Here is a 54,478-nt window from a genome sequence, read left to right as displayed (position 1 = left end):
TCCTGGATGGCGAGCTGACCACCGCGGGGCGCCACCCGCAGAGCGACATCTTCCTGGACGACGTGACCGTGTCGCGCCGCCACGTGGAGTTCCGTCGCCTGCAGGACGGCTCGTTCACCGTCGGCGACGTCGGCAGCCTCAACGGCACGTACGTGAACCGTGAGCGCATCGACTCGGTGACGCTGAACAATGGGGACGAGGTGCAGATCGGCAAGTACCGGCTGGTGTTCTACGCGAGCCAGCGCGGTATCTGAACCGTCCGCGATCCTTCAGGAAGGTCCATGCTGCACACGACGAGTGGCGGTGCCCCAGGGGGTACCGCCACCACGGACAGTCGGCTGATGAGCATCGGCACCGTACTGAACGTGCTCCGAGAAGAGTTTCCCGAAGTCACGATCTCCAAGATCAGGTTCCTGGAGTCCGAGGGCCTGGTCGAACCCCGGCGTACGCCGTCGGGGTACCGGAAGTTCAGCCCGGACGACGTCGAGCGGCTCGCCCACGTGCTGCGCATGCAGCGGGACCACTACCTGCCGCTGAAGGTCATCAAGGAGCAGCTCGATGCCCTGGAGCCGGGCGAGACCTTGACCGTGCCGGCACCGGGACGCCCCGGTGACGCGGAGGACGGCGCCGATGTGCCGACGGCCGCGCGGGTCGGCCGGGACGAATTGCTGGCCGCCGTCGGCGTCGAGGAGCACGAGCTCGACGAATGGGAGTCGTACGGGCTCCTCACCCCCCTGCCCGACGGTGGCTACGACGCCTCCGCCGTGTCGGTCGCCGAGCTCATCGGCGAGCTGGCGCGATTCGGGATCGGCCCGCGGCACCTGCGCGTCATGCGGGCGGCCGCGGACCGCGAGGCCGGCCTGGTGGACCAGGTGGTCGCCCCCCTGAAGGTGCACCGCAACCCGCAGACGCGGGCGCATGCCGAGGCCCGTGCCAAGGAGCTGGCAGGCCTCACCGTGAAGCTGCACTCGGCCCTTGTGCAGACCGCGCTCGGGGTGCGTCTGCCCTGATCGTGGGCGCGGGTGAGCGCCGATGGCCCGGTCCTCGGTGGATGCCCGACTACCCAAACCGGCCGGGCACGTCCTAGGGTTGCTGTGTGAACGAGCTCGACGTCGTAGGTGTCCGGGTCGAAATGCCCTCCAACCAGCCGATCGTGCTCCTGCGTGAAGTGGGAGGCGACCGGTACCTCCCCATCTGGATCGGACCGGGGGAGGCGACCGCGATCGCCTTTGCCCAGCAGGGCATGGCGCCCGCGCGTCCGCTGACGCACGACCTCTTCAAGGATGTCCTCGAGGCGGTCGGCCAGGAGCTCACGGAAGTGCGCATCACGGACCTGCGCGAAGGCGTCTTCTACGCGGAGCTGGTGTTCGCGAGCGGGGTCGAGGTCAGTGCCCGCCCGTCGGACGCCATAGCCCTCGCGCTGCGCACCGGCACGCCGATCTTCGGCAGTGACGGGGTCCTGGACGACGCGGGGATCGCGATCCCCGACGAGCAGGAGGACGAGGTGGAGAAGTTCCGCGAGTTCCTCGACCAGATCTCTCCCGAGGACTTCGGCACCAACAGTCAGTGACCGCACGGCGGACGGCCGGGCCCGGCCGTCGAGCGGCGGCGCCCTCGAGACATTCGGCTAGCCTTTCCCGGCGGTGGGTCACGGGAAACCACTCTTAGGGTGATTATCACTCGGCGTGCCTAGTGTGGCGTTCGTTGACGCACCCCCTGTGACTGCCTACCGTCGACAAGGCAGGTCAATGAGGAGGTCGGCGTGAGAAGCAGCGGCGACGGTACGGCGACGGGCGGTCCGTACTTGTTTCACGGCAGCGCGGCCGATCACACTCCGCAGCGCCCGCAGGCCGTGCCTGTGGTGGCGGGGGAGAGCGGCTCGGCCGCTTCCGAGCAGCTGGGGTACCGGGGCCCGACGGCATGTGCGGCGGCCGGCATCACCTACCGGCAGCTCGACTACTGGGCCAGGACCGGCCTTGTCGAACCCAGCGTGCGTACCGCGTACGGATCGGGGACCCAGCGGCTCTACAGCTTCCGGGACGTCGTCGTCCTCAAGGTCGTCAAGCGCTTCCTGGACACGGGTGTCTCGTTGCAGAACATCCGGGCGGCCGTGCAGCACCTGCGCGAGAGCGGCTTCCGCGATCTGGAGCGGATGACGCTGATGAGCGACGGTGCGACGGTCTACGAGTGCACGTCGCCCGCCGAGGTGCACGATCTGCTCCAGGGCGGCCAGGGGGTCTTCGGGATCGCCGTGGGCGTGGTCTGGCGGGACGTGGAGGCCGCGCTCTCGCAGCTGCACGGCGAGCGCGTGGACACCGGCGAGACGATCGTGCCGCCGAACCCCACGGACGAGCTCGCGAGGCGGCGCGGCAGGGCCGTGTGAGGTCCGTAGGGCCGCGTTGTCAGTGGCGTAGGGCAGCATCGGGCATGTGAGAACCGCGCCCACGATCCTGCATCTCGACATGGATGCCTTCTACGCCTCTGCCGAGCAGGCGGCGAAGCCGAGCCTGCGCGGGAAAGCGGTCGTCGTGGGCGGGCTCGGGCCGCGCGGTGTGGTGGCCACGGCGTCGTACGAGGCGCGGAAGTTCGGGGTGCACTCGGCGATGCCGATGGGGCAGGCTCGCAGGCTCGCCCCGCATGCCGCGTATCTGGTGCCGCGGTTCCGGCTGTACCGGGCGATCAGCGAGCAGGTGATGGGCCTCCTGGGGGCGCTCTCGCCGCTGGTGGAACCCCTGAGCCTGGACGAGGCGTTCGTGGATCTGGAGGCCGGTGAGGCGGCCTGGGACGCCGCTTCCGCCGAGGCCGTGGGGCGGCGGCTGCGGGCCGACATCCGGCGCGTGACCGGTCTGACCGGGTCCGTGGGGCTCGCGGCGTCCAAGATGCTCGCGAAGATCGGCTCGGAGGAGGCCAAGCCGGACGGGCTCGTGCTGATACGTCCCGGCACCGAGCGCGCGCTGCTGGGCCCGCAGTCCGTGCGGATCCTGCCGGGCGTCGGGCCCGCGACGGCTGATCATCTGCGGCGGGCCGGGATCGTGACCGTGGAGGAGATCGCGGGGGCCGGCGAGGACGAGCTGGTGCGCCTGCTCGGGAAGGCGCACGGCAGCCATCTGTACGAGATGGCGCTGGCCCGCGACGAGCGGCCGGTCGTGGCCGAGCGGGACTCCAAGTCCGTATCGGTCGAGGACACGTACGACGTGGACATCCACGACCGGGTGCAGGTCCGGATGGAGGTGCGCAGGCTGGCCGGCCGGTGCGTGGAGCGGCTGAGAGCGGCCGAGCGCTCGGGGCGGACCGTGGTGCTCAAGGTGCGGCGCTACGACTTCTCGACGCTGACGCGCTCGGAGACGCTGCGGGGGCCGACGGACGATCCCGGGGTGGTGCGGGAGGCCGCGGCGCGGCTGCTGGAGAGCGTGGACACGACCGGCGGCGTGCGGCTGCTGGGCGTCGGGGTCAGCGGGCTGGCCGACTTCACGCAGGAGGACCTGTTCGCGCAGTTCGCCGCCGCGGAGGAGGAGGCTGCAGCGGCCGAGGAGCTGGAGGGGGACGCGGGGCCGGTCGAGCCCGTGGAGGCGGCCGATCCCGAGCCGGCGCCCGTGGAGCGCAAGTGGCTGGCCGGGCACGATGTGCGGCATGCCGAGTTCGGGCCGGGGTGGGTGCAGGGGAGCGGGCTCGGGCGGGTGACCGTGCGGTTCGAGACGCCGTACGCGGTGGTGCCGGGGAGGGTGCGGACGTTCCGGGTCGATGATCCGGAGCTGGAGCCGGCGGAGCCGATGCCGCTGGTGGAAGGGGCCGAAGCGGATCAGGTCGTCTCGTCCTCGGCGCCGGCGACCTTGCCGAACGAGATGTCGGGCGACTGAGGGGCCGTGATGTCCAGACCGTAGTGGTCGTAGAGCTGGAGCTCCTGCTCGGGGGAGAGATGGCGGCCCACGCCGAAATCGGGGGCGTCCTTGATCAGGGAGCGCTCGAAGGGCACGTGCAGCGTGCCGTCCGTGAAGTCGCTGGGCTCGAGGGGGACGAAGGCGTCGCGGCTGAACAGGCCGGTTCGTATCGCGGCCCACTCCGGCACGCCCGTGGCGTCGTCCAGGTACACCTCGTCGATGGTGCCGATCTTGGCCCCGTTGCGGTCGAACGCCTTGCGGCCGATCAGATTGCGCGGATCGACATCGGTCTGCACGGGCCCTCCAACTGATCGCGATGATCGCAACTCGTCTGTAAGGACTACGAAAGAGCACATTGCGTAAGGCGGCCACTCGGGGGCTCCGGCCAAGTAGCCGCTGGTAGGCTGGCAAATGGCTGCTGACCCCGTGCGGGAGAGTCCTCCGACAGTCGTCGGAAGGCGCCGAAGGAGCAAATCCTCCCCGGAATCTCTCAGGCACACGTACCGCACGGACGAGGTCACTCTGGAAAGCAGGGCGGGGTGCACGGTTTCCGCTCTCACCGACGGTGCAAGCCGGTGTGTTCCGTGTTCTCGCGGGGTGGGCCGGTGAAGCTCTCAGGTTGAGATGACAGAGGGGGAGGCCGTCCGGGTACCCGCGCCGTGGTGCCCCTCGTAGGTCGCAATGACCAGGAGGCCTCCGCAATGACCGCCAACCGTATTCCGCTCTCCCAGTTGGAGCGAGGAATCCCCTTCGAGCAGCGTCACATCGGTCCCGACGACGCCGCTCAGGCCAAGATGCTCGCGCAGGTCGGCTACGGCTCGCTGGACGAGCTGACCGCGGCCGCGGTGCCCGATGTGATCAAGAGCGCCGAGGCGCTCGACCTTCCGGCCGCCCGCAGTGAGGCCGAGGTGCTCGCCGAGCTGAAGTCCCTTGCAGAGCGCAACCAGGTGCTCGGCTCGATGATCGGCCTCGGCTACTACGGGACGTTCACGCCGCCCGTCATCCTGCGCAACGTCATGGAGAACCCGTCCTGGTACACGGCGTACACGCCGTACCAGCCGGAGATCTCGCAGGGCCGCCTCGAGGCGCTGCTCAACTTCCAGACCATGGTCGCCGAGCTGACCGGCCTGCCCACCTCCGGCTCGTCGCTGCTCGACGAGGGCACCGCCGCCGCCGAGGCCATGGCCCTCTCGCGCCGCGTCGGCAAGGTCAAGAACGGCGTGTACGTCGTCGACGCCGACGCCCTGCCGCAGACCATCGCCGTGATCCAGACGCGCGCCGAGCCGACCGGCGTAGAGATCGTCGTCGCCGACCTGAGCGAGGGCATCCCCGTCGAGGTCGCCGAGCGCGGTGTCGTGGGCCTGCTCGTGCAGTACCCGGGCGCCTCCGGCGTCGTGCGGGACATCAAGCCCGTGATCGACCAGGCGCACGAGCTGGGCGCCATCGTCACCGTCGCCGCCGATCTTCTCGCCCTGACGCTGCTGACCTCGCCCGGCGAGCTGGGCGCGGACATCGCCGTCGGTACGACGCAGCGCTTCGGCGTCCCGATGGGCTTCGGCGGTCCGCACGCCGGGTACATGGCCGTGCGCGAGAAGTTCGCCCGCTCGCTGCCGGGCCGCCTGGTGGGCGTCTCCGTCGACGCCGACGGCAACAAGGCGTACCGCCTCGCCCTGCAGACCCGTGAGCAGCACATCCGCCGCGAGAAGGCGACCAGCAACATCTGTACGGCTCAGGTGCTGCTCGCCGTCATGGCCGGCATGTACGCCGTGTACCACGGCCCCGATGGCCTCAGGTCCATCGCGCGGCGCACCCACCGTTACGCCACCCTGCTCGCCGCGGGGCTCACGGCGGGCGGCGTCGAGGTCGTGCACGGCGCGTACTTCGACACCCTCACCGTGCGGGTGCCGGGCCGGGCCGCCTCGGTCGTCTCCGCCGCGCGCGAGGGCGGCGTCAACCTGCACCTGGTGGACGCGGACCACGTCTCCGTCGCCTGCGACGAGACGACCACGCGGGCCCAGCTGGGCGCGGTGTGGAGCGCGTTCGGCGTCGACGCGGACATCGAGGCGCTGGACGCCGAGGTCGAGGACACGCTGCCGGGCGGGCTGCTGCGCGAGGACGAGTACCTGACGCACCCCGTCTTCCACCAGTACCGCTCCGAGACGGCGATGCTGCGCTACCTGCGCATGCTCGCCGACCGCGACTACGCGCTCGACCGCGGCATGATCCCGCTGGGCTCCTGCACGATGAAGCTCAACGCGACGACGGAGATGGAGCCGGTCACCTGGCCCGAGTTCGGCCAGCTGCACCCCTTCGTCCCCGCCGAGCAGGCGCAGGGCTACCTGACGCTCATCCGTGAGCTGGAGGAGCGGCTCGCCGAGGTCACCGGCTACGACAAGGTGTCGCTGCAGCCGAACGCCGGCTCGCAGGGCGAGCTCGCCGGTCTGCTCGCGGTCCGCGGCTACCACCGGGCCAACGGCGACGAGCAGCGCACCGTCTGCCTCATCCCGTCCTCCGCGCACGGCACGAACGCCGCGAGCGCCGTGATGGCCGGCATGAAGGTCGTCGTCGTGAAGACCGCCGACGACGGCGAGGTCGACATCGAGGATCTGCGCGCCAAGATCGAGCAGTACGCCGAGCAGCTCGCCGTCCTCATGATCACGTACCCGTCGACGCACGGCGTCTTCGAGGAGCACGTCGCCGACATCTGCGCCGCCGTGCACGACGCGGGCGGCCAGGTCTACGTCGACGGCGCGAACCTCAACGCGCTGGTGGGCCTCGCCAAGCCGGGCCGCTTCGGCGGCGACGTATCGCACCTGAACCTGCACAAGACGTTCTGCATCCCGCACGGCGGCGGCGGTCCGGGCGTCGGCCCGGTCGGCGTGCGCGAGCACCTCGCGCCGTACCTGCCGAACCACCCGCTGCAGCCGGCCGCGGGCCCCGAGACGGGCGTCGGCCCGATCTCCGCGGCGCCCTGGGGCTCCGCCGGGATCCTGCCGATCTCCTGGGCGTACGTGCGGCTCATGGGCGGCGAGGGGCTGAAGCGGGCCACGCAGGTGGCCGTGCTCTCCGCGAACTACATCGCCAAGCGGCTCGAGCCGCACTTCCCGGTGCTCTACAACGGTCCGGGCGGGCTCGTCGCCCACGAGTGCATCGTGGACCTGCGCCCGATCAGCAAGGCGACGGGCGTGAGCATCGACGACATCGCCAAGCGGCTCATCGACTACGGGTTCCACGCGCCGACCATGTCGTTCCCGGTCGCCGGGACGCTGATGATCGAGCCGACCGAGAGCGAGGGCATCGAGGAGCTCGACCGGTTCTGCGACGCGATGATCGCGATTCGCGGCGAGGTCGAGCGGGTCGCCTCCGGCGAGTGGCCGGCGGACGACAACCCGCTGCGGAACGCTCCGCACACCGCCGGGATGCTCGGCGGCGAGTGGGAGCACGCGTACAGCCGGGAAGAAGGTGTCTTCCCGGCCGGGGTGGTCGCTTCGGACAAGTACTGGCCGCCGGTGCGGCGTATCGACCAGGCGTTCGGCGACAGGAACCTGGTGTGTTCCTGCCCGCCGCTCGACGCCTACGAGGGCTGATCCACTCGGGGCTGTGCGTCCGCCGTCCGGTCGCGCAGCCCCGCAGGGCCCGTCCCTATGCCGCCGTCACCACCGTGCCCAGTGGGCGGTGCGGGGCGATGATCCTGCCACTGGGCAGCAGCTCGCCGGTGTCCTCGAAGAGCAGGACCCCGTTGCAGAGGAGGCTCCATCCCTGCTCGGGATGGTGAGCCACAGGCAGTGCGGCTTCCCTGTCCTCGGATTCCGCTGTCGGGCAGGCTGGCTGGTGCTGGCACATGGATGGGATCTTTCGCTGCGAAGTGATCTCGATGACGTGGGCTGTGCTTGCTGTACTGGCGGTGCTGGTGTTGCCGGTCGTGCTGCGGCTTGAAGGCTTGTTCATGGCCGCCCCCCGATTTCGTGAGTTCCGGAACCCAGTGTTGCCCTGTGGGCGTCAATCCGCAGGGATTTCCTTGCAGCGGTCCTTATGGGTTGTCAGACGCATCACCCGTGCGGACGGTTCAGTCCAACTGGACTCTCCCTTCGGGTGGTTAGGAGTGGTCGGTACGGGCTAGTCCGCTCGGGCAGGGCTGTGCCCCGCGACCGGACGGCGGACGGTGCGGGGCACAGAGTGTGCGACAGGGGCCGTCGGCGGACCCCGGTCGCTCAGGCGAGCAGGCCGGCCGTGGCCGGGGCCGGCGTCAGCCGGTGGGTCAGGACCGGCAGGAGCTCGGCCACCCGGTGCGGGCGGTGCGGGGCGATGCCGGGCGGGGCGGGTGCCAGCGGGACGAGGATGTCGTCGGCCGCCGGCTGGCCGCCCGCCGGGTCCGCGGTGCGCTCGCCGTGCAGCCACAGCGTGAGCATGTAGAGCTCGGGCACCGAGAGCAGCCGCGGCTGGTAGGCCTGGGGCAGCGACTCCGCCTGACGCAGGGCCCGTTCCGTGGACCGGATGTAGGGGCCCTCGAAGAAGTGCGAGAAGGCCCAGCCGTCCGGCGTGAGCATGGTGTCGGCCGCCGCCACCGCGCGCTCCCCGCAGCGGATCAGGAAACGCCAGCCGGTGAGGCGGGCCCTGGACGGCCCGGTGGTCTCGGTGATGTGGTCCAACACATGGAGTGGCAGCGGGAGTTCGGGTGTGGCGGGTCCCTGGGCGGCGCGCAGGGACGGAGTGCGTGCCTCGCGGACGGCGGTGGGGGAACCGAGGGCCGTGAGAACGCTGCGCAGGGCGGGCGCGGGAGCCGGTGGGACGTGCAGCGGCATGGTGGGTCGCCTCTCATTCGACAGGCATGTGATGCGAGGGCGGTGCGGGACGAGCGGACGGCGCTGTCTGCTGCGGGTGCACAGGGGTACACGGGCCAGAGGGGGCGGGGGTCCGGTCCGAACCCGGGCCGCGGGCGCCAACTCTCTGTCTCGCCAGCGGAGTTTATACGATGCGTGTTCACGGGGTGTTTCGGCTAGCACGCCGTCCGGATTTCGCAAGGTGCTATTCGGGCGCGCTTCTCATGGGGTTTTGTGGGCATTCTCCCCAACTTCGGCGGGGCCGCCCCGCGTGACCTCGATGTCTTTCGGTCGAGCGGTCGGCGCGTTCTTGTCGGCGTTTTTCACCAGGGCCGCGAACGACGGAATCTGCGGCCGGCCGCATGCCTGAGGAATGTGCCCGCGGGTAACCGCCTCGAGAGTACTGCTCCGCGGACGCGCGCGGGGCGTTACGGATCACATTGCCGGGGCATCATCCACCGTGACACGCGGCCGGGACGGAGCATCAACGGGTCGCCCGTGCGAGGAGGGGACGCTTCCATGGGGGAGAAGGTCGTTGCGGGCGCGGTCGGTCTTGCCGATCCGCGGCGGTACCGGGAGAAGCTCAAGGAGTGCCTGGAGGGGTTCGGGCGACTGCTGGAAGAGAAGCGCTTCGATCGTCCGCAGAATCTCATGGGGCTGGAGATCGAGCTGAATCTCGCCGGGCCCGAAGGTCTGCCGAGAATGATGAATGCGGAAGTTCTGGAACGCATCGCGAGCCGCGATTTCCAGACCGAACTCGCGATGTTCAATCTCGAAGTGAACATTGCCCCGCACCGGCTCGGCGGCCGCGTTCTCGACCAGCTCGCCGAGGAACTGCGCACGGGGCTCGGATATGCGGACCGCAAGGCGAACGAGGTCGACGCGGGCATCGTGATGATCGGCATCCTGCCGACGCTGAGCGCGGAGGATCTGGTCTCCGCGAACCTGTCGGACGTCGACCGGTACACCCTGCTCAACGACCGGATGGTGGCTGCGCGCGGCGAGGACTTCGCCCTCGACATCGCCGGTGTCGAGCGGCTGACCTGCACGTCCTCCTCGATAGCGCCAGAAGCGGCGTGCACGTCCGTGCAGTTGCACCTCCAGGTGACGCCGGGGCGATTCGCCGATGTGTGGAACGCGGCGCAGGCGGTGGCCGCCGTCCAGATAGCGCTCGGCGCCAACTCGCCCTTCCTGTTCGGCCGCGAGCTGTGGCGCGAGTCCCGGCCGCCGCTGTTCCAGCAGTCCACCGACACCCGGCCGCCGGAACTCGTGGCGCAGGGGGTGCGGCCGCGGACCTGGTTCGGGGAGCGCTGGATCGACTCCGCGTACGACCTCTTCGAGGAGAACCTCAGGTACTTCCCGCCGCTGCTTCCGATCCTCGACGACGAGCAGCCGCTCGACCTCATCGCCAAGGGCGACACCCCGAGCCTCGCCGAACTCGTCCTGCACAACGGCACGGTGTACCGCTGGAACCGCCCCGTGTACGGCATCGCGGACGGTGTCCCGCACCTGCGCGTCGAGAACCGGGTGCTGCCCGCGGGCCCCACCGTCACGGATGTCATCGCCAACACCGCCTTCTACTACGGCGTCGTCCGCGCCCTCGCCGAGGAGCAGCGGCCGGTGTGGTCGCGGCTGCCCTTCGCCGCGGCCGCCCGCAACTTCGACACCGCCTGCCAGTACGGCATCGACGCGCGCCTGGAGTGGCCGCGCAGGGGCCGGTTCGGCGGCACGGAGCGGGTGCCGGCCGTGAACCTCGTACGGGACGAGCTGTTGCCGCTCGCGGCGGCCGGGCTCGACGCGTGGGGCGTGGAGGCGGCCGACCGGGACCTGTACCTGGGGGTGATCGAGGAGCGGTGCAGGCTGCGGATGAACGGCGCGGCGTGGCAGTCGGCGACGTATCACCGGGCCCTGGAGAGCGGTCTGGCGCGGGACGCGGCGCTCGCGGCGACCACGCGCCGGTACTGCGAGCTGATGCACGGGGGCAGGCCGGTGCACGACTGGCCGGTCGGGCTGCCGGAGCCGGCCGTTCCGCTGGGCTGAGGGGCCGGCCGACCGGCTCAGCCGCTCTTGGCGCCCGCCTCGATGATGGCCTTCAGGATGACCTGCTGGATGTCCGCGGGGTCGCTGACCTGGTGGCCCGAGCCGCCCGTCGCCTCGGCGACCTGCTCGACCTCGCGCTTGTCGGTGTCGGGCCCCACCGCGATGACGATCAGCGGCACGGGGTGCTCGGGGTCGGTGAGGCCCTCGAGCTTCTTGATGAGGCTCTCGCGGGAGATCGACCCCTGGTCCTCGTTCACGCCGTCCGTGACCACGACGACGGCGTTGAACCTGCCGCTCTTGTACGAGGACGTGGCCTCCTTGTACGCCGCGAGCGTGGTGTCGTACAGGCCCGTCGCCCCGCCGGGCACCGGCTGCAGCGAGGTGAACGCCGCCGACAGGCGGTCGCGCTGGGTGCCGGAGCCGACGTGGTCGCCGAGGCGCTCGGTCGGCACGAGCTTCTTGTAGTCGCGCTCGCCGTCGAGGAACGTGGCGAACTCCCACAGGCCGATCTCGTCCTCCGGCGTGAACGTGGAGAGGGCCGCCAGCATCGACGCCTTCGTCACCTCCATGCGGGATTCGCCGCGGCTGGGCACGATGTTGCCCATCGAGGCGGAGGCGTCCACGACCGTGGTGAGGCGGGCGCTCTGCACCGTGATCGTCCACATGCCGAGGGTCTCGTCGAGCTGCTCCTCGGTCGGCGCCTTGGCCGCCACGCGCGCGTACGGCTGCGGGGAGCGGCCGCCGGCCCGTGAGACGACCGTCGCGGGGGACCGGCCGCTGTCCGTGCGGAAGCCGTGCCGCTCCAGGATCGAGCGGCCCTCGGGCGCGCCGAGCAGCGTCATGAAGCGGACGGCGGCCCGGCTCTCGTCGGTGCTCAGCCGATCCTCGCCGACCAGCGAGAACGGGTAGTCGAGGGCGGGCGAGCCGTCCTTCGGATAGAAGAGGTCGACCGAACCCGCGTCGCCCGCCTCCTGGTTGTGCGCGTACGCGGCCTGCTCGGACAGGATCAGCGCCTCGTTGCGCCGCGGGTTGCCCTGCTCGGTGCCCGAACTGTCGCGCGGCACCGTGTCCATGAGCTGCGCGTCGCTGTCGGAGGTGCGCTGGGAGAGGCTCTTGGCCATGGACGCGGCCTGTGTGCCGTCCCCCTTCTTGGAGGTGGCCGCCAGCTTGGTGAGCGCGAGCAGTCCGCTGGCGCTGCGGGCGGGGTCTGCGGCGCCCAGGCGCAGCTTGTCGTCCCGCATGGCGGCGCCCGCCAACTGGGCCCACGTGTACGTCTTGCGCGGCCACCCGAAGGACTTCGCGGCCGTGGGCACCATGCCGATGCCGACCGGTGAGGAGGCGATGTTGCCCGCCGGTGTCACCTTGGTGTCCCCGGTGCCCGTGGTGACGCGCTGCACCCAGACGTCCGAGTCCGGCACCCAGACCTGGAAGTCCGCCGCACCCTTGCTCGCGCGCAGGGTGTCGGCCACCTTGTACGCGTCGCGGGCGGTGACGGCGACGTCGAGGCAGTTGCCGTCGGAGGTGAGCTTCGCGCGGCGGGCGTGCTCCGCCGCCTCGCGCAGCGCGGGGGCCATGTCCGGGGAGGCGACCACGTCGAGGTGGACCTCGTCCTCGCAGCCGCCGCCGAGGCCGATCAGCTCGGGGCGGACCACGGCGACCGTGCCCGCCGTGGCCACGAGGACGAGGGCCGTCGCGATGGCCACGGTGCGCCCGCGCGAGCGGGGACGGGGTGCGGCGGCGGCCGTCCCGTACTCGTCGGGCATGCTGCTGTGACGTCCCATGGCGGTGGAGCCCCTCCCTGAGCCACAAAGGCAGTTGCGGTATAAGCGGTGGAGCAGTGGAGGGGAGCGGTGCGCCGAATTGCGTCGCCTCGGCCCCCTCGGCCTGTCGTACGCGATCTTCGTACCTGCATTCGAGACCCTAGGGTCCTTCTGACGGGTCAGGCTGGATGCGGGTGGCCGCCACGTGCGGTGCCGGTGAGCGGGGTCTGGTGCGTGCAGCTGCAAGGCGGAGGAGGGCGTCAACGCGGAGCGTTGGCAACCGACGACAACGCCGCAGATGCGCGTGCCAGGGCCCGCGACTCCAGCAAGATCCGTCAGAAGGACCCTAGCGGGGCGCTGTGGCGGATGCGGCGGGATTACTCAACTGGAGGCAGGTGTGCAGGTGGAGGCGGAGCCGATGCCCGGTTCTTCTCCCGAAGGGCGGCTCTCACGGCGCTTTTTGCGGGACGAGACGCTGCTCGTTCTGGGGCTTTCGCTCGGTGCGAGCGGTGTGTCCGCGCTCATCAGCTTCGTCGGCTCCGTCACGAAACCGGGTGGCCTCAAGGACCAGGCGGCGACGCTCAACGCGTCCGCGGCGCCGGGCCGTCCGTGGCTCGACCTCGCCTGGCAGCTGTTCGGCATCGCCAGCGCCCTCGTGCCGGTCGCGCTCGTCGCGCACCTCCTGCTCAGGGAGGGCGAGGGGATGCGCACCATCGGCTTCGACCGCAAGCGCCCGTGGTTCGACACGGGCCGGGGCGCCGCGGTGGCCGCCGTCATCGGCAGCACGGGCATCGCCTTCTACCTCGCCGCCCGCGGGCTCGGCTTCAACCTCACCGTGGTGCCGGAGGCGCTGCCCGACGTGTGGTGGAAGTACCCGGTGCTGATCCTCTCGGCGGTGCAGAACGCCGTGCTGGAGGAGGTCATCGTCGTCGGGTATCTGCTGCGCAGGCTCGGGCAGTTGGGGTGGACGCCGGGGACGGCGCTCGTCGCGTCGTCCGTGCTGCGCGGCTCGTACCACCTGTACCAGGGCATCGGAGGGTTCTTCGGGAACCTCGCGATGGGCGTCGTCTTCGTCTTCCTGTACCGGCGCTGGGGGCGGGTGGGGCCACTGGTGGTGGCCCACTCCCTGTTGGACATCGGGGCGTTCGTCGGCTACGCGGTGCTGGCGGGCAAGGTGGACTGGCTGCCCACCGCATGACCCGCGCTACGCGTGGAGCTCGCCCTCGATGGTCGTGATCGCGCTACCGGTGAGGAGCGTGCGCTCACCGCGCAGGGCGACGCGTACGAGACCGCTGCGGGCGGAGGCCTGCAGCCCGGTCAGCTCCTCGCGGCCCAGACGCGCCGCCCAGAACGGCGTGAGCGCCGTGTGCGCGCTCCCGGTCACCGGGTCCTCGTCGATGCCGACGCCCGGGAAGAAGCAGCGCGACACGAAGTCGTAGCCCGCGGCGGGGTCCTCGGCGCGGGCCGTGGCGATGATGCCGCGCCGGGAGAGGCCCACGAGCGCCTTGTGGTCGGGGGTGAGCGCCCGCACCGTCTTCTCGTCGGCGAGCTCCACGAGCAGGTCGCCGACGGACGGGCCCGTGTCGTGCACGGAGAGCGGCGCGGCGCCGAGGGCCTCGGCGAGCCCTGCGGGGGCCGGCTCCTCCGCGAGCGGCGCCGTCGGGAAGTCGAGGGTCAGCGAACCGTCCTCCCCGGGTGTCGCCACGAGCACGCCGCTGCGTGTCGCGAACCGCACGGCGCCGCGCGTCACCCCGGTGGAGTGCAGTACGTGGGCCGTGGCCAGCGTCGCGTGCCCGCACATGTCGACCTCGGTGGCGGGTGTGAACCAGCGCAGCGCCCAGTCCGCGTCCCCGCCCTCGGGCAGCGGGTGCGCGAAGGCGGTCTCCGCGTGGTTGACCTCGAGGGCGACGCTCTGCAGCCAGGCGTCGTCCGGGAAGGCGTCCAGGAGCAGGACCCCTGCGGGGTTGCCGGCGAAGGGCCGGTCGGTGAAGGCGTCGACGATACGAATACGCATACCGACGACGGTAATTGCCCCCACTGACAAGGGCCCAAGGCCAATCCGCCGCCGCTGGCCCGTTTTCCCGGAACCGTCCCCGCCGCTTCCCGCCTCGGGCAGAGGCTTGCCATCCGAACAGTCCCGATATATCGTTGAGGCATCGCGATCGGTTGATGATCGCGTTCAATGAAACTCCGATCAGTTGTGAAAGGACTGATTCCCATGCGTCACCACGGACACGAACACGGACATGGCAACTTCGGCCCCGGCCGCCACGGTGCGGGCGGATTCGAGCGCGGCGGCTTCGAGGGTCGGCGCGCGGCGTTCGGGCCCTTCGGGCCCGGCTTCGGCGGTCCCGGCGGTCCCGGCCCCTGGGGTCGCGGCGGCCGTGGCGGCGGGCCTCGCGGACGGGCGCGGCGCGGCGACGTGCGCGCCTCGATCCTGGCCCTCCTGAAGGACCGCCCGATGCACGGTTACGAGATGATCCAGGAGATCGCCGAGCGCAGCGGCGGCGCGTGGAAGCCGAGCCCCGGCTCGGTCTACCCGACGCTTCAGCTGCTCGAGGACGAGGGCCTGATCGCCAGCGCGAGCGAGGGCGGCAAGAAGCTCTTCTCGCTCACCGACGACGGCCGCACCGCCGCCGAAGAGGGGCCCGACGCCCCTTGGGAGGAGGCCGGCCGCGGCGTCGACTGGGAGGCCATGAACGAGATCCGGAGCGCGAGCTTCGGCCTCATGGAGGCCTTCGGTCAGGTCTGGAAGACCGGCAGCAAGGACCAGCGCGACAAGGCGATCTCCGTCATCAACGACGCGCGCAAGAAGCTGTACCTGATCCTCGCCGACGAGGACTGAGTCCCGTGCGGGCCCGGACAGGCCACAGAGCGCGGAAGAGGCGCCCCGTACGAAAGGTGCGGGGCGCCTCTTCGCGTACGTACGCAGTACGTACGAAGGTCAGGGCTCAGGTCACCAGCCCGTTCAGCTTGCGCAGCGACTCGTCGAGCGCGGCCGTCGCCGAGTCCTTGAGCTTGCCCGCCATCAGCGAGACCGCCGCCCCGGTGAACTCGCCCTTGATGCGGGCCGTGGTCGCGTCGCCCTCCGGTGCGAGCGAGTAGTGCATGAACAGGTTCACGCCCATGGGGCCCTTGCCCCTGATGGCGAAGGTGCGGGCGGTCTCGAGCTCCTCGATGGTCCAGGTGACCTCGGCCGGGAAGCCCATCAGCTTCATGTTCTCCTCGAACTGTCCGCCCACTTCCAGTGCGGCGGGCCCGCCCTTCGGGAAGTCGGTGTGGGTGGCGTTCCACTTCCCGTACGAGGAGAAGTCGGTGAGCTGCGCCCAGACCTTCTCCGCGGGCGCTTCCATGCGTGCTTCCGCGCTGACTTCGGCCATGTGGCCACCCCTTTGAGTCGAGAGCCATGACGGGCTTCGGTGTCGCGTCGTCGCGGAAAGTAGCCGTGTGGCCTCGAACATTCAATACTGATGACCCGTCAGTTCCTGGTCGGCGGATTCCGGTCCCCTCGGGGGCCGGTGGCGCGATCTCATCCGTAAGGAGGAGATGTTCTTGATCAGTGCCCAACTTGTGTCGGACATGAGAATGCTCCTCACCGTGGATGTTCCGAAGGGCCCCCGCTGATGGGGTGGGGAGTGTGCATAGCTCAACCCCGTCCGACGCCGACGCGCTCGGCCCCGCCGGCGACGAACCCGTAGACGCCCAGCTCAGCGACGAACTCGCGGCGGTGGTCGCGGGCGCTCGGCGGCGCGCGGTGCGGGACGGGGACCGGCAGATCGACACCGCGCACCTGCTGCACTCCCTCCTCGAGACGGACCCCGACGTGCGCTCCGCGTTCCCGGAAGGCGCGCAGGTGGCGCGGCTGCTCGGCTATCTCGTGCAGCGCAGCATCGGCTACGGGCTGCGCTGGCAGGGCTCGGTGGAGGACTCCGGGGCCGTGCCGCTCGTGCCCTCCGCCCCCGGCTGGTCGCCCGTCGCGGCCGCCGCGATGGAGGCGGGCGTGGAGCGGGCCGCGGCGCGCGGGGACGAGCGGGCGCGCGGCGTCGACGTGCTCGCCGCGCTCGCGGCGGACACGGAGTGCCGGGCGGTCGAGGTGCTCGGCCGGGCGGGCGTCGATGTGGAGCGGCTGCGGCAGCAGCTCAACTGACACCGCGTGAGGCGTACGGCGGCTCGACCGGTCTCCCGCGCGAGACGTCCGTGGGGGCCGGCGTCCATCCCGTGAGACAGGGGTCAACGGGGATGACGCTCCTGACGCGCCCTGCCATGATGTGCGCGTGCACGAGTCAATGGGGTCTTCGGGGAAGCAGGCAACCCGCGGGCGCGGCATGGGACTGGGCCTCGCCCTCCTCTCCGCGCTCGCGTTCGGCGGTTCCGGGGTGGCGGCCAAACCGCTCATCGAGGCGGGCCTCGACCCGCTCCACGTGGTGTGGCTGCGCGTCGCCGGCGGCGCCCTGGTCATGCTGCCGGTCGCCTGGCGGCACCGGGCGCTCGTGCTGCGCAGGCCCGCGCTGCTCGCCGGATTCGGACTGCTCGCCGTCGCTGGCGTCCAGGCCTGCTACTTCGCCGCGATCTCCCGCATCCCCGTCGGCGTTGCCCTGCTCATCGAGTACTTGGCGCCCGCGCTCGTCCTCGGCTGGGTCCGCTTCGTGCAGCGCAAGCCCGTGACGCGCGCGGCCGCGCTCGGCGTCGTGATCGCCGTGGCAGGACTCGCCTGTGTCGTCGAGGTCTGGTCGGGGCTCGGCTTCGACGCGCTCGGCCTGCTGCTCGCGCTCGGCGCGGCCTGCTGCCAGGTCGGCTACTTCGTGCTGTCCGACCACGGCGGCGACGCGGACGGGTCCGGGGCCGAGGTGCCCGACCCGTTCGGTGTGATCGCCTACGGGCTGCTCATCGGCGCCGCGCTGCTCACGGTCATCGCCCGCCCCTGGGGTATGGACTGGTCGGTGCTCGCGGGCAGCGCCTCCATGGACGGCACGTCCGTGCCCGCGTGGCTGCTGCTGTGCTGGATCGTGCTGCTCGCCACGGTCGTCGCGTACGTCACCGGTGTCGTGTCGGTGCGCCTCCTCTCGCCGCAGGTGGCCGGGGTCGTGGCCTGCCTGGAGGCGGTCGTCGCGACGGTCCTCGCCTGGGTGATGCTCGGGGAGCACCTGTCGGGCCCGCAGTTGTTCGGCGGGGCGATGGTCCTGGTCGGGGCGCTCATCGCGCAGTCGTCGAAGCCGGTGGCCGCGCCGCCGGAGCCGGCCGGGAGCGAACCGGAAAACGTGTTGTCGCGGTCCGGCGGAGGTGTCTAAGGTGCCGGGCATGCACGCACGCGCACTCGTCCTCCCGCCCCCGGCCGCCTGAGGGCTGCCCGGCCGTCGTGGCCGGGCCCGGTCCGCCGGGGATCTCGCCACTGTGGGACCGCCACCTGAAGGTGCCGGTCGACATCGTGCTGCCCGAGTGATCCCCGGGACCGTGCAGGGCCCTGCCGCGGGCGGCGCTTCCCGGAGGGACACGGCCGTCCGCTCACGACGGTCCGTGTTCCTGGCCTCCGCGCGTCCGCGGAGCGCCGCTCTCCGTGGAGTGTCACGTGTCGCATGCCGTAAAGGCGGGCGCAGCCGCGTCTGCCGCTTCTTCTTCTGGTTCCGTTTCCGGAGCTTCCTCCGGTGCCGTACGTCAACTGCCGGTCGCCCGCGGCCTGGTGTACCTGGTCGTCGCCGGGGCCTCCTGGGGCACCGCGGGGGCCGCCGCCTCGCTGGTGTTCCGGGGCAGCGACCTCGGGCCCGGCGCCCTGTCGTTCTGGCGCTGCGTCGGCGGGCTGTTGCTGCTGGTCCTCGCGCGCGTGCTGCGGCGCAGGCCCGCCCCGGTGTCGTACGAGACCCGGGGGCGCAGGGCCGTCCGGCTCGGCGTGCTCGGGGTGTCGCTCGCCGTGTTCCAGACCGCCTACTTCGCCGCAGTGCAGGCGACCGGTCTCGCCGTCGGCACCGTGGTCACGCTCGGCGCGGGGCCCGTGCTCATCGCGGTCGGCGCGCGCGTGCTGCTCGGGGAGCGGCTCGGCGCGGGCGGGCTGCTGTCCGTGGCCGGGGCGCTCGGCGGGCTCGCGGTCCTCGTCCTCGGCGGCGGCGACGCGGCGGTGCGCCCGCTCGGCGTGCTGTGGGCGCTGCTGTCGGCGGCCGGGTACGCCGTGATGACGCTGCTCACCCGGTGGTTCGGTCGGCACGGCGGGGGAGGGGACGGGCTCGGCACGACCGTGGGCACGTTCGCGGTCGCCTCGCTCGCGCTGCTGCCGCTCGGCGCGGTCGAGGGCCTGGTGCCGCACACCGGCCACCACCTCGCCGTGCTCGGCCTGTTGGCGTACATCGCCTCGGTGCCGACCGCGCTCGCGTACGCCCTGTACTTCGCGGGCGCGGCGGTCGTGCGCTCCGCCACGGTCTCCGTGATCATGCTCCTCGAGCCGGTGAGCGCCGCCGTCCTCGCGGTCACGCTGCTCGGCGAGGACCTCACGGCGGCGACCGTCGCGGGCACCGCCCTGATGCTGGCGGCGGTGACGGGCCTCGCCGTCGCGGAGGCCCGGTCGACCGCCTGAGCCGCTGGACCGGCTTCCCGGCCCGCTACGCGGGCTGGTGGCGCCGCCGTCGCTGCGTGGCGAGGGCGGCGGCGTCGCGCGGGTCCCCGCGCCCGGCGAGGCCCGCCGCGATCGCGTCCTGGACCTCCTCGGGCTTGTGCCCGGCGTACTTGAACTTGGCCCGTACGTCGGTCACCTCCAGCAGCAGGCCCCGGATGCCCGGCAGCATCCGGCCGTACGGGGCCTCGCCCGCGGCCACCGGAACCGAGACGCCGGGCGCCTGGAAGTGACCCACCTGCCGGTTCAGGAGCGCCGCCTTCTCCTCCGGATCGTCCACCACGCGCGCGGTGCAGCGCAGTTGGACGGCGGCGTAGAAGCTGGTCGGCGTGCCGTGCTCCGGCGGGACGTCGGGCGGCGCCTGCCAGGGGCCCGGCACGAACGCGTAGTCGTCGACGACGCTCAGCAGCACCTCCGGATTGGCGTCGAGCGCCGACCACAGGGGGTTGGGGCGGGCGAGGTGGGCGACCACCTCGCCGTACGCACCCGGGCCCTGTGGGTCGTACGCGAAGTGCATGGGCTGTACGAACGGGGGTTCGCCGTCGAGGCCGTTGACGGCGAGCTGGCCGAAGTCGTGGGCGGCGAGCCACTGCTGCCACTCGGCCCTGTCGCGCGCCGCGTCCCAGGGGTGGATCAGCATCACAGCCCCTTGAGGTACGGCGGTACGTCGATGCCGGCGGCGAGGTCGTCCGAGGGGAGCAGCTCGCCGTAGCCGCGCTGCACCGGGACGACGCCCGCCCAGTGCGGCAGGTCCATGTCCTCCGGCTCGTCGTTCGGGCCGCCCGCGCGGACCTTCGCCGAGACCTCGGAGAGGTCGATGCGCAGGACGGCGGTCGCGGCCAGCTCCTTGGCGTTCGCGGCGCGCGAGTCGGCGGCGCGGCCCGCCACCACGTGGTCGACGATCGCGTCCAGGGCGAGCCGCTTCTCCTCGGCGTCCGTGACCTGGTGCGCCGTGCCGTGCACCACCACGGAGCGGTAGTTGATGGAGTGGTGGAAGGCGGAGCGGGCGAGCACCAGGCCGTCCACGTGCGTCACGGTCACGCAGACCGGCAGGCCCGGGTCCTGCTGCCCCGCCATCCGCAGCGGGCGCGAACCGGTGGAGCCGTGCACGTAGAGCCGCTCGCCGACGCGGGCGTACAGCGTGGGCAGCACGACGGGGGCGCCGTCGCGGACGAAGCCGAGGTGGCAGAGGTAGGTCTCGTCGAGTATCGAGTGCACCAGGGCGTGGTCGTACGCCGCGCGCTCCTTGGCGCGGGTCGGGGTCGTGCGCTCCGTGGGCGCGTAGGAGGCGGCCGGCTGTTCCTGGGTGACGCTCATGTTGCGAACTCCATTGCACTAGTACATAATGCTGTTTGTGCTAGGAGAGTATCGGATCAGTGGGAGTCGCGCAGCAGAGATCTGCGCCAGCGTCGAGCGCGGGGTGATCGCCGGGGACCTGGAGCCGGGTCAAGTGCTGCCTCCCATGCGGGAGTTGGCGGATCAACTCGGAGTGAATCCGAATACGGTCGCGGCCGCGTACCGGTCGCTGCGCGAGCGCGGGGTCATCGAGACGGCCGGGCGGCGCGGCAGCCGGGTGCGCCCCAAGCCGGCCATCACCGCGCGCGAGGCGATCCGCGTGGACGTGCCGGAGGGCGTGCGGAACGTGTCGGACGGCAACCCCGACACCGCGCTGCTGCCCTCACTGGTCGAGGCGTTCACGGCGGCCGCGGGCGTCGCCGACGAGGAGCCGGTGCTGTACGGGGACGACTCGCTGGAGCCGGCTCTTGTGCGCCGGGCGCGGGCCGACCTCGACGCGGACGGGGTGCCGGCCGGGCCGGTCGCCGTGACGTCCGGTTCGCTCGACGCCATCGAGCGGGTGCTCGCCGTGCACCTCAAGCAGGGGGACGCGGTCGCCGTGGAGGACCCGGGGTGGGGCAGCATGCTCGACCTCGTGCCCGCGCTCGGGCTGCGGACGGTGCCGGTCGGGGTGGACGACGAGGGGCCGCTGCCGGACGACGTGGAGCGGGCGCTGGACGCGGGGGCCCGGGCGATCGTGGTGACGGACCGGGCGCAGAATCCGACCGGGGCCGCGGTGGGTTCACGCCGGGCGAAGGCGCTGCGCGCGATCCTGGGCGCGCACCCGGAGGTGCTGCTCATCGAGGACGACCACGGTCACGGGATCGTCGACCTGCCGCTGCACCCGCTCGCGGGGGCCACGCGGCAGTGGGCGTTCGTACGTTCCGTGGCCAAGGCCTACGGGCCCGATCTGCGGCTCGCCGTGCTCACGGGGGACGCCGGGACGGTGGACCGGGTGCGGGGGCGGCAGCGGCTCGGTCCCGGCTGGGTCAGCCGCATCACGCAGCGGGCGGTGGTCGGGCTGTGGGAGGCGGGGGCGGTGGACGCGGCGGCGGTCGCGGCCTCGTACGGGGAGCGGCGTGACGCGTTGATCGCGGCGCTGGCCGAGCGGGGGGTGGTGGCGCACGGGCGCAGCGGGATGAACGTGTGGGTGCCGGTGCCGGAGGAGACCGGGGTGGTGGCGCGGTTGCTGCATGCCGGGTGGGCGGTCGCGCCGGGGGCGAGGTTCCGGATGGAGGCGGGGCCGGGGGTGCGGATCACGGTGTCCCGGTTGGGGGTGGGGGAGATGGGGGCGGTGGCGGACGCGGTCGCTGCGGCGGTGGGGGCGCCGGGGCCGCGGAGGCATTACGCGTGAGGTGGGGTGCGGTGGGCCGTGGGGGCGGTGCCGTGGCGGGGCCCTGAGGTTCCGGTGCGCGGCACCGGGGTGCCGCCTTGCCCACCCTGCCGCCCAAGGCGGCAGATTGCCCAAGGCGGCGGGTGGGATTGTCCGAGGCGGCAGATTGCCCAGGCGGCGGGTGGGATTGCCCAGGCGGCGGGTGGGATTGGCCAAGGTGGCGACTTCCCACGGCGGGGCGGGCCCCGCAGGGCTCAGCCCCGGCGGCGGGACTGCGTCAGCGCCGCTCCCGCCAGGACGATCGCCGCGCCGATCGGGGTCGACCAGGAGAGGGATTCGCCGAGGACCGCGACGCCCGCCGCCGTGGCGATGACCGGGACGAAGTACGTGACCATCTGCGCGGTCGTCGGGCCGACCTCGGCCACCAGGCCGTACTGGATGAGGAACGCGACGCCCGTGCCGAGCGCGCCCAGCGCCGCGATCGCGAGCAGCGGGACCGCCGCGAAGTGCGTCGGCCAGGAGGTGAACAGCGGGGTGACGAGGGCGAGTTGGAGCGTGGCGAGCAGCAGCTGCGCCCCGATCATCGACACGTTCGACTCGCCCGTGTCCGCCAGTGTGCGGCGGACGTAGATCCAGCCGACGGGGTAGGAGAGCGAGGCCAGCAGGGCCATCGCCGTGCCCCCCACGTCCAGGCCGTAGAAGCCCTGCCACACGCCGAGGACGGTCAGGACGCCGAGGAAGCCGATGCCGAGGCCCGCGACCCGGCGCCGCGTGGGCCGGTCCTCGGAGAGCGCGACCAGCGAGAGCGCCATGCCCCACAGCGGAGACGTCGCGTTGCAGATCCCGGCGAGCGTCGACGGGATGGACTCCTCGGCGAACGCGAAGAGCGAGAACGGCAGCGCGTTCAGGAAGAACGCCGCGACCGCCAGGTGCCCCCAGGTGCGGGCCCCGCGCGGCAGCCGCTGCCGCTTCACGAGCATGGCCACGACCACGACCGCCGCGCCGAACAGCAGCCGCCCGAGCGTGACCTGGAACGGGGCGAAGCCCTCCGTGCCCACCTTGATGAGCAGGAAGCTGAAGCCCCAGATGAGGGCCAGGATGCCGAAGCGGATGCGCCAGTCGAGGGCGCGGCGCGCAGGGGCGACGGTGGGCGGGGTCGCGGTGGCGCGGGAAGCGGTCGTCGTGCTCATGGGGTCCAGATTGGCTCCCCACATCTTCGTAGCACAAGCGAGATTGTTTTCCTGGTACCCATTAGCATCGCTTACATGTTGAACCTGGAGCGCCTGCGGGTCCTGGACGCCCTGGCCCGGCACGGATCGGTGAGCGGCGCGGCCGAGGGGCTGCACGTCACCACGTCGGCCGTCTCGCAGCAGATGGCCAAGCTGGAGCGCGAGGCGGGGCAGCAGCTGCTCGCCAAGCGAGGGCGCGGTGTGCGGCTCACGGACGCGGGCCGGCTGCTCGCGGAGCACGCGGCACGCATCCTGTCGCAGGTCGAGCTGGCGCAGTCCGACCTGGAGGCACAGCGCGGGCAGGTCGTGGGGGAGCTGCGGCTGTCCGCGTTCCCGACGGCCGCGCGCGGGCTCTTCCCCGGCGCGCTCGCCGCGCTGCGCGCCGAACACCCGCAGCTGCGCGTGCGGTCCCAGGAGCTGGAGCCCGAGGCCGCGGTGGCCGAGGTGATCCGCGGGGATCTCGACCTCGCCGTCGTCCTCGACTGGTACAACAAGCCGATGCCCATGCCGGACGGCCTGGTCAAGGCGAGCATCCTCGACGATCCGGCCGATGTCGCCATGCCGGCCGACCATCCGCTGGCGGGGCGCGAGGAGGTCGGTCTCGAGGACTTCGCGGACGACGAGTGGATCACTTGGGGGCAGGGCGAGTTCTGCCACGAGTGGCTGATGTTCACGCTGCGCGCCAAGGGCGTCGAGCCGCAGGTCGGCCATCGCGCCGCCGAGACGCACACCCAACTGGGCCTGGTCGCGGCCGGGTTGGGTGTCTGCGTCGCGCCGCTGCTCGGCCGGGACCCGATGCCCGAGGGTGTCGTGACGGTGCCGGTCCGGCAGAAGGTGCGGCGCCATGTGTACGTCGTGTGGCGCGCGGACGCGGACCGGCGGCCCTCGATCCGCGCGGCGGTGCGGGCGCTGCAGAAGGTGGGGGCGGATCTCGGGCAGCTCGCCGAGGGGTGAGGTCAGCGCCGGCCCGGATCGGCCAGCTTCCGGAAGTCCCACGACGCGATCTTGTCCGGAGTGAGTCGCGCCCACGCGTGCCGGCCGTCGTAGACCATCTCGGTCATCCCGAAGTTCTTGTGCGCGAACAGCCGCTCCGGCGCGTCGAGTTCGGGGCAGGGCTCGCCGGTGCGCGGGGTCTCGCCGACAAACTCGATGCGCCCGGACAGCTCGACGCCGCGCAGCTCCCCGTACTCCTCGCCCGCGTCGACCACCACCGCCACCCGGCCGTCGGCCCGCAGATCGGCCCAGCGGCGGCTGCGGGACAGCGAGTAGAGCCACAGCGACGTGCCGTCCCAGGCGAACCAGAGCGGGCTGACGTGCGGCGTGCCATCGGCGGCCACCGTGGCGACACGGCAGGTGCGCTGCTCGGCGAGGAACGCGTCGCGCTCCTCGGGCGACATCATGATCTTCCGGCCGCGGCGCTGAGTGGCGGTGGTCATCAAGGCTCCCTTGTCCGGCATCCGAGGTGCACCCCGGCGCGTCTGACGTGGTATCAGGAACGCAGCATGCGGCCTCTTCCCTGTACACGCAATGGTGGCTACCCTCCAGCAGCCCGGAGAAGCGGTCAGGAGCCAGGGGGTGCGTTCATGCCGTCGCACGAGAAGCAGGAGAAGCGCGGGAAACTGGCCGAGCTGCTCGCCCCTGCGAGCACGGTCCTGCTGACCGTCGAGTGCCAGCAGGGCGTCGTAGGACCCGACAGCGCGCTGCCCGAACTCGCCGAGGAGGCGCGGACCTCCGGCGCCCTCGACAGTGTGGCGCGGCTCGTGGCCGCCGCCCACGAGGGCGGGGTCCAGGTCCTGCACGCCGTCGCGGAGCGGCGCCCGGACGGCCGCGGGGCCAGCCGCAACGCCCGCCTCTTCCGCGCCACCGAGCGCCTTCCCGTGAAGCAGCTCTCCGGGACCGACGCGGTCCGCGTCGCCCCGCCCGTCGAGGTCGCGGACGAGGACCTCGTCGTCCGCCGCCTGCACGGGCTCTCCCCGATCGCAGGCACCGACGTGGATCCGCTGCTGCGCAATCTCGGCTGCCGCACCCTCGTCGTCACGGGGGTCTCCGCCAACATCGCGATCCCGAACGCCGTGTTCGACGCGGTGAACCTCGGTTACACGGTGGTCGTGCCCCGGGACGCCGTCGCGGGGGTGCCCGCCGACTACACCCCCGCGATGATCGACAACACGCTCGCCCTGGTCGCCACCGTGACGACGACGCAGGACGTGCTCGACGCGTGGAAGCGCCCTTAAGTCCGCACCGGCTACGCCAACTCGATCGAGTCGCCGCTGACCTTGAGCTGACGCTCCTCCAGGGCCTGCGTGGCCGGCGGGTGCGCCACGCTGCCGTCCTTGATGGAGAACTTGCTGCCGTGGCACGGGCAGTCGATGGTGCCGTCGGCCACCTTGTTCACCTTGCATCCCTGGTGCGTGCAGATGTTGGTGAAGGCCTTGAACTCACCGGACTTGGGCTGCGTGACCACCACCCCCGCGTCCGCGAAGATCTTTCCACCGCCCTCCGGGATGTCCGAGGTCTTGGCGAGTGCCTCGCCTTTCTTCTCGCCGCCGCCCGAGGACGCGTTGCCCGCGGGCTGCGACGTGCCGTCGTCCGAGCTGCCGCACGCGCTCAGCGCCGCGGCGATCCCGGCGGCGCCGACCGCCGTGACGACCGTGCGGCGCGACGGGACGTGGCTCGTGGGTGCGGGCTCCTGCGAAGCGGTCATGGGGTGAAGGTCCCTTCATGGGTGGGTCGGGTCGAGGGGACGTGCTGGATCCCGTGGGGGTTTTCCTGAGGTACGTACGGTGATCCCTGGACGTTCAACGCCATCCTGATCTCATAACCTGGGCGCATGCTCACCGAAGTCACCGCGACCCGCTATGTCACCCCATTGAGGGAAGGTGGATCGCTCCCCGGTCTCGTCGAGGGTGATGACCTCGCCACCTACGTCATGAAGTTCACCGGCGCGGGGCAGGGCCGCAAGACGCTCGTCGCCGAAGTGATCTGCGGCCGGCTGGCCCGCGCGCTCGGCTTCCGCGTGCCGGAGCTCGTCGCCATCGACCTGGACCCGGTGATCGGCCTCGGCGAGCCCGACCAGGAGGTGCAGGAGCTGCTCAAGGGGAGCGGCGGCACCAACCTCGGCATGCGGTTCCTGCCGCGCGCGCTCGGCTTTGACCCGCTCGCGTACGTCGTCGATCCGGTGGAGGCGGGCCGGATCGTCTGGTTCGACGCGCTGATCAACAACGTCGACCGGTCCTGGCGCAACCCGAACATGCTGGTCCAGGGCGGCGAGCTGTGGCTCATCGACCACGGCGCCAGCATGATCTGGCACCACAACTGGCGCGGTGCGCACGCATGGGCGGACAAGCCGTACGACGCGAGCGATCACGCCCTCGCCCGCTTCGGGCCGGAGGTCTCCGCCGCCGCGGCCGAGCTCGCGCCGCGCGTCACCGAGGAGCTGATCGCCGGGGCCGCCGCCGACGTGCCCGACGTGTGGCTGGCGGACGAACCCGGATTCGACACACCGGACGCGGTGCGGCGCGCCTATGTGGAGACGCTACGCGCGCGTGCCGCCACGATCCACGAACGCGTGACGCTGCCCGCCGGTGGCGCACGGCCCGCCGAAACGCCCGGCTGGGTGACCGAGGGAGCGGCCCGATGAACGAGCGCCATGTCTTCGAGTACGCCCTGCTGCGCGTCGTGCCGAGCATCGAACGCGGGGAGCAGATCAACGCCGGTGTCGTCGTGTACTGCCGCGCCAAGTCCTTCGTCACGGCCCTCACCCACCTCGATGAGAAGCGGCTGCTCGCCCTCGACCCGGAGGCGGACGTGACCGGCGTGCGCGCCGTGCTGCACGCCGTCGAGCGGCACTGCCGCGGGGGCGACGACGCGGGGCAGGCCGCCGAGGACGACGCCGGGCGGCGCTACCGCTGGCTCGTCGCACCGCGCTCGACCGTCGTGCAGCCGGGACCCGTGCACACCGGCCTGACCGCCGACCCGGCCGCGGAGGCGGAGCGCCTGCTCGACCTGCTGGTGCGCTGAACGCCCAGGTCACGGCCGTAGGGAGGGCCCTAGTGATCAGTGGCACCTGGTCGGCACGTTGACACCGGGTGCCAGGGCTTCTAGCGTCACACGCACAGGGTACTAAGCGGTTGCTCACCCGCACCGGGCGGAGCGGCCGCACCTCTAGGGCGAGGAGACCGAAGAGCATGTCCACCACTGAGCAGCGCGTAGCGATCGTCACGGGAGCCGCGCGCGGCATCGGCGCCGCCACCGCGATCCGACTGGCCGAAGAGGGCCGCGCCGTCGCCGTGATCGACCTCGACGAGGCCGCCTGCAAGGACACCGTCGAGGCGATCACCGCCGCCGGTGGCAAGGCGCTTGCCGTCGGCTGCGACGTCTCCGACGAGGCGCAGGTCGAGGCCGCGGTCGCGCGCATCGCCGAGGAGCTCGGCGCCCCCACGATCCTCGTGAACAACGCGGGCGTGCTCCGCGACAACCTGCTGTTCAAGATGAGCGCCACCGACTGGGACACGGTCATGAACGTGCACCTGCGCGGCGCCTTCCTGATGACGAAGTACGTCCAGAAGCACATGGTGGACGCGAAGTTCGGCCGCGTCGTGAACCTGTCCTCGTCCTCGGCGCTCGGCAACCGCGGCCAGGTCAACTACTCGGCCGCCAAGGCCGGTCTGCAGGGCTTCACGAAGACCCTCGCCAAGGAGCTCGGCAAGTTCGGCGTCACCGCCAACTCCGTCGCCCCGGGCTTCATCGTCACCGAGATGACCAAGGCCACCGCCGAGCGCGTCGGCATGGGCTTCGAGGACTTCCAGGCCGCCGCCGCCACCCAGATCCCGGTGCAGCGCGTGGGCCGCCCGGAGGACATCGCCAACGCCATCGCCTTCTTCACCGGTGAGGCGGCCGGCTTCGTCTCGGGCCAGGTCATGTACGTGGCCGGCGGCCCGCTCAACTGAGGCCGGGGGCAACCGACATGACCACTTCTGAACTCCCGGAGCTCTCCGGCAACGTCGCGCTCGTCACGGGCGCGAGCCGCGGCATCGGCTACGGCGTCGCCGAGGCCCTCGTCGCGCGCGGCGACCGCGTCTGCATCACCGGACGCGGCGAGGACGCCCTCAAGGAGGCCGTCGAGCAGCTCGGCTCCGACCGCGTGATCTACGTGGCGGGCAAGGCGCACGACGAGGCCCACCAGGCCGCCGCCGTCGAGCGCACCATGGAGGCGTTCGGCCGCGTCGACTTCCTCGTCAACAACGCCGGTACGAACCCGGTGTTCGGCCCGATCGCCGACCTCGACCTGAACGTGGCGCGCAAGGTCTTCGAGACCAACGTCGTCTCCGCGCTCGGCTTCGCGCAGCAGACGTGGAAGGCGTGGCAGAGGGAGAACGGCGGCGCGATCGTCAACATCGCGTCCGTGGCGGGCGTCTCCGCCTCGCCGTTCATCGGCGCGTACGGGGTCAGCAAGGCCGCCATGGTCAACCTGACGCTCCAGCTCGCGCACGAGTTCGCGCCGCAGGTGCGGGTCAACTCGATCGCCCCGGCGGTCGTGAAGACCAAGTTCGCCGAGGCCCTCTACGAGGGGCGCGAGGCCGAGGTCGCGGCCACGTACCCGATGGGCCGGCTCGGTGTGCCGGAGGACATCGGGGGCGCCGCCGCGTTCCTCACCTCCGGGCAGTCCGCCTGGATCACCGGTCAGAACCTCGTCGTGGACGGCGGCAAGTTCCTCAACGCCGGCGTCGAATAGGTCCCCGGGTCCTGTCGGTCCCGAGGGCAGATTCCGGACGTTGCCCGACAACGTCCGACAAACGTTCTCGCTCGTGAAGTGCCCCGCCGTTTCAACCAGTTGAACCGGCGGGGCGCTGCGATATTGTCTGCCGACCTGGCATGGCCGATCGAGGAGCGAGCGCGTGTTCAACCGGTTCCCTGCCCCTCGCGCGTGGGCGGCATTGGCGTCGATGACCCTGCTCACAGGGTGCGGCCTGATGAACTCGGGCGAGAGTTCCGACGAGCGGCCCATCGCCGTGGGCACCACCAGCGTGCCGAGCACGCTGGACCCCGCGATGTCCTGGGACGGCTCGTGGGAGCTGTTCCGCAACGTCTACCAGACGCTGGTGTCGCTGCCCTCGGGTGCCGCCGAACCGCAGGCGGACGCGGCCGAGTGCCGGTTCGAGGACTCCGCCAACCGCGTCTACCACTGCGAACTCCAGGAGGACATGAAGTTCTCCAACGGGGACGCGCTCGACGCGAAGGCCGTGAAGTACTCCATCGACCGGGTCCGGAAGATCGGTGGGGGCGGCGGGCCCGCGGGACTGCTGGGCAGCCTCGACCGCGTGGAGACGCAGGGTGAGCGAGGCGTAACGTTCCGCCTCACCAAGCCGGACGCCACCTTCCCGTTCGTGCTCTCCACCCCCGCCATGTCGATCGTCGACCCCTCCTCGTATCCGGCGACGTCCGCGCGCACGGACGGCAAGGTGACCGGTTCGGGTCCTTACGTCCTCAAGTCGTACGCCGACGGCAGCAAGGCCGAACTCGTCCGCAACGACAACTACCAGGGCTTCGCGAACCGCAAGAACGACGCGGTGACGATCCGCTACTTCAAGACATCGGCCGCCATGGTCGGCGCCCTGAAGGCGAAGACGATCGACGCGACGTTCCGCGGTCTCGCGGCCGACGACATCGTGAAGCTCCAGGACAAGCAGGGCACCGACGGGCTGCAGCTCGTCGAGGGCGCGGGCATGGAGATCAGCTATGTGGTCTTCAACCCCAAGGACCCCTGGGCGGGCAAGAGCGCGGTGCGCCGGGCGGTCGCCCAGCTCGTCGACCGCGGGGCCATCGCGGACAAGGTGTACGCCAACACCGTCGAACCGCTGTACTCGATGGTCCCGAGGGGACTCGCGGGCCACACCACCGACTACTTCGACGAGTTCGGCGACCCGAGCCCCGCGAAGGCGGCCCGGATCCTCTCCAAGGCGGGCATCACCGCCCCCGTGCCGCTCACGCTCTGGTACGCCTCCGACCGGTACGGCTCGGCCACCGCGCCCGAGTTCGCCGAGATCAAGCGGCAGTTGGAGGCGTCGAAGCTCTTCAAGGTGACGCTCAAGAGCCGGCCCTGGAAGTCGTTCGAACAGGGCTACAAGAAGGGCGAGTACCCGGCGTTCGGGCGCGGCTGGTTCCCCGACTTCCCCGACGCGGACAACTTCATCGCGCCCTTCGTGGGCGAGAAGAACGCCCTGAGCACGCCGTACGTCTCGCCCGAGATCACCGACAAGCTGCTGCCGCTGTCCCGCAAGCAGAGCGACCGGGGCGTCGTGGCGCGGCAGTTCGAGCAGGCCCAGCACATCATGGTGCGGGACGCGCGGCTGCTGCCGCTGTGGCAGGGCAAGCAGTTCATCGCGGCGAGCGAGGAGATCTCGGGCGGCGAGCGGGCCCTCGACCCGTCGACGATCATGATGATGTGGGAGCTGCACCGCAAGACGAGCTGGTGAACCGGCCTTCTTGATCCCTCCCGGGTGCGGGCGTCGATTGTCAGTGGGCGCCGGTAGGTTTCTGGGTGTTGAAGCACTTGCCCGTACCCCGGAGGTTGTTGACGTGACCGACACCGCGATGCTGCCCGAGTCCTGGCGCGGCGTCCTCGGCGACGAACTGCAGAAGCCCTACTTCAAGGAGCTCACCGAGTTCGTCGAGGAGGAGCGCGCGAAGGGCCCCGTCTACCCGCCGCGCGAGCAGGTCTTCGCCGCGCTCGACGCGACGCCCTACGACAAGGTCAAGGTGCTCGTCCTCGGCCAGGACCCGTACCACGGCGAGGGGCAGGGGCACGGCCTGTGCTTCTCGGTGCGGCCCGGCGTGAAGACGCCGCCCTCGCTGCGCAACATCTACAAGGAGATGCAGGCCGAGCTCGGCACCCCGATCCCGGACAACGGGTACCTGATGCCGTGGGCCGAGCAGGGCGTACTGCTGCTCAACGCGGTGCTGACGGTCCGGGCCGGCGAGGCCAACTCGCACAAGGGCAAGGGCTGGGAGAAGTTCACGGACGCGGTGATCCGCGCCGTCGTCGAGCGGCCCGACCCGGCGGTCTTCGTGCTGTGGGGGAACTACGCGCAGAAGAAGCTGCCGCTCATCGACACCGAGCGGCACGCGGTGGTGAAGGGCGCGCACCCCTCACCGCTGTCGGCGCGCAAGTTCTTCGGCTCGCAGCCGTTCACACAGATCAACGAGGCGATCGCCGCCCAGGGGCACTCGCCGATCGACTGGACCGTCCCGGACCTGGGCTGAGCCCGGGCCCGGCTCGCGGGGAGCCGCGCCTGAGCTGGATTGTCAGTGCCGCCGGTTAGCGTCGTCGGATCGGACATCGTGGTCGGGCGCGCCGGGCGGCCGAGCTTGGAGGAGACAGTGGCACAGCAGCGTGAACAGGCGGCGGACGACGCCATGATGAGCCGCATCGGACAGGCGGTCATGCTGCACCACGGCGGTGACCGCGAGGAGGCGCAGGGGCGCTTCCTCGGCCTGTGGGCGGAGATCGGGGAGGACGGGGACCCGCTGCACCGCTGTACGCTCGCGCACTACATGGCCGACACGCAGGACGACCCGTCGGACGAGCTGGCCTGGGACCTGCGCGCACTGTCCGCCGCCGACTCCCTCACCCAGGAGCGGCTCGCCGAGCACGAGTCGTCCCTGGCGCTGCAGGCGTTCTATCCGTCGCTCCATCTCAACCTGGCGGCGGACTACGTGAAGTTGGACCGCCCCGGGGCGGCCCGCAGCCATCTGACGCGGGCCCGCGCGGCGGCGGGCGCCCTGGGGGACGACGGGTACGGGGACGGGGTGCGCGCCGCCCTCACCCGGCTGGAGGAGCGGGTGGCCACGATGGGAGCGGGACCGGCGGAGCCGGGAGAGGGGCGGGGGCCGGGCGGGGAGCCGCTGGGGCCGCCGCGGACGGGTTCTTAGAGGGCTCGCGGCGGCCGGTGCGTGCGGTCAACCTCCGTACGTGTCCCGGCAGATGGCCGACTGGGGGCTGTCGGGGTCCCAGCCGCCGTAGCGGCGGCCGAGGGCGCAGACGTCGGTGCGGCCGGGGGCCTTCGGGGGCTTCGCCGCCTTGTGGTGCTCGGGGGCGGTACGGGGTTCGGGGACGGTGGTCCGGCGCGGGGCCGGGGCGATCTTCGGGGGCGGGGGAGCGGGGTCGGCGGCGCGCTGTGGCTGTTCGGCGTGGTGCGTCGCCGGAGTGCGGTGCGGGTTCGGGGCGGTCGGCTTCATCCGCTCCAGGGCCTCGCGCGCGGGCGCCCGGACGACGGGGCCGTCGGCGTGTCCCTCGGGGCGGGGTGCTGGGGCGGAGGCCGTGGGGGAGGGCGCTTTCGGGGTGGCCGGCGGGCGCACGTTGACGCAGCCGGAGGCGGTGGCCGCGATGGCGGCGGCCGCCGCGGTCAGCAGGATGGTGGCTGAGCTGGGCGTTCTGGGCACGGGGTCACTGTGTGGGACGGCGGGGGTGCGGTGGGGGGTGATCGGGGGGTGGTTGCCCCGCACGGGTGACAGGTGCTCCGCAGGTGGCGGGAGTGGTGGTTGACGTCGCGGGGCTCTGCCCCGGGCCCCGCTGCTCAATCGCCGCAGGGGCTTGATGTGTCGAGGGGGCTTGTCGCGGCCAGCATTCCGTGCAGCAACTCCCCGTAGCCCTCGCGGAGTTCCGTCAGCGTCGGGGGCTTCGCGTGGAACGAGCCCGCCACGCACGAGAACATGATGCCCTCCGTCCATGCCACCAGTGACAGCGTGTGGCGCTCCGGGGCCCGTGAGCCCGCCGCTCGGAGCAGTGTGGTGAGTGGTTCGCGGAACTGGCGGCCGGTTTCGTCGAAGAACGCGCGCAGTTCGGGTCGGCGGGTCGCCTCCAGGGCCAATTCGTAACGGCAGACGAGCAGTTGGGGGTGCCGGTCGAGGTAGCGGTGCAGGGCGAGTGCCATGCCGTCGACCAGGGACGCGAGGCCGCCCGCGGGGTCCGGCAGCTCGTCGACCGAGAGCACCTGGCCCTCGCGCACCGCGAGCCGCCGCACCGCCGCCTCCAGCAGGGCGAGCCGGGTGCGCGCGTGGTTCGACGTCGAGCCCTGCGGCAGCCCCGCGACCTCGTCGACCGCGCGGTGGGTCAGCCCGCGCATGCCGCGTTCGGCGAGCAGTGCCAGGGCGGCGTCGGCGATCGTGTCGGGGCGGTTAACGGGGCGGTTCATGGGGGCAATCTATCGCGATCACTACAGCTGTAGTACGGTCGAGGCATGGGCCACTACAGGTGTAGTGACTATTTCGGTGCTCCATTGGGGAGGCGTCATGTCCCGACAGTCCCGTGCCGTCGTCGTCGGAGGCGGGATCGGTGGGCTCACCGCCGCGCTCGCGCTGCACCTGCGCGGCTGGCAGGTCACCGTTCTGGAACGGGCGAGCGGGCTGAAGCCCGTGGGGGCGGGGATCTCGCTCGCGCCCAACTCCCAGCGCGCCCTCGACGTCGTGGGGCTCGGCGGCGAGATCCGGGCCCTGGAGGCGTGGGAGGGCGAGGGCGGGCTGCTCACGCCGAAGGGGCGCTGGGTCTCGCGGGTCGACCCGAAGCTCGCGGCCGAGCGGTTCGGCGGCTCCATCGTGCTGCTGCACCGCGCGACCCTCATCGACAAGCTCGCGGGCCGGCTGCCCGCCGACGCCGTGCGCACCGCGTCCGAGGCGCGGCTCGCCGACCCCGGAGAACCGGACGACCCGGCACGCCCCGCGCGCGTCACCACCCCCGAGGGGGACCTGGAGGCGGAGCTCGTCGTCGGCGCCGACGGCATCCACTCCGCCGTGCGCGGCGCGCTCTTCCCCGACCACCCCGGCACCGAGTACACCGGCTTCACCACCTGGCGCGTCCTCGTGCCGCCGCTCGGGCGCCCCTTCACGCAGGCCGAGACCTGGGGCCCCGGCCGCATCTGGGGCACCCACCCCTTCGCCGACGGCACGATCTACGCCTACGGAGCGGCCATGGCCCCGGCCGGACAGCGGGCGCCCGGCGGCGACGAGAAGGCGGAACTCCTGCGCCTGTACGGCAGTTGGCACGACCCGATCCCCGCGATCCTCGACGCGGTCGAGCCCGGCCAGGTGCTGCGCCACGACGTGCACCAGCTCGCGGAGCCGCTGCCCGCCTTCCACCGCGGCCGCGTCGCCCTGCTCGGCGACGCCGCGCACGCCATGGCGCCGACCCTCGGCCAGGGCGGCAACCAGGCCATCGAGGACGCGGTCGTCCTCGCCCACCACGCAGCGCCCGACGCCCCGCTCGACCTGCCCGGCTACACGGCCGCACGACTTCCCCGTACGACGACGATCGCGCGCAAGGCGATGACCGTCAGCCGCGTCAACCTCACCGCGAACCGGCCCCTGATCGCCCTGCGCAACACCGCGATCCGCGCCGTCGGCGTGCTCGGCCCGGCCTTCCTGCTGCGCGGCATGGACGGCATCGCCGACTGGCGCCCGCCCCAGCGCGAGCCCTACGAGGCCCCGTATGCTGCCCGGACGCAGCAGCGGGCCGGCACGGACCGCTCATCGCAGGAGCAGGACAGGAGCACAAGGACGTGAAAGTCGGCGTCATCGGACTCGGCGACATCGCCAAGAAGGCGTACCTGCCGGTGCTCGGCGCGCAGCCCGCGCTCGAACTGCACCTGCAGACGCGCACGCCCGCGACCCTGACCGAGGTCGCGGACCAGCTCCGGGTGCCCGCGCCGCAGCGCCACGCCGACCTCGGCGATCTGCTCGCGCAGGGGCTCGACGCGGCCTTCGTGCACGCGCCGACCGCCGCGCACCCGGAGATCGTGACGCGGCTGATCGAGGCGGGCGTCCCGACGTACGTCGACAAGCCGCTCGCCTACGAACTCGCCGAGTCCGAGCGGCTCGTGCGGCTCGCGGAGGAGCGCGGCGTGAGCCTCGCCGTCGGCTTCAACCGCCGTTACGCGCCCGGGTACGCGCAGTGCGTCGAGCACCCGCGCGAGCTGATCCTGATGCAGAAGAACCGCGTCGGGCTCCCCGAGGAGCCGCGCGCGATGGTCCTCGACGACTTCATCCACGTCGTCGACACGCTGCGCTTCCTCGCGCCGGGCCCCGTCGAGGACGTGACCGTGCGCGCCCGCGTCGAGGGCGGTCTGCTCGAGCACGTGGTGCTGCAGCTCGCGGGAGACGGCTTCACCGCGCTCGGCGTCATGAACCGGCTGAGCGGCTCCACCGAGGAGATCCTCGAGGTGTCGGGGCAGGACTCCAAGCGGCAGGTGCTGAACCTGTCCGATGTGGTCGACCACAAGGGGCAGCCCACGGTTCGCCGTCGCGGGGACTGGGTGCCGGTCGCTCGCCAGCGGGGCATCGAGCAGGCGGTGCTCGCGTTCCTCGATGCGGTGCGGGGCGGCAAGGTGTTGAACGCGCGGGACGCGCTTGCCACGCACGAGTTGTGTGAGCAGGTCGTGCGTGAGGTGTCGCGGCGGGTGTGACCCGGCGGATGTCGAATTGCCGCTCGGCCTGCGACGGCGTTACGGACTCGGGGCTCCGCCCCGGACCCCGCTGCTCAAACGCCGCAGGGGCTTGAAGGACAACCGCCGCGCGGCTTCGACGGCCGCCAGCACCACGAGAACCGTCACCGCCCCGTGCACCGGCCAGTCGCCGAACCGGACGTACAGCGTCGTGCCCTGCGCGGTCGGCATGTCGTAGACGCGGGCCGCGCTCGCCGACGTGCCGAGCCAGGCGCCGGCGCGCGCCCCGTCCGGACCGTACACCGCCGAGACCCCGGTCAGCGTCGCGTGCACCATCGGGCGGCCCGTCTCCGCGGCCCGCACCGCGGCCAGCGAGGCGTGCTGCTCGGGCGCCCAACTCTGCTGGAACGTCGACGTGGAGGACTGCGCGAGCAGCACCTGCGCCCCGTCCTGGGTGAGCTTGCGCGTCATGTCGGGGAAAGCCGACTCGAAGCAGACCAGCGGCCCGACGCGCAGTGTCCGCTCGCCGTGGCGCACGTCCATCACGACCTGCCGCGTGCCGCGCATCCGGTCCTCGCCCGCCGCCTTGCCGACCGAGGTCGCCCAGCCGAGGAGCGAGCGCGCGGGCACGTACTCGCCGAAGGGGACGAGCCGCATCTTGTCGTAGTGGTCGCCGGTGAGGCCGTTCGCGCCGACCAGTACGGAACTCTTGTATATGCCCTGGCCGGAGCCGTCAGCCGCGCGGCGTCGCGCGTCGACGTTGACGAGGATCTCCGCGTCCACCTCGCGGGAGAGCGCCGCGAGGCGGCGGGCCAGGTCGGGGCGGCGCGGCAGGTCGTAGCCGACACTGCTCTCGCCCCAGACCACGAGGTCCACGTCCCGGCCCGCCAGTTGCCTGGTCAGGGCCACCTCCCGGTCGAAGCGGGCCTTGATGCTGCCGATGCCGTCGACCACACCCGGCTGCACCACCGCGATCCGCGCCCGCCCGTCCGTCTCGGGCTTCGGCGCCCACGCCCACACGGCCCCGGAGACCGTGACCGTCGCGACCAGGCCCGCCACCGCCGGAGCGCGGGCGCCGCGCGCGACGACGAGGAGCGTCACCCCGGTGTTCACGGCCACCACGAGCAGGCTCACCAGCCAGACGGCGCCCACCGACGCGAGCCGCAGCGCGGGCGTCACCTGCCACTGACTGGAGCCGAGCAGCCCCCACGGGCCGCCCAACCCCTGCCAGGAACGGACCAGTTCGACCATCAGCCAGCACGAGGGGACGGCGAGGAGCGCGGTCGCCGCCTGCCCGGGCGTCGGTCGGCCGTGCAGGAGGCGGCGCAGCAGCCAGCCCCACGGCGCCCACAGCGCGCCGAGCAGCGCCGCGAGGACCAGCGTGAACACGTGCAGGCTCGGCAGCAGCCAGTGGTGCACCGCGAGCATGAACCCGAGCCCGCCGAGCCAGCCGTCGAGCGCCGCCCGGCGCGGTGTCCCGGCCGCGCGCGCGAGCAGCATCCACGGCACGAGCGCGACGTACGCGAACCACCACAGGGCGGGGGCCGGGAACGCCAGTGCGGGCAGCGCGCCCGCGCAGAGCGCCGCGGCGCCGCGCCACCACGGTGACGTGTCGAGCCGCTGCCGCCACCGCTCCATGCGCCGCGCCTCCCGACTCGTACTCGTACGACCACCGCCCAGCGCTCTCCAGTGTGCGCGCCGCCGACGATCAACGACAGTGGGCGACGGGGGAGCGGATCAGCTTCCCGCCACGACCTGCTGGGGGACGCGGCGCCACTTCTCGTAGACCGTCACGCGGCGCAGCCGCCAGCCGGCGGGCGTCCGTACGAGGTCGAAGGCGTACCGGCCGCCGCAGATGAAGTCGGGTGCCGTCGAGTCGCCGTCGCCCGCGAAGCGCATCGGGTTGAAGTAGTCGGCGCGGACGCGGCCCGTGTCGCCGATGTCGCGGTCCACGGTGTCGAAGCGGACCCGGCGGTTCACGATCAGGTGCTGGCGCATCGGGAACAGTTCCATCGTCTTGGACAGCCACTGCGCGATCTCCTCGGCGCTGCCCTCGACGCCTCCCGCCTCCCGGTAGTCGGCGCGGCCCTCGGGTTCGAACAGGGCGCGGTACGCCGCCCAGTCGCCGTCGTCCACGGCGGCGGCGTAGTCGGTCACCAACTCGTCGACGGCGAGGCGGTCGAGGACGGTCGCGAGTTCCACACGCTGCGTCATCGGCTCAGTCTCGGGCCCCGCGCGCACGGAGCCAAGAGGCGTGCGCCGCCGCGTCGAAAACTCCTGGGGAGCGCGCGGCGTGCGCTGTTACGGTCGCGCCATGTCAGCTGATCCGAACACGCAACTCCCGGCCGCGGCACCAGGACCCGTCACGGCGGACGACGTCGCGCGGGCCGTCGAGCTCGCGGTCGCCGCGCTGCGGACCGCACCCACCGACGCCGACTGGAACGCCCCGGCGGGCTCGCTGGAGTGGACGTGCTGGGAGACCGGCGAACACCTCGCCGACGACCTCTTCTTCTACGCCGCGCAGATCGGCTCGCTGCGTCCCCTGGCCGACGACTACGTGCGCTGGGGCTACAGCCGGCGCCGCCCCGACGGACCCGCCAACACGATCACCGTCGAGCCCGACGCGGGCCCGGCCGCCATGCTCGGGGCCCTGGAGGCGGGCGGCGGCATCCTCGCCGCCGTCGTGCGCACGACCCCGCCGAGCGCCCGCGGGCACCACGTCTTCGGCGCCTCCGACCCCGAGGGCTTCGCCGCGATGGGCGTCGTCGAGACGCTGGTGCACGCGCACGACCTCGCGCTCGGGCTCGGCATCGGGTTCGAGGCACCGGCCGACCTGTGCGCACGTACGCTGCACCGCCTCTTCCCCGACGTCCCCGAGGACACCGAGCCCTGGGCGACGCTGCTGTGGGCCACGGGCCGGGGCGAACTGGAGGGCAGGGAGAGGCGCGGAAAGTGGCGCTGGTACGGTGCGCCCGGCGCGACATGATCTTCGTCCGCGTGGCCACATCCCGGTCCACGGGGACGTACTTCTGACCAGGAGGCACCCTTGAACCGCCCCATCACGCTCGTCACCGGCGGCAGCCGGGGCATCGGTGCCGCCACGTCCGTGCGTCTCGCGCGCGAAGGGCACGATGTCGCGCTGTCCTTCGTGAGCGACAAGGACGCCGCCGAGCGCACCGCCGGGGCCGTGCGCGCCGAGGGCGCCCGGTGCGTCGTCGTGCGGGCCGACACCTCCCAAGAGGCCGATGTGGAGCGCCTCTTCGACGAGGCGGGCGACCGGCTCGGTCCGCTCACGGGCCTGGTGAACAACGCGGGCGTCACCGCTCCGGTCGGCCCGTTCGCCGAGGCGCGCACCGAGGACTTCCGCCGCGTTCTCGACGTCAACGTCCTCGGGGTCCTGCTGTGCTGCCGCCGCGCCGCGCGCGACATGACGGCGGCGGGCGCGGGCGCCATCGTGAACGTGTCCTCCGGGGCCGCCACCCTCGGCAGCCCCGGCCAGTACGTGCACTACGCCGCGTCCAAGGCGGCCGTGGACACGATCACGCTGGGGCTCGCCAAGGAACTCGGCCCGGCGGGCGTGCGGGTCAACGGCGTCGCACCCGGCATCGTCGACACCGAGATCCACGCCACGAGCGGCACGCCCGATATCGCGTGGGAGGCGGCGCCGGGCATTCCGCTGCGGCGCCCGGGAGCGGCCGACGAGATCGCGGCGGCGATCGCCTGGCTGCTGTCACCGGACGCGTCGTACGCGACAGGGACCGTGCTGAGGGTGGCCGGTGGACGCTGAACGGACCGGGGCGGGCGGAGAGGCGGTTCAGGCCGCCTTCACGATCTCCGCGCGCACCGCGGCCGCCCACTCCGTGACCAGCAGCGCGTACTCGGCGCGCTGCTCGCCGGTGAGCCGGCCTCCCGTGCGCAGCCACAATCCGCGGATCTGCTCGTTGACCTCCGCGGCAGACCGCACAGGACCAGAAGTGACGGGCGGCATGTGCCAAGGCTACGTGCCGGGCACCCGGTTGGGAACCCTGAGCGAGCGGTACTGAGCATCAAGTGACCGATGCTGTAAAGGAGTTGACGCAGGGCCTGGTCAGGCGCCGACCATCGTCGGCAGCACCGCCGTCGTCAGCAGCGCCAGGCGGTCCGCGTCCGGGGTGCCCGGTTCGGCCGTGTAGAGCATGACCCGCAGATCGGCGCCCGCCACCGTGAGGATGTCGCAGTCCAGCGTCAGCGGGCCGACCTCGGGGTGGTCCACCGTCTTGCGCGCGGCGGCGTGCCGGCCGACCGCGCCCGAGTCCCACAGCTCGGCGAAGCGCGGGCTGCGCGTGCGCAGCTCGTCGACGAGCGTGTGCAGGCGCGGGTCCAGCGGATAGCGGCTCGCGGTCGTGCGCAGGTCCGAAACCAGGGCCGTCTCCATGGCCTGCCGCTCGTCCGGGGTCTGGCGGACCCGGCTCGTCGGCCCGAGGAACGTCCACCACACGCCGTTGCGCCCGTGGCCGCCCCACTCGGGGCGTTCCCCGAGCAGCGCCGTGTACAGCGGGTTCGCAAGCAGCAGCGTCCACGCCGCGTCGAACACGGCGGCCGGTGTCCCGGACAGCCGGTCGAGCAACCGGCGCACGCTCGGCGTGAGCCTGGCCGGCACCGTCTCGAGCCCCGGCGGCGCGAGGCCCGCGAGCCGGAAGAGGTGCTCGCGCTCGGTGTCGGTGAGCCGCAGCGCTCGGGCCAGCGCCTCCACGACCTGGTCGGAGGGGTGGGTGGCGCGGCCCTGTTCCAGCCGGGTGACGTAGTCCGCCGAGATCCCCGCGAGCAGCGCCAGCTCCTCGCGGCGCAGCCCCGCGGCCCGCCGCGGCCCCACGGACGCGATCCCCGCGGCCTGCGGGGAGACCCGGTCCCGCCAGCGCCGCACCGTGTCCCCGAAGTCGCCGAGCTCCGCATGTGCCATGCCACCACTGTGCCCCGTCCGGCCGGGATCTTCCTGGTATCGCCGGTCCCAGGAAGACGGGACTGCTGGTCGCGGGCCCGCCCCCGGCGCAGCCTGGACGCATGACCACCACACTGATCACCGGGGCCAACAAGGGCCTCGGCCGGGAGACCGCCCGCCGCCTCGTCGAGGCGGGCCACACCGTCTACGTCGGCGCCCGCGACCCCGAGCGCGGCCGCCGCGCCGCCGAGGAGCTCGGCGCCCGGCACGTCGTCATCGACATCACCGACGACGCCTCCGTCGCGGCCGCCGCGAAGACCATCGAGGCGGACGGCGGCCTCGACGTACTGATCAACAACGCCGGGATCGAGGGCCGCACCGAAGGCAACGGCATCGTGCTTCCGGCCGACGAGACCGTCGACACCCTGCGCCCGCTGTTCGAGACGAACGTCTTCGGCACCGTCCGCGTCACCCACGCCTTCCTGCCCCTGCTGCGCCGCTCCGCCGCCCCCGTCGTCGTCAACGTCAGCAGCGGTCTGGCCTCCCTCGCAGGGGCCACCGACGCGGGGAACCCGGCAGCCGCCTACCCCGGCCTCGCCTACCCGGCCTCCAAGACGGCCGTGAACATGCTGACCGTGCAGTACGCGAAGGCGTTCCCGGAGATCCGGATCAACGCCGTCGAGCCCGGCTTCACCAGGACCGACCTGAACGGGAACACGGGCGTGCAGACCGTCGAGGAAGGCGCGGAGATCATCGTCCGCATGGCGCGGATCGGGGCGGACGGGCCCACGGGCGCGTACGTCTCCGCCGAGGGGCCGCTGCCCTGGTGAGACCCCCTACGGGCGCAGCACGATCTTCCCGTGCGTGTGCCGCTCCTCCAGCTCGCGGAAGGCCTCGCGCACCTGGTCCAGCGGGTAGCCGCGGGCGATCGGCACCTCCAGCTCGCCGCGCGCGGCCAGCCGGGCCAGCTCGCCGAGCACCACCGCGCTGGCCGCCGCGCCCTCCCCGTACGTCCGGGCGCCGACCCGGCCCGCGACCGCCCAGTCGCGGATGGTGTTGATGCGCTCCGGTGCCACGCCAAGCTCCACGGCCAGCTCGACATATCCCGTGCCGAACGTGTCGATGAACGCGTCAACGCCCCGGTCGCCCGCGGCCTGCCGGATCCGCTCCCGCACGCCGTCCCCGTACGCGAGGGGGAGCACGCCCTTCTCCTTCAGCCAGCTGTGGTTCGGCTCGCTCGCGAGCCCGATGACGGTGGCGCCCTTGAGCCGCGCGAGCTGGACGGCGAACGAGCCGACGCCGCCCGCCGCGCCGGACACCACCACCGTGTCGCCGGGGCGCAGGTCCACGGCCCAGACGCAGGCGTAGGCGGTGGCCCCCGCGACGTACAGCGCACCGGCCACGTCCCAGGGGAGCCCGGCGGGCCGGTGCACGAGGTTCACGTCGTCGACGGTGACGTACTCGGCGTGGCTGGCCCTGCGGTGCGTGAACCCGACGACCTCGTCGCCGACCGCGAAGTCCCGTACGTGCGAGCCGACTTCGACGACGACCCCGGCCAGGTCGCTGCCCTGCCCGGACGGGAACGCGGCGGGCCACCGCTCGTGCAGGAACCCCGTCCGGATGCTCACCTCACCGGGCTGGATCCCGGCCGCCCGCACCTCGACCAGCACCTGGTCGGCCGCCGGTACGGGCCGCGGCACGTCCTCGACCCGCAGCACATCGATCCCGCCGTACTCGTGAAACCGCACCGCTCGCATCGCACGCCCGTCCTGTCGGCTCAACTCGGATGTGGGGCGGAACACTTGGGGAGGCCGGTCTCTTCCCGGCCCGTCAGGTCAGCCCGCCGACTCCGCCGCGTGCGGGCTCAGGACGCCCATGCTCACCAGTACGAACAGGGCGATGCCGAGGGCGATGCGGTAGTAGACGAACGGCATGAAGCTGCGCGTCGAGATGAACTTCATCAGCCAGGCGATCACCGCGTAGCCGACACCGAAGGCGATCACCGTCGCGAACACCGTGGGCCCCCAGGAGACATGGCCGCCCTCGCTCGCGTCCTTCAGCTCGAAGACGCCGGAGGCGAGGACGGCGGGGATCGCGAGGAGGAAGGAGTAGCGGGCCGCGGACTCACGGGTGTAGCCGAGGAAGAGGCCGCCGCTGATGGTGGCGCCGGAGCGGGAGACGCCCGGGACGAGGGCCAGCGCCTGGCACAGGCCGTAGATCAGGCCGTCCTTGACCGAGAGGTCCTTGAGCTCCTTGCGCGGCCGGGCCGCGCGGTGCCTGCCGCCCGCCTCGTCGCGGGCCGCGAGCCGGTCGGCGATGCCGAGGACGACACCCATCACGATCAGCGTCGTCGCCGTGAGCCGCAGATCGCGGAACGGGCCCTCGATCTGGTCCTTGAACGTCACGCCGAGCACGCCGATCGGGATCGAGCCGACGATCACCAGCCAGCCCATCTGCGCGTCGTGGTCGCCCCGCATCGTCTTGTCGGTGAGCGACCTGAACCACGCCGAGATGATCCGCGCGATGTCCTTGCGGAAGTAGATGACGACCGCCGTCTCGGTGCCGAGCTGGGTGATCGCCGTGAAGGCGGCGCCGGGGTCGTGCCACCCGGCGAACGCGGCCGTGAGACGCAGATGGGCGCTCGACGAGATCGGCAGGAACTCCGTGAGGCCCTGGACGAGCCCGAGGATGAAAGATTCGAACCAGGACATGAGGTGGGTACGCGATCCAGGTGCTCGGCGGAACCTGCCGCGAACGCGGGCCAGGCGGGGCGGCGCGAACTCCCGGCACAGCGGGCCCGGGGGTCGCGTGGGGCAGAGTAGCGTTCGAAAGTGACGGGAGCACCACAGGGGAGTGAGCGGGGCCTTTACAGGCCCGGCCGCACGTCCGGCCGCTGTGCCCGAAGCAGCGTGTCTCCGGCCGGCGTACGGAAGTAGAGCACCGAGCGGCCCGCCCGGCGCCGCTGTACGAGTCCGGCCCCGTGCAGCACCTTCAGGTGCCGGCCCACCGAGCCGAGGCCCTGGCCGGTGAGGGCCACCAACTGGCTCGTCGTCAGCGGCTGTTCGAGGAGCACGAGGACCTGGGCGCGGGCCGTGCCGAGGAGCGCCGCGAGTCCGCCGGGCGGCGCCGCCCTGTCCGCGTCCGCGAGGGTGCCCGCGCACGGGTAGACCACCGCGTACCGGTCGACCGGGGTCGCTTCCGGCCATGACACCCAGCCCTGCTTCGGGGTGACCGGCACGAACAGCAGCTGCGTGCCCGCGATGTTCCGTGGCGGGTAGTCGTGGGCGTTGATCCGCAGCCGGCCCTCGCCGAGCCAGCCCATCGTGGGGCGCATCCCGCCGAAGGCCGCCGCCCAGCCGCCGCGCGTCAACTCCCTTGTCCGGGCGAGGACATCGGCCTCGATGATCCGGCGGCGGCGCGGCCACTCGGGCAGCACCGTCTCCCGCCACACCCACGCGAGCAGCGCCGCCGCGCGGTCCGCCAGGTCGTCGGCGCGGGCGAGCGCGTCGGGCAGCGGGCCCGGCGAGGAGACCGCGAGGTTCGCGCGGACGACCTCCGGCGGTGTGGCGCGGATCCGTGCGAGTCCTTCCGCCAGGTCGTCCTCGCGGACGCCGTCCGGTGTCGGCGTCATGAAGTCGGCGATCCACCGTGCCCCGAACGCGGCGTCCAGCAGCAGCGCCGTCGTCGGCTCGGCGGCGAGCCGCGCACGGTAGGCGGGCAGATGGGCGTCCAGCCAGCGCCGCTCGCCGGGGTGCGCAGCGACGGGGTCCGCCAGCTTCTTCAGGCTCGCGGTCGCCTCGGCAAGCCGCGACACGACGAACCGACTCCCCGCGAGCGTGTCGGCGTCGACCTGCCAGATACCCACGACCACCCCCTGCCTTTCGCCGGTGCGCGAAAGATTAACGCCGCCCCCGCCCCGCCCCGCAGCCTCCCCTCATGGACACCTATCGGGACCTGTTCCGCACGCCCGAATATCCCTCCCTCTTCGCTGCCGCGTCCCTCCAGGTCGCCGGGCAGACGGTCGGTGGGCTTGCGCTCGGGTCGCTCGTCTACGCCTCGACCGGATCGCCGCTGCTGTCCGCGCTCGCCATGTTCGGGCCCTCGCTCGCGCAGGTCGTCGGAGCGCTCACGCTGCTCTCGGCGGCCGACCGGGTGCCGCCGCGCGCGGCCCTCGTCGGGCTCGCGCTCTTCCTGGGGCTCGCCACGGCGGCGCAGGCGACGCCAGGTCTGCCGACGGCCGCCGCGCTCACGCTCGTCCTCGTCCAGGGCGTGCCATCGGCGCTCGGCGGCGGGGTCCGCTACGGCATGCTCACCGACATCCTCAGCCGCGACGGCTATCTGCTCGGCCGCTCCGTCATGAACATGAGCGCGGGCGTCTGCCAGATCCTGGGGTACGCGCTGGGCGGGCTGCTCGTCGCCGTGCTGTCGCCGCGCGGCACACTCCTCGTCGCCGCCGGTCTCTACGCGCTCGCCGCGGTGGTCGCGCGGTGCGGACTGACCCGGCACCCGGCGCGCGCCGCCGGGCGCCCGTCCCCGCGCGAGACGATGCGCGGCAACGCCGCCCTGTGGTCCTCGGTACCGCGCCGCTACGTCTACCTCGCGCTGTGGGTTCCCAACGGGCTGATCGTCGGCTGCGAGGCCCTGTTCGTCCCGTACGACACCGAGCACGCGGGCGTACTGCTCGCGAGCGCCGCCCTCGGCATGCTCGCCGGGGACGTCCTCACCGGACGCTTCCTGCCGCCCCGGTGGCGGGCCCGGCTCGCCGCACCGCTGCGGCTGCTGCTCGCCGCCCCGTACCTGGTGTTCGCCCTGCGCCCCGCCCTGCCGTTCGCCGTGGTGGCGGTCGCGCTCGCGTCGGTGGGCTTCTCGGCGAGCCTGCTGCTGCAGGAGCGGCTGATGGCGCTGACCCCGGAGCGGCTGAGCGGGCACGCCCTCGGCCTGCACACCGCGGGCATGCTGACCATGCAGGGAGTGGGCGCGGTGCTCGCGGGCGCGCTGGCCCAGGCGACCTCGCCCGCGACCGCGATGACCGTCCTCGCCGCGGCCTCCGTCGCGGTGACACTCCGCCTCGGCAGGGGGCTCAAGGGGGAGCCGGTCAGTCCGACGGCGCCTGCTTCCGCAGCTGATGACGCTTGCACCACGCCACGACCGCGCCCGCGCACCCCGTGACGACGATGAAGCCCATCGCGATCAGGAAGATGGGCGACGTGGGCGTCGAGGCACGGGCGCCCGCCACCACGTACGCCGCCGTGTTCGGGATCGAGCCGAGCGCGGTGGCGAGGAGGAACGGCACGATGCTCATCCTCGAGATCGACGCGCAGTAGTTCGCCGCCCAGAACGGGACGCCGGGGAAGAGCCGCGCCGCGAGCATCGAGCGGAAGGCGTGCTCGCTGAGCTGCCCGTCCGCCGCCTTCAGCCAGCGCCCGCGCAGCAGCGGCCGCAGCGCGTCCTGGCCGAGCAGCCGCCCGAGCAGAAAGGCGAGTCCGGCGCCGAGCACCGTCCCGCCGAGCGCGCCGAGCAGCCCCAGCTGGGAGCCGAACAGGGCACCCGCCGCCAGATTGAGCAGCGGTCTCGGGACGAACGCGACCGTGCACACCCCGTACGCCACCGCGAACAGGACGACCGCCGCCGCCCCGTTCACCTGGGGCGGCCAGCCCTGCGTGATCAGCTGCTGCGGCTCGAAGAGCAGCACGCACGTCGCGCCCGCGGCGAGCAGCAGCACCAGCAGCGAAAGCCTCGACCAGGGCGACAGCAGCGCCTGGCCGCAGCGGGCCGCGAGCCCGGCGGGACGGGCGGGGACGGTCTCGAACATCCGGGGAGACTAACCGACCCCCACATAAGATCGCCGTAGGTTGTGTCTCACTTTCCCGGCTCTTGCCGCAATTGCGAGGAGCGTCACGTGCCCGTCACCGCGCCGCCGTCCAGCGTTCTCGCCGACACTCTGCTCGCCCGCCTCCCCGAGGTGTACGGCGCCGCCGCGGACCCCGGGCGGGCCGCGCGGATGCGTGCGTACATGAAGGACGTGGCCCCCTTCCTCGGCCTCACGTCCCCCGTGCGCCGGGAGCTGACCAGGGCCGTGCTGGCCGGGACGCCGCGGCCGGACGAGCGCGACCTCACCGCCGTCGCGCTGCGCTGCTGGGCGCTGCCGGAGCGCGAGTACGCCTACTTCGCGATCGACTACCTGCGCCGCCATGTGCGCGGCCTCACGTCCGGCTTCCTGCCCGTCGCGCGCGAGCTGATCACGACCGTGCCGTGGTGGGACACGGTCGACCACCTGGCGGCGCACATCGTCGGTGGGCTCGTCGCCGCCGACCCGACGCTGCGCGCCGACATGGACGCGTGGATCGCGGACGAGAACCTCTGGGTGGCGAGGACCGCGCTGCTCCACCAGCTCCGCCACAAGGACGCCACCGACACCGACCGCCTCTTCGCGTACTGCCTGCGCCAGTCCGGTCACCCCGACTTCTTCATCCGCAAGGCGATCGGCTGGGCCCTGCGCGAGTACGCCAAGACCGACCCCGACGCCGTACGGTCCTTCGTCGCCGTCCACCGGGGCACCCTCGCGCCGCTCTCCGTACGCGAGGCACTGAAGAACGTGGGCGGGTAACTCCCGCCCGGGGCACGGAAAATCGTTCGACGTGGGGGCCCGCGTCGGAGAAGATCTGCCACATGTTCCGGCACGCCTTCCACGCAGCTACGTCCGCAGTCGCGGACGCAGCTCGGGCTGCCGTTCTCCTGACCGCGGCCGCAGCAGACGGCGCGCGAAGCTGACCCTCTCCGGACATTCCGGCGGACCCCGCAGGGGGAGGGTCGGTCCGGCTCAGGGGTCCCCGCCTCGGTACCAGGAGGCTTCACTTTTCTTGTTCCGGAAAGGAACACGGCCAGCCATGCCCAAGACGGCATACGTGCGCACCAAGCCGCACCTCAACATCGGCACCATGGGTCACGTCGACCACGGCAAGACCACCCTGACCGCCGCCATCACCAAGGTCCTCGCCGAGCGCGGCGCCGACAGCGGCACCCAATACGTTTCCTTCGACCGCATCGACAAGGCGCCCGAGGAGGCGCAGCGCGGCATCACCATCAACATCGCGCACGTCGAGTACGAGACCGACACCCGGCACTACGCGCATGTGGACATGCCGGGCCACGCCGACTACGTCAAGAACATGGTCACGGGCGCCGCCCAGCTCGACGGGGCGATCCTCGTCGTCTCGGCGCTCGACGGGATCATGCCGCAGACCGCCGAGCACGTGCTGCTCGCCCGGCAGGTCGGCGTCGACCACATCGTCGTCGCGATCAACAAGGCGGACGCGGGCGACGAGGAGCTCACCGACCTGGTCGAGCTCGAAGTGCGCGAGCTGCTGTCCGCGCACGGGTACGGGGGCGACTCCGTACCCGTGGTGCGGGTGTCCGGGCTCAAGGCCCTTGAGGGCGAGGCGCGTTGGACCGCCTCGATCGAGGCGCTGCTCGATGCCGTGGACACGTACGTTCCGATGCCGGAGCGGTACGTGGACGCGCCGTTCCTGCTGTCCGTCGAGAACGTGATGACGATCAGCGGGCGCGGCACGGTGGTGACCGGAGCGGTCGAGCGCGGCCGCGTGCGGGTCGGCGACCGGGTGCGTGTGTACGGCACCGCCGACGACCTCGAGACCGTCGTCACCGGCGTCGAGACCTTCGGCAAGCCGATGGAGGAGGCGCAGGCGGGGGACAACGTGGCGCTGCTGCTCCGCGGGGTGCCGCGCGACGCGGTGCGCCGCGGGCACGTCGTCGCCGAACCCGGCACGGTCAAGCCCGCCCGGCGCTTCACCGCGCAGGTGTACGTGCTGTCGGCGGCGGAGGGCGGCCGCTCCACGCCCGTCGCCACCGGGTACCGGCCGCAGTTCTATCTGCGTACGGCGGATGTCGTCGGGGACGTCGACCTCGGTGAGGTGGCCGTCGCGCGGCCCGGTGACACCGTCGGCATGACGGTCGAGCTGGGGCGGGACGTTCCGCTTGAGGCCGGTCTCGGGTTCGCGATCCGTGAGGGCGGGCGGACCGTGGGGGCGGGGACGGTGACCGCCGTGGAGTGAACCGGAGTGGGGTCGCGACCGTACTGGTCGCGGCCCCACAGCGGCACAATGTGCACGTGAACGCATCCGATCCCGAGCCGATACCCGTCACCCGCGACGTCGACCACGGCACCGCCAAGCTGCTGCCCGACGTCGACCGGCGGCGGGCCTGGCTGCTCACCGTGGACGGCTCGCCCCAGTCGTACGTGGACCTGGACGAGCCCGCCCACCTGGAGTTCGAGTACGCGCGCCGGCTCGGCCACGTCCTCGACTGCCTCGGCGACGAGGGCGCCCCGCTCGACGTGCTGCACCTCGGCGGCGGCGCGCTCACCCTGCCCCGGTACGTCGCCGCCACCCGGCCCGGCTCGCGGCAGGACGTCGTCGAGGCCGACCGGGGCCTGCTCGCCCTGGTCGCCGAGCACCTGCCGGTGCCGGACGGCACGGGCATCACGGTGCACGGCGGCGACGCCCGGGCCTGGCTGGAGGCGGCGCCCGACGCCTCGGCGGACGTGCTCGTGGGCGACGTGTTCGGCGGCTCCCGGGTGCCCGCGCACCTGACGACCCTGGCGTACGCGCGTCAGGCGGCGCGGGTGCTGCGGCCCGGCGGCACGTACGCGGCGAATCTCGCGGACGGCGCGCCCTTCGCGTTCCTGCGGTCCCAACTGGCCACGTTCGCCGCCGTGTTCCCGAACGTCGCGCTCGTCGCCGAGCCGGCGGTGCTGCGGGGGCGGAGGTTCGGCAACGCCGTGCTGCTCGCCTCCCGCGAGGAGCTGGAGGTGGCGGAGCTGGCCCGGCGCACCGCCCGCGACGCGTTCCCCGCGCGGGTGGAGCACGGCGCGACGCTGCGCCGTTTCGTCGGCGACGCGAAGCCGGTGACGGACGTGGACGCGGTGCCCTCGCCGGAGCCGCCGGGCGGCTCGTTCAGCGTGGGGTGACCTCGGCCTGCGGCGATGTGCCGCCGCCCTCGGCGACCTTGGCGCCGCCCGTCTCGCGCCGCCGCAGATGCCGTACGTCCGGCACGAACAGCAGCACCGCCGCCGTCGCCACGACGACGAGCGCCGCGCATCCCCACAGCGAGGCCGTCCGCCCGAAGGCGGTCTCCGCGGGGCCCGCGAGCGCGGTGGCCAGCGGCACCATCGCCACCGAGCCGAACCAGTCGTAGGCCGAGACGCGGGAGAGCTTCTCCTCGGGTATCTCCTGGTGCAGCGCGGTGATCCAGGAGACGCCGAATATCTCGATGGTGACGCCGCTGACGAACATCACGGCGATCAGCCAGCCGAGCGGCACGGGCACCGCGAGCGCCGCAGACGGCAGGGCGAGCGAGAAGACGGAGAGCGTCGCCGCGAACAGCAGCCGTTGCGGCTTCCACCGCATCATCAGCAGTCCGCCGAGGATCGTGCCCACGCCGAACGCGCCGAGCGCGATGCCCCACGGCCCCGCCCCGCCCAGTTCGTCGCGCGCCACCAGCGGCCCGAACACCGACTCGGCCGCGCCGACCACCGCGACCACGACCGCGAACTGGGCGACGATCGTCCACAGCCACGGCCGGCCGATGACCTCCCGCCACCCGTCCCGCATGTCGGCGAGCAGCCCGCCGCCCGGCTCGCGCGGCGCGATGTGCTTGACGTCGAGGAACATCCGCAGCGCGCCCGCGACCAGGAACGCCACCGCGTCCACGGCGAGCACCCAGCCCGGCCCGAACGCCGCGACCATCGCCCCGCCGAGCGCGGCGCCGCCCACGCCGGCCCCCGACATCCCCATCCGGAACAGGGCGAAGGCGCGGCTGGCCTGCTCGCCGGAGACGGAGGCCATCAGCATGCCCTCGGCCGCCGGATTGAAGAACGCCTGCCCCGTGCCGCCGAGCGCGCTGAGCGCCATCATCTGCCACAGCTTCGGATCGCCCTGGAGGACGAGCAGCGCGAACGCGCCCTGGGAGAGGAAGTTGAGGGCGTTCGCCGCGACCATCACGTGGTGCCGCGGCAGCCGGTCGGCGACCGCGCCGCCGACGAGCAGGAAGACCACCAGGAACAGGGTGCGGGCCGCGGCCACCAGGCCCACGTCGCCGCCGTCGCCGCCCGCGTCGAGCACGGCGAACGCGGAGGCGATCAGCGCGCCGTGCGCTCCCAGTGTCGTGACGACCGCCGAGACGGAGAGCAGCGTGTAGTTCCGTCCGGCCCACGCGGGGCGCAGGCGTGGACGCTTCGGGTCGGGGGTGGCGGCAGAGGTCACGGAGGGACTATCGCCGCCATGCCGCTGAATCGACAAACCGTTTCCCCGGACACCGGGTGATTGGTCGGTCGATGCCCGATATCTCCCGGTTGTTCGGGCGGGAGCGAAGGGATGGCCAAGCTTGCTACCCATGGGTAACATGCGGGCATGAGCGCAGATCAGATGTCCATCGGCGAGATGCTCGCCGCCACGGTGCCGATGGCCCGCACCCTGAACCTCGAGTTCCACGAGACCAGTCCCGAGAAGGCGGTCCTCTCGCTGCCCGACCAGGCCGACTACCACAATCACGTCGGCGGTCCGCACGCCGGAGCGATGTTCACGCTCGGCGAGTCCGCGAGTGGTGCCATCGTGCTCGCCGCCTTCGGTGACCAGCTCTCCCGCGCCGTGCCGCTCGCCGTGAGCGCCGACATCGCGTACAAGAAGCTGGCGATGGGCCCGGTCACCGCCACCGCGACGCTCGGCCGCCCGATCGCCGACGTCGTCGCCGAGCTCGACGCGGGGGAGCGTCCCGAGTTCCCGGTGAGCATCGCGATCACCCGCGGGGACGGGGCCGTGACCGGCGAGATGACCGTTCTGTGGACGCTGCGTCCCAACAGCTGATCTGCGAAGGCCCGCCTCCACGCGGCGAGGAAGGCACTGCCCGATGGGCGGTGCCTTCCTCTTTTTCTTGCCCACGTCGTTGACACGAGTCACTGCCGGTCATAGTTTCCGCTTCGGTCTTGCGGTCTTGCGGTGTCCAACGATGCGTCAGTTCCCTTTCGTCGCCCAGCAGGGAGAAGTGACATGAGACGCGGTCGACTACGTGTGGTGCTCGCGGCCGTGGTGGCGCTGACCGCCGCGGCCCTCGTCCCGGCGCACGCCGCCGAACGGTCCGACGGCCCGGTGGTGCACACCGCGTCCGGCTGGGTGCGCGGGCAGCACACCGGCGAAGGGCGGCAGTTCCTCGGCATCCCGTACGCCGAACAACCCGTCGGCAAGCTGCGCTGGCGCGAACCGCGTCCGGCACAGCCCTGGCGCGGCGTGCGCGACGCCACCGGCTTCTCCAACAGGTGCGTACAGACGTCGAGTTGGGACCCCGGATACGAGAAGCCGACCTACACGGAGGACTGCCTCGACCTGAACGTGTACGCGCCGGACGGGGCGGCGGACCGGCCCGTCATGGTGTGGCTGCACGGCGGCGGGCTCACCGCGGGCGCGGGCGCCGACATCGTTCCCGACACCTTCGCGCGGCGCACCGGCACGGTCGTCGTCACCGTCAACTATCGCCTGGGAGCGATGGGTTTCCTCGCGGCGGCGGGCCTCGACAAGCAGGCGTCCGACGGGGTCTCCGGCAACTTCGGCCTCCAGGACCAGCAGCAGGCGCTGCGCTGGGTGCGTGCCAACATCGACCGCTTCGGCGGCGACCGGGACCGCGTGACGATCGCCGGCGAGTCCGCGGGCGGCCGCTCGGTGTGCACCCAGCTCGCGTCGCCGACGGGGCGTGGCCTCTTCCGGGCCGGGATCATCGAGTCAGGCGCGTACGGGGACTGCGCGGCCCGCGCACACACCGCGGCCGTCGCCGAGGGTGCGCGGTTCGCGGAGAAGGCCGGATGCGGCGAGGCGGCGGACCCGGTCGCGTGCCTGCGCGGCAAGAGCGCCAAGGAGATCCTCGACGCCCAGGACGGATTCGACTGGGCGCCGGTGACCGGCGGCGCCTTCCTGCCCGAACAGCCGGCCGCCGCGATCACCGCGGGCCGCTCGGCGCACGTGCCCGTCCTCAACGGCGCCAACCAGGACGAGGGTCGCCTCTTCGCCTACGGCGCGTACGACGGCCGGGGCACACCGCTCACGGCCGAGGCCTACCCGAAGGCGCTCACCGACACATACGGGAAGGCGACGGGGGAGAAGGCCCTGCGCGCATACCCCCTCTCCGCGTACGGGTCGCCCACCTACGCTTACGCCGCGGCCCAGGGCGACCAGCTCATGGCCTGCCCGGCGCTCCGCCTCGACGAACGGCTCGCGGGGAGCGGGCCGCCCGTCTACGCGTACGAGTTCGCGGACCGCACCTCACCGCCGTTCGCGTCGATCAGGGAGGCGGGCAAGAAGTTCGACTTCGGGGCCACGCACGTCAACGAGGTGCAGTACCTCTTCAAGCACTTCGGTCTCGACTCCCCGCTCAACACCGAGCAGCGGGCGCTCGCCGACCGGATGGTGCAGTACTGGGGCTCGTTCATCAGAGGTGGCACCCCGCGGGCCGACGGCGCGCCCGCCATGCCGGACCAGCGGCGGGCCCCCGGACAGGTGCTGTCCCTGAAGACGTCCGGTGTGGGCGGGATCACGCTCTCCACGGACGTTTCCCGCGAGCATCACTGCACCTTGTGGGACGCGGCGGCGTCATAGGGAGCAGGTAGGCTGCCCGGCGTGCGCGTACCGGAGGGGAGCGCGCGCCGGGTACGGGCAACACATCTGGTGGGTACGGGAGGCGACGTCGATGCACGTCCAGGCATGGCTCGACACGATTCCGGCGGTCGCCGTCTACGCCCTGGTGGCCGGGGTGATCGGCGTCGAGAGCCTCGGCATCCCGCTGCCCGGCGAGATCGTGCTCATCTCCGCGGCCCTGCTCTCCTCGCAGCACGGCGACGTCAACCCGTTCGTCCTCGGGGCCTGCGCCAGCGCGGGCGCCGTCGTCGGCGACTCCATCGGATACGCGATCGGCCGCAAGGGCGGGCGTCCACTGCTCGCCAAAATGGGCCGCAAGTTCCCCAAGCACTTCGGCCCGGGACACGTCGCCACCGCCGAGCGGTCCTTCGAGAAGTGGGGCATGTGGGCCGTCTTCTTCGGCCGCTTCGTCGCCCTGCTCCGCATCTTCGCCGGCCCGATCGCGGGCGTCCTGCACATGCCGTACTGGAAGTTCCTCATCGCGAACGTCCTGGGCGGCGTCGTCTGGGCAGGCGGCACCACGGCCGTCATCTACTACGTGGGCGTGGTCGCGGAGGACTGGCTCAAGAGGTTCTCGTACGTGGGCCTGGCCGTGGCCGTCCTGCTCGGCCTCGCCTCCATGCTGATCGTGAAGCGCCGCGCGTCGAAGATGGCGGCGGAACACGAGGAGAAGGCAGGGGCAGAGGCCGAGCCCGAGCCGGCAAGTTGAGTCACATATCAAGCCCCGCCGGCGATTGAGGCGCGGGGCCCGGGGCAGAGCCCCGCGACCGCACCCCCGTCGCAGGCTGAACGCTACTCGTGCACGCCCCGATGAACCTTCGCCAGCTCCACATAATGCGTCCCGTTGAGCGTCACCATCTCCCGCTCCTCCGCGGACAGCTCACGCCGCACCTTCGCCGGCACCCCCGCCACCAGTGACCCGGGCGGAACCACCATCCCCTGAGGCACGAGCGCCTGCGCCGCGACCAGCGAACCCGCGCCGATCACCGCGCCGTTGAGCACGGTCGCCCCCATCCCGATGAGGCAGTCGTCCTCCACGGTGCAGCCGTGCAGCACCGCGTTGTGGCCGACGGAGACGCGCTCGCCGATCGTCGCCGGGAAGCCGAGGTCGACGTGGACCGTGCAGTTGTCCTGGATGTTGCTGTCGGCGCCGAGCGTGATCGGCTCGACCTCGGACCGCAGCACCGCGCCGTACCAGACGCTCGCCCCCGCGTGCAGCGTGACGTCGCCGATCACCACGGACGTCGGGGCGACGAACGCCTCCGGGTCGACCTTCGGTTCCTTGTCGCCGATGCCGGTGACGAGTGCCTCGTGGGACATGAGGTCTGTGCTCCCTACGTGTCGTACGTGCCATCAGGTGTGTCATGCATGCGTCGCGCCAAGGGAAAGGTACCTGTGGGGCGAAGATCACAGGTCGGCGAGGTGGGGGCGGAAG

57 protein-coding genes and 1 riboswitch (1 of these 58 running past the window's edge) are annotated in these 54,478 nt (G+C 72.2%); of the genes, 34 read left to right on the top strand and 23 right to left on the bottom strand.

Going from position 1 to position 54,478, the window contains the following annotated elements; translation table 11 throughout:
* The 5 genes from ACZ7L4_RS40240 to ACZ7L4_RS40220 all read left to right on the top strand — a co-directional run.
* On the top strand, positions 1–254 hold the 3' end of the coding sequence (locus ACZ7L4_RS40240) for an FHA domain-containing protein (RefSeq protein ID WP_472110032.1). Its footprint begins 637 nt before the window's first position; the window shows 254 of its 891 coding nt (coding positions 638–891); the start codon falls outside the window, past its left edge; it ends in the stop codon at positions 252–254.
* Between the two features lie 27 nt (positions 255–281).
* Positions 282–1,010, top strand: a complete 729-nt coding sequence (gene ftsR, locus ACZ7L4_RS40235; protein WP_472110016.1) for a transcriptional regulator FtsR — start codon at positions 282–284, stop codon at positions 1,008–1,010.
* Between the two features lie 86 nt (positions 1,011–1,096).
* Positions 1,097–1,570 (top strand): bifunctional nuclease family protein, encoded by a 474-nt coding sequence (locus ACZ7L4_RS40230; protein WP_005475662.1) that lies wholly within the window; start codon positions 1,097–1,099, stop codon positions 1,568–1,570.
* A 192-nt stretch (positions 1,571–1,762) separates the two neighbouring features.
* Positions 1,763–2,383, top strand: coding sequence for a MerR family transcriptional regulator (locus ACZ7L4_RS40225; protein ID WP_472110015.1), 621 nt, complete (start codon positions 1,763–1,765; stop codon positions 2,381–2,383).
* A 46-nt stretch (positions 2,384–2,429) separates the two neighbouring features.
* Positions 2,430–3,857, top strand: coding sequence for a DNA polymerase IV (locus ACZ7L4_RS40220; protein ID WP_472110014.1), 1,428 nt, complete (start codon positions 2,430–2,432; stop codon positions 3,855–3,857).
* Here ACZ7L4_RS40220 and ACZ7L4_RS40215 read toward each other — a convergent pair.
* Positions 3,800–4,174, bottom strand: a complete 375-nt coding sequence (locus ACZ7L4_RS40215; RefSeq protein WP_472110013.1) for a PRC-barrel domain-containing protein — start codon at positions 4,172–4,174, stop codon at positions 3,800–3,802. The two genes, ACZ7L4_RS40220 and ACZ7L4_RS40215, sit on opposite strands and share 58 nt — an antisense overlap.
* Positions 4,175–4,297: 123 nt before the next feature.
* Positions 4,298–4,394, top strand: a riboswitch (glycine riboswitch).
* 185 nt (positions 4,395–4,579) lie between these two features.
* Between ACZ7L4_RS40215 and gcvP the strand changes: the two genes are divergently transcribed.
* A complete protein-coding gene (gcvP, locus tag ACZ7L4_RS40210; protein WP_472110012.1) occupies positions 4,580–7,465 on the top strand; it encodes an aminomethyl-transferring glycine dehydrogenase in 2,886 nt (961 codons plus the stop codon).
* A gap of 55 nt (positions 7,466–7,520) precedes the next feature.
* Here gcvP and ACZ7L4_RS40205 read toward each other — a convergent pair whose 3' ends face one another.
* Positions 7,521–7,721 (bottom strand): DUF5999 family protein, encoded by a 201-nt coding sequence (locus tag ACZ7L4_RS40205; protein ID WP_326023112.1) that lies wholly within the window; start codon positions 7,719–7,721, stop codon positions 7,521–7,523.
* A gap of 368 nt (positions 7,722–8,089) precedes the next feature.
* Complete coding sequence (locus tag ACZ7L4_RS40200) at positions 8,090–8,680, bottom strand: hypothetical protein (RefSeq protein WP_472110011.1); 591 nt, start codon at positions 8,678–8,680, stop codon at positions 8,090–8,092.
* A 537-nt stretch (positions 8,681–9,217) separates the two neighbouring features.
* Between ACZ7L4_RS40200 and ACZ7L4_RS40195 the strand changes: the two genes are divergently transcribed.
* On the top strand, positions 9,218–10,738 hold the full coding sequence (locus tag ACZ7L4_RS40195; protein ID WP_472110010.1) for a glutamate-cysteine ligase family protein: 1,521 nt from the start codon (positions 9,218–9,220) through the stop codon (positions 10,736–10,738).
* Positions 10,739–10,755: 17 nt separating this feature from the next.
* On the opposite strand, the gene ACZ7L4_RS40190 is transcribed toward ACZ7L4_RS40195, so the two are convergent.
* Entirely contained in the window at positions 10,756–12,519 is a 1,764-nt protein-coding gene (locus tag ACZ7L4_RS40190) for a substrate-binding and VWA domain-containing protein (protein WP_472110009.1), read from the bottom strand.
* Between the two features lie 397 nt (positions 12,520–12,916).
* Between ACZ7L4_RS40190 and ACZ7L4_RS40185 the strand changes: the two genes are divergently transcribed.
* Complete coding sequence (locus tag ACZ7L4_RS40185) at positions 12,917–13,696, top strand: CPBP family intramembrane glutamic endopeptidase (protein ID WP_472110008.1); 780 nt, start codon at positions 12,917–12,919, stop codon at positions 13,694–13,696.
* A gap of 6 nt (positions 13,697–13,702) precedes the next feature.
* On the opposite strand, the gene ACZ7L4_RS40180 is transcribed toward ACZ7L4_RS40185, so the two are convergent.
* Positions 13,703–14,512 carry a PhzF family phenazine biosynthesis protein gene (locus tag ACZ7L4_RS40180; RefSeq protein WP_472110007.1) on the bottom strand — a complete coding sequence of 270 codons (810 nt, stop codon included), beginning with the start codon at positions 14,510–14,512 and terminating at the stop codon, positions 13,703–13,705.
* Between the two features lie 204 nt (positions 14,513–14,716).
* On the opposite strand from ACZ7L4_RS40180, the gene ACZ7L4_RS40175 reads away from it, so the two are divergent.
* The gene (locus tag ACZ7L4_RS40175) at positions 14,717–15,343 is read left to right on the top strand and encodes a PadR family transcriptional regulator (protein ID WP_472110006.1); all 627 of its coding nucleotides are present in this window, start codon (positions 14,717–14,719) and stop codon (positions 15,341–15,343) included.
* A gap of 106 nt (positions 15,344–15,449) precedes the next feature.
* Here the strand turns inward: ACZ7L4_RS40175 and ACZ7L4_RS40170 are convergent, their stop codons facing one another.
* Positions 15,450–15,878: a type II toxin-antitoxin system Rv0910 family toxin gene (locus ACZ7L4_RS40170; RefSeq protein WP_450815061.1), complete on the bottom strand. Its 429-nt coding sequence runs from the start codon at positions 15,876–15,878 to the stop codon at positions 15,450–15,452.
* Between the two features lie 221 nt (positions 15,879–16,099).
* Between ACZ7L4_RS40170 and ACZ7L4_RS40165 the strand changes: the two genes are divergently transcribed.
* From ACZ7L4_RS40165 to ACZ7L4_RS40155, 3 genes are all read left to right on the top strand, one after another.
* Entirely contained in the window at positions 16,100–16,645 is a 546-nt protein-coding gene (locus ACZ7L4_RS40165) for a peptidase (RefSeq protein ID WP_472110005.1), read from the top strand.
* A gap of 139 nt (positions 16,646–16,784) precedes the next feature.
* Positions 16,785–17,786, top strand: coding sequence for an EamA family transporter (locus ACZ7L4_RS40160; protein WP_472110031.1), 1,002 nt, complete (start codon positions 16,785–16,787; stop codon positions 17,784–17,786).
* Between the two features lie 368 nt (positions 17,787–18,154).
* On the top strand, positions 18,155–19,060 hold the full coding sequence (locus ACZ7L4_RS40155; RefSeq protein ID WP_472110030.1) for a DMT family transporter: 906 nt from the start codon (positions 18,155–18,157) through the stop codon (positions 19,058–19,060).
* A gap of 25 nt (positions 19,061–19,085) precedes the next feature.
* Here ACZ7L4_RS40155 and ACZ7L4_RS40150 read toward each other — a convergent pair whose 3' ends face one another.
* Together ACZ7L4_RS40150 and ACZ7L4_RS40145 are read right to left on the bottom strand one after the other, a co-directional pair.
* Positions 19,086–19,736 (bottom strand): FMN-binding negative transcriptional regulator, encoded by a 651-nt coding sequence (locus tag ACZ7L4_RS40150; protein ID WP_472110004.1) that lies wholly within the window; start codon positions 19,734–19,736, stop codon positions 19,086–19,088.
* A complete protein-coding gene (locus tag ACZ7L4_RS40145) occupies positions 19,736–20,413 on the bottom strand; it encodes a pyridoxamine 5'-phosphate oxidase family protein (protein WP_472110003.1) in 678 nt (225 codons plus the stop codon). The genes ACZ7L4_RS40150 and ACZ7L4_RS40145 overlap by 1 nt, the downstream gene beginning before the upstream one ends.
* Positions 20,414–20,450: 37 nt before the next feature.
* Between ACZ7L4_RS40145 and ACZ7L4_RS40140 the strand changes: the two genes are divergently transcribed.
* Positions 20,451–21,785, top strand: a complete 1,335-nt coding sequence (locus tag ACZ7L4_RS40140; protein WP_472110002.1) for an aminotransferase class I/II-fold pyridoxal phosphate-dependent enzyme — start codon at positions 20,451–20,453, stop codon at positions 21,783–21,785.
* Between the two features lie 233 nt (positions 21,786–22,018).
* Here ACZ7L4_RS40140 and ACZ7L4_RS40135 read toward each other — a convergent pair whose 3' ends face one another.
* The gene (locus tag ACZ7L4_RS40135) at positions 22,019–22,954 is read right to left on the bottom strand and encodes a DMT family transporter (protein ID WP_472110001.1); all 936 of its coding nucleotides are present in this window, start codon (positions 22,952–22,954) and stop codon (positions 22,019–22,021) included.
* A gap of 75 nt (positions 22,955–23,029) precedes the next feature.
* Here ACZ7L4_RS40135 and ACZ7L4_RS40130 point away from each other — a divergent pair, with 75 nt between their 5' ends.
* Entirely contained in the window at positions 23,030–23,947 is a 918-nt protein-coding gene (locus ACZ7L4_RS40130) for a LysR family transcriptional regulator (protein ID WP_472110000.1), read from the top strand.
* A 2-nt stretch (positions 23,948–23,949) separates the two neighbouring features.
* Here the strand turns inward: ACZ7L4_RS40130 and ACZ7L4_RS40125 are convergent, their stop codons facing one another.
* Positions 23,950–24,429 (bottom strand): pyridoxamine 5'-phosphate oxidase family protein, encoded by a 480-nt coding sequence (locus tag ACZ7L4_RS40125; RefSeq protein ID WP_472109999.1) that lies wholly within the window; start codon positions 24,427–24,429, stop codon positions 23,950–23,952.
* Between the two features lie 147 nt (positions 24,430–24,576).
* Here ACZ7L4_RS40125 and ACZ7L4_RS40120 point away from each other — a divergent pair, with 147 nt between their 5' ends.
* Positions 24,577–25,227, top strand: coding sequence for a cysteine hydrolase family protein (locus ACZ7L4_RS40120; RefSeq protein ID WP_472109998.1), 651 nt, complete (start codon positions 24,577–24,579; stop codon positions 25,225–25,227).
* A gap of 11 nt (positions 25,228–25,238) precedes the next feature.
* Here the strand turns inward: ACZ7L4_RS40120 and ACZ7L4_RS40115 are convergent, their stop codons facing one another.
* Positions 25,239–25,697, bottom strand: coding sequence for a Rieske (2Fe-2S) protein (locus tag ACZ7L4_RS40115; RefSeq protein WP_472109997.1), 459 nt, complete (start codon positions 25,695–25,697; stop codon positions 25,239–25,241).
* A gap of 126 nt (positions 25,698–25,823) precedes the next feature.
* Between ACZ7L4_RS40115 and ACZ7L4_RS40110 the strand changes: the two genes are divergently transcribed.
* The 7 genes from ACZ7L4_RS40110 to ACZ7L4_RS40080 all read left to right on the top strand — a co-directional run bounded on the left by ACZ7L4_RS40110 (position 25,824) and on the right by ACZ7L4_RS40080 (position 31,924).
* A complete protein-coding gene (locus tag ACZ7L4_RS40110) occupies positions 25,824–26,633 on the top strand; it encodes a HipA family kinase (protein ID WP_472109996.1) in 810 nt (269 codons plus the stop codon).
* The gene (locus ACZ7L4_RS40105) at positions 26,630–27,013 is read left to right on the top strand and encodes a DUF3037 domain-containing protein (protein ID WP_472109995.1); all 384 of its coding nucleotides are present in this window, start codon (positions 26,630–26,632) and stop codon (positions 27,011–27,013) included. Before ACZ7L4_RS40110 ends, ACZ7L4_RS40105 begins: the two co-directional genes overlap by 4 nt.
* A gap of 167 nt (positions 27,014–27,180) precedes the next feature.
* Positions 27,181–27,942 carry a 3-oxoacyl-ACP reductase FabG gene (gene fabG / locus ACZ7L4_RS40100; protein ID WP_399238289.1) on the top strand — a complete coding sequence of 254 codons (762 nt, stop codon included), beginning with the start codon at positions 27,181–27,183 and terminating at the stop codon, positions 27,940–27,942.
* 17 nt (positions 27,943–27,959) lie between these two features.
* On the top strand, positions 27,960–28,727 hold the full coding sequence (locus ACZ7L4_RS40095; RefSeq protein WP_450815081.1) for an SDR family oxidoreductase: 768 nt from the start codon (positions 27,960–27,962) through the stop codon (positions 28,725–28,727).
* A 211-nt stretch (positions 28,728–28,938) separates the two neighbouring features.
* Positions 28,939–30,468: an ABC transporter substrate-binding protein gene (locus ACZ7L4_RS40090; RefSeq protein ID WP_472109994.1), complete on the top strand. Its 1,530-nt coding sequence runs from the start codon at positions 28,939–28,941 to the stop codon at positions 30,466–30,468.
* A 103-nt stretch (positions 30,469–30,571) separates the two neighbouring features.
* Positions 30,572–31,255, top strand: a complete 684-nt coding sequence (gene ung, locus ACZ7L4_RS40085) for a uracil-DNA glycosylase (RefSeq protein ID WP_472109993.1) — start codon at positions 30,572–30,574, stop codon at positions 31,253–31,255.
* Between the two features lie 117 nt (positions 31,256–31,372).
* Positions 31,373–31,924 (top strand): hypothetical protein, encoded by a 552-nt coding sequence (locus tag ACZ7L4_RS40080; RefSeq protein WP_472109992.1) that lies wholly within the window; start codon positions 31,373–31,375, stop codon positions 31,922–31,924.
* Between the two features lie 27 nt (positions 31,925–31,951).
* Here ACZ7L4_RS40080 and ACZ7L4_RS40075 read toward each other — a convergent pair whose 3' ends face one another.
* Both ACZ7L4_RS40075 and ACZ7L4_RS40070 read right to left on the bottom strand, forming a co-directional pair.
* Positions 31,952–32,434, bottom strand: a complete 483-nt coding sequence (locus ACZ7L4_RS40075) for a hypothetical protein (protein ID WP_472109991.1) — start codon at positions 32,432–32,434, stop codon at positions 31,952–31,954.
* A 134-nt stretch (positions 32,435–32,568) separates the two neighbouring features.
* Entirely contained in the window at positions 32,569–33,186 is a 618-nt protein-coding gene (locus tag ACZ7L4_RS40070) for a TetR/AcrR family transcriptional regulator (protein ID WP_472109990.1), read from the bottom strand.
* A gap of 97 nt (positions 33,187–33,283) precedes the next feature.
* Between ACZ7L4_RS40070 and ACZ7L4_RS40065 the strand changes: the two genes are divergently transcribed.
* Positions 33,284–34,549, top strand: coding sequence for an FAD-dependent monooxygenase (locus ACZ7L4_RS40065; protein WP_472109989.1), 1,266 nt, complete (start codon positions 33,284–33,286; stop codon positions 34,547–34,549).
* Positions 34,546–35,448 (top strand): Gfo/Idh/MocA family protein, encoded by a 903-nt coding sequence (locus ACZ7L4_RS40060; RefSeq protein WP_472109988.1) that lies wholly within the window; start codon positions 34,546–34,548, stop codon positions 35,446–35,448. Before ACZ7L4_RS40065 ends, ACZ7L4_RS40060 begins: the two co-directional genes overlap by 4 nt.
* Positions 35,449–35,487: 39 nt before the next feature.
* Here the strand turns inward: ACZ7L4_RS40060 and lnt are convergent, their stop codons facing one another.
* Entirely contained in the window at positions 35,488–37,065 is a 1,578-nt protein-coding gene (gene lnt, locus ACZ7L4_RS40055) for an apolipoprotein N-acyltransferase (RefSeq protein ID WP_472109987.1), read from the bottom strand.
* A 99-nt stretch (positions 37,066–37,164) separates the two neighbouring features.
* Entirely contained in the window at positions 37,165–37,641 is a 477-nt protein-coding gene (locus tag ACZ7L4_RS40050; RefSeq protein WP_472109986.1) for a nuclear transport factor 2 family protein, read from the bottom strand.
* A gap of 100 nt (positions 37,642–37,741) precedes the next feature.
* Between ACZ7L4_RS40050 and ACZ7L4_RS40045 the strand changes: the two genes are divergently transcribed.
* The gene (locus tag ACZ7L4_RS40045; RefSeq protein WP_472109985.1) at positions 37,742–38,413 is read left to right on the top strand and encodes a maleylpyruvate isomerase N-terminal domain-containing protein; all 672 of its coding nucleotides are present in this window, start codon (positions 37,742–37,744) and stop codon (positions 38,411–38,413) included.
* 60 nt (positions 38,414–38,473) lie between these two features.
* Positions 38,474–39,214, top strand: a complete 741-nt coding sequence (locus ACZ7L4_RS40040; RefSeq protein WP_472109984.1) for an SDR family oxidoreductase — start codon at positions 38,474–38,476, stop codon at positions 39,212–39,214.
* 27 nt (positions 39,215–39,241) lie between these two features.
* Here the strand turns inward: ACZ7L4_RS40040 and ACZ7L4_RS40035 are convergent, their stop codons facing one another.
* A complete protein-coding gene (locus ACZ7L4_RS40035) occupies positions 39,242–39,415 on the bottom strand; it encodes a hypothetical protein (RefSeq protein ID WP_472109983.1) in 174 nt (57 codons plus the stop codon).
* A gap of 99 nt (positions 39,416–39,514) precedes the next feature.
* Positions 39,515–40,366 (bottom strand): helix-turn-helix transcriptional regulator, encoded by an 852-nt coding sequence (locus ACZ7L4_RS40030; protein WP_472109982.1) that lies wholly within the window; start codon positions 40,364–40,366, stop codon positions 39,515–39,517.
* 101 nt (positions 40,367–40,467) lie between these two features.
* On the opposite strand from ACZ7L4_RS40030, the gene ACZ7L4_RS40025 reads away from it, so the two are divergent.
* Positions 40,468–41,175 carry an SDR family NAD(P)-dependent oxidoreductase gene (locus ACZ7L4_RS40025; protein WP_472109981.1) on the top strand — a complete coding sequence of 236 codons (708 nt, stop codon included), beginning with the start codon at positions 40,468–40,470 and terminating at the stop codon, positions 41,173–41,175.
* Positions 41,176–41,181: 6 nt separating this feature from the next.
* On the opposite strand, the gene ACZ7L4_RS40020 is transcribed toward ACZ7L4_RS40025, so the two are convergent.
* The 3 genes from ACZ7L4_RS40020 to ACZ7L4_RS40010 all read right to left on the bottom strand — a co-directional run bounded on the left by ACZ7L4_RS40020 (position 41,182) and on the right by ACZ7L4_RS40010 (position 44,210).
* Positions 41,182–42,102 carry an NADP-dependent oxidoreductase gene (locus tag ACZ7L4_RS40020; RefSeq protein ID WP_472109980.1) on the bottom strand — a complete coding sequence of 307 codons (921 nt, stop codon included), beginning with the start codon at positions 42,100–42,102 and terminating at the stop codon, positions 41,182–41,184.
* Positions 42,103–42,180: 78 nt separating this feature from the next.
* Positions 42,181–43,056: an undecaprenyl-diphosphate phosphatase gene (locus tag ACZ7L4_RS40015; protein ID WP_472109979.1), complete on the bottom strand. Its 876-nt coding sequence runs from the start codon at positions 43,054–43,056 to the stop codon at positions 42,181–42,183.
* Positions 43,057–43,211: 155 nt separating this feature from the next.
* The gene (locus ACZ7L4_RS40010) at positions 43,212–44,210 is read right to left on the bottom strand and encodes an ArsR/SmtB family transcription factor (protein ID WP_472109978.1); all 999 of its coding nucleotides are present in this window, start codon (positions 44,208–44,210) and stop codon (positions 43,212–43,214) included.
* A gap of 71 nt (positions 44,211–44,281) precedes the next feature.
* On the opposite strand from ACZ7L4_RS40010, the gene ACZ7L4_RS40005 reads away from it, so the two are divergent.
* Entirely contained in the window at positions 44,282–45,514 is a 1,233-nt protein-coding gene (locus ACZ7L4_RS40005; RefSeq protein ID WP_472109977.1) for an MFS transporter, read from the top strand.
* On the opposite strand, the gene ACZ7L4_RS40000 is transcribed toward ACZ7L4_RS40005, so the two are convergent.
* Complete coding sequence (locus ACZ7L4_RS40000; protein ID WP_472109976.1) at positions 45,441–46,157, bottom strand: TVP38/TMEM64 family protein; 717 nt, start codon at positions 46,155–46,157, stop codon at positions 45,441–45,443. The two genes, ACZ7L4_RS40005 and ACZ7L4_RS40000, sit on opposite strands and share 74 nt — an antisense overlap.
* Positions 46,158–46,244: 87 nt before the next feature.
* Here ACZ7L4_RS40000 and ACZ7L4_RS39995 point away from each other — a divergent pair, with 87 nt between their 5' ends.
* The 3 genes from ACZ7L4_RS39995 to ACZ7L4_RS39985 all read left to right on the top strand — a co-directional run bounded on the left by ACZ7L4_RS39995 (position 46,245) and on the right by ACZ7L4_RS39985 (position 49,331).
* A complete protein-coding gene (locus ACZ7L4_RS39995; protein WP_472109975.1) occupies positions 46,245–46,952 on the top strand; it encodes a DNA alkylation repair protein in 708 nt (235 codons plus the stop codon).
* Between the two features lie 280 nt (positions 46,953–47,232).
* Positions 47,233–48,417 carry an elongation factor Tu gene (gene tuf, locus ACZ7L4_RS39990; protein ID WP_472109974.1) on the top strand — a complete coding sequence of 395 codons (1,185 nt, stop codon included), beginning with the start codon at positions 47,233–47,235 and terminating at the stop codon, positions 48,415–48,417.
* Between the two features lie 56 nt (positions 48,418–48,473).
* Entirely contained in the window at positions 48,474–49,331 is an 858-nt protein-coding gene (locus ACZ7L4_RS39985; protein ID WP_472109973.1) for a spermidine synthase, read from the top strand.
* Here ACZ7L4_RS39985 and ACZ7L4_RS39980 read toward each other — a convergent pair.
* Entirely contained in the window at positions 49,318–50,625 is a 1,308-nt protein-coding gene (locus ACZ7L4_RS39980; RefSeq protein ID WP_472109972.1) for an MFS transporter, read from the bottom strand. The two genes, ACZ7L4_RS39985 and ACZ7L4_RS39980, sit on opposite strands and share 14 nt — an antisense overlap.
* 162 nt (positions 50,626–50,787) lie before the next feature.
* Between ACZ7L4_RS39980 and ACZ7L4_RS39975 the strand changes: the two genes are divergently transcribed.
* The 3 genes from ACZ7L4_RS39975 (at position 50,788) to ACZ7L4_RS39965 (ending at position 53,752) form a co-directional block, all read left to right on the top strand.
* Positions 50,788–51,225, top strand: coding sequence for a DUF4442 domain-containing protein (locus ACZ7L4_RS39975; RefSeq protein WP_472110029.1), 438 nt, complete (start codon positions 50,788–50,790; stop codon positions 51,223–51,225).
* 183 nt (positions 51,226–51,408) lie between these two features.
* Positions 51,409–53,004 (top strand): carboxylesterase/lipase family protein, encoded by a 1,596-nt coding sequence (locus tag ACZ7L4_RS39970; RefSeq protein WP_472109971.1) that lies wholly within the window; start codon positions 51,409–51,411, stop codon positions 53,002–53,004.
* Positions 53,005–53,095: 91 nt separating this feature from the next.
* Complete coding sequence (locus ACZ7L4_RS39965; RefSeq protein ID WP_472109970.1) at positions 53,096–53,752, top strand: DedA family protein; 657 nt, start codon at positions 53,096–53,098, stop codon at positions 53,750–53,752.
* Between the two features lie 83 nt (positions 53,753–53,835).
* Here the strand turns inward: ACZ7L4_RS39965 and ACZ7L4_RS39960 are convergent, their stop codons facing one another.
* Positions 53,836–54,363: a gamma carbonic anhydrase family protein gene (locus ACZ7L4_RS39960; RefSeq protein WP_422479078.1), complete on the bottom strand. Its 528-nt coding sequence runs from the start codon at positions 54,361–54,363 to the stop codon at positions 53,836–53,838.
* Positions 54,364–54,478 lie beyond the last annotated feature (115 nt).

This window comes from Streptomyces sp. NPDC107575, from assembly GCF_055657265.1.
The sequence above is the reverse complement of the archived record's forward strand: the minus strand, read 5'-3'. Positions and strand labels throughout refer to the sequence as shown.

Bases quoted from the DNA above. Each gene is read 5' to 3' on its own strand.
- ftsR (WP_472110016.1), top strand. From the start codon at position 282: ATGCTGCACACGACGAGTGGCGGTGCCCCAGGGGGTACCGCCACCACG.
- gcvP (WP_472110012.1), top strand. From the start codon at position 4,580: ATGACCGCCAACCGTATTCCGCTCTCCCAGTTGGAGCGAGGAATCCCC.
- ACZ7L4_RS40205 (WP_326023112.1), bottom strand. From the start codon at position 7,721: ATGTGCCAGCACCAGCCAGCCTGCCCGACAGCGGAATCCGAGGACAGG.
- ACZ7L4_RS40200 (WP_472110011.1), bottom strand. From the start codon at position 8,680: ATGCCGCTGCACGTCCCACCGGCTCCCGCGCCCGCCCTGCGCAGCGTT.
- ACZ7L4_RS40195 (WP_472110010.1), top strand. From the start codon at position 9,218: ATGGGGGAGAAGGTCGTTGCGGGCGCGGTCGGTCTTGCCGATCCGCGG.
- ACZ7L4_RS40190 (WP_472110009.1), bottom strand. From the start codon at position 12,519: ATGGGACGTCACAGCAGCATGCCCGACGAGTACGGGACGGCCGCCGCC.
- ACZ7L4_RS40185 (WP_472110008.1), top strand. From the start codon at position 12,917: ATGCCCGGTTCTTCTCCCGAAGGGCGGCTCTCACGGCGCTTTTTGCGG.
- ACZ7L4_RS40180 (WP_472110007.1), bottom strand. From the start codon at position 14,512: ATGCGTATTCGTATCGTCGACGCCTTCACCGACCGGCCCTTCGCCGGC.
- ACZ7L4_RS40175 (WP_472110006.1), top strand. From the start codon at position 14,717: ATGCGTCACCACGGACACGAACACGGACATGGCAACTTCGGCCCCGGC.
- ACZ7L4_RS40170 (WP_450815061.1), bottom strand. From the start codon at position 15,878: ATGGCCGAAGTCAGCGCGGAAGCACGCATGGAAGCGCCCGCGGAGAAG.
- ACZ7L4_RS40165 (WP_472110005.1), top strand. From the start codon at position 16,100: ATGTTCCGAAGGGCCCCCGCTGATGGGGTGGGGAGTGTGCATAGCTCA.
- ACZ7L4_RS40160 (WP_472110031.1), top strand. From the start codon at position 16,785: ATGGGGTCTTCGGGGAAGCAGGCAACCCGCGGGCGCGGCATGGGACTG.
- ACZ7L4_RS40150 (WP_472110004.1), bottom strand. From the start codon at position 19,736: ATGCTGATCCACCCCTGGGACGCGGCGCGCGACAGGGCCGAGTGGCAG.
- ACZ7L4_RS40145 (WP_472110003.1), bottom strand. From the start codon at position 20,413: ATGAGCGTCACCCAGGAACAGCCGGCCGCCTCCTACGCGCCCACGGAG.
- ACZ7L4_RS40135 (WP_472110001.1), bottom strand. From the start codon at position 22,954: ATGAGCACGACGACCGCTTCCCGCGCCACCGCGACCCCGCCCACCGTC.
- ACZ7L4_RS40130 (WP_472110000.1), top strand. From the start codon at position 23,030: ATGTTGAACCTGGAGCGCCTGCGGGTCCTGGACGCCCTGGCCCGGCAC.
- ACZ7L4_RS40125 (WP_472109999.1), bottom strand. From the start codon at position 24,429: ATGACCACCGCCACTCAGCGCCGCGGCCGGAAGATCATGATGTCGCCC.
- ACZ7L4_RS40120 (WP_472109998.1), top strand. From the start codon at position 24,577: ATGCCGTCGCACGAGAAGCAGGAGAAGCGCGGGAAACTGGCCGAGCTG.
- ACZ7L4_RS40115 (WP_472109997.1), bottom strand. From the start codon at position 25,697: ATGACCGCTTCGCAGGAGCCCGCACCCACGAGCCACGTCCCGTCGCGC.
- ACZ7L4_RS40110 (WP_472109996.1), top strand. From the start codon at position 25,824: ATGCTCACCGAAGTCACCGCGACCCGCTATGTCACCCCATTGAGGGAA.
- ACZ7L4_RS40105 (WP_472109995.1), top strand. From the start codon at position 26,630: ATGAACGAGCGCCATGTCTTCGAGTACGCCCTGCTGCGCGTCGTGCCG.
- fabG (WP_399238289.1), top strand. From the start codon at position 27,181: ATGTCCACCACTGAGCAGCGCGTAGCGATCGTCACGGGAGCCGCGCGC.
- ACZ7L4_RS40095 (WP_450815081.1), top strand. From the start codon at position 27,960: ATGACCACTTCTGAACTCCCGGAGCTCTCCGGCAACGTCGCGCTCGTC.
- ACZ7L4_RS40090 (WP_472109994.1), top strand. From the start codon at position 28,939: ATGACCCTGCTCACAGGGTGCGGCCTGATGAACTCGGGCGAGAGTTCC.
- ACZ7L4_RS40070 (WP_472109990.1), bottom strand. From the start codon at position 33,186: ATGAACCGCCCCGTTAACCGCCCCGACACGATCGCCGACGCCGCCCTG.
- ACZ7L4_RS40065 (WP_472109989.1), top strand. From the start codon at position 33,284: ATGTCCCGACAGTCCCGTGCCGTCGTCGTCGGAGGCGGGATCGGTGGG.
- lnt (WP_472109987.1), bottom strand. From the start codon at position 37,065: ATGGAGCGGTGGCGGCAGCGGCTCGACACGTCACCGTGGTGGCGCGGC.
- ACZ7L4_RS40050 (WP_472109986.1), bottom strand. From the start codon at position 37,641: ATGACGCAGCGTGTGGAACTCGCGACCGTCCTCGACCGCCTCGCCGTC.
- ACZ7L4_RS40045 (WP_472109985.1), top strand. From the start codon at position 37,742: ATGTCAGCTGATCCGAACACGCAACTCCCGGCCGCGGCACCAGGACCC.
- ACZ7L4_RS40035 (WP_472109983.1), bottom strand. From the start codon at position 39,415: ATGCCGCCCGTCACTTCTGGTCCTGTGCGGTCTGCCGCGGAGGTCAAC.
- ACZ7L4_RS40030 (WP_472109982.1), bottom strand. From the start codon at position 40,366: ATGGCACATGCGGAGCTCGGCGACTTCGGGGACACGGTGCGGCGCTGG.
- ACZ7L4_RS40025 (WP_472109981.1), top strand. From the start codon at position 40,468: ATGACCACCACACTGATCACCGGGGCCAACAAGGGCCTCGGCCGGGAG.
- ACZ7L4_RS40020 (WP_472109980.1), bottom strand. From the start codon at position 42,102: ATGCGAGCGGTGCGGTTTCACGAGTACGGCGGGATCGATGTGCTGCGG.
- ACZ7L4_RS40015 (WP_472109979.1), bottom strand. From the start codon at position 43,056: ATGTCCTGGTTCGAATCTTTCATCCTCGGGCTCGTCCAGGGCCTCACG.
- ACZ7L4_RS40005 (WP_472109977.1), top strand. From the start codon at position 44,282: ATGGACACCTATCGGGACCTGTTCCGCACGCCCGAATATCCCTCCCTC.
- ACZ7L4_RS40000 (WP_472109976.1), bottom strand. From the start codon at position 46,157: ATGTTCGAGACCGTCCCCGCCCGTCCCGCCGGGCTCGCGGCCCGCTGC.
- tuf (WP_472109974.1), top strand. From the start codon at position 47,233: ATGCCCAAGACGGCATACGTGCGCACCAAGCCGCACCTCAACATCGGC.
- ACZ7L4_RS39975 (WP_472110029.1), top strand. From the start codon at position 50,788: ATGTCCATCGGCGAGATGCTCGCCGCCACGGTGCCGATGGCCCGCACC.
- ACZ7L4_RS39970 (WP_472109971.1), top strand. From the start codon at position 51,409: ATGAGACGCGGTCGACTACGTGTGGTGCTCGCGGCCGTGGTGGCGCTG.
- ACZ7L4_RS39965 (WP_472109970.1), top strand. From the start codon at position 53,096: ATGCACGTCCAGGCATGGCTCGACACGATTCCGGCGGTCGCCGTCTAC.
- ACZ7L4_RS39960 (WP_422479078.1), bottom strand. From the start codon at position 54,363: ATGTCCCACGAGGCACTCGTCACCGGCATCGGCGACAAGGAACCGAAG.